This window comes from Rhodoferax sp. U2-2l (assembly GCF_020594515.1).
Lineage (GTDB): Bacteria > Pseudomonadota > Gammaproteobacteria > Burkholderiales > Burkholderiaceae_C > Rhodoferax.
On the sequence record NZ_JAJCTH010000005.1, the window covers coordinates 1 to 55,094 of the forward strand.

At 63.1% G+C, this 55,094-nt stretch carries 58 protein-coding genes (1 of these 58 running past the window's edge); 24 read left to right on the forward strand and 34 right to left on the reverse strand.

Annotated features, from left to right (window positions below):
- Positions 1-189: 189 nt before the first annotated feature.
- Genes phbB through phaC form a run of 3 tightly spaced genes read right to left on the reverse strand, consistent with a single transcriptional unit; the run spans position 190 to position 3,923 of the window.
- A complete protein-coding gene (gene phbB / locus LHU53_RS05840) occupies positions 190-927 on the reverse strand; it encodes an acetoacetyl-CoA reductase (RefSeq protein WP_227331264.1) in 738 nt (245 codons plus the stop codon).
- A gap of 48 nt (positions 928-975) precedes the next feature.
- On the reverse strand, positions 976-2,154 hold the full coding sequence (locus LHU53_RS05845) for an acetyl-CoA C-acetyltransferase (protein WP_227331265.1): 1,179 nt from the start codon (positions 2,152-2,154) through the stop codon (positions 976-978).
- Between the two features lie 44 nt (positions 2,155-2,198).
- Complete coding sequence (gene phaC / locus LHU53_RS05850) at positions 2,199-3,923, reverse strand: class I poly(R)-hydroxyalkanoic acid synthase (RefSeq protein ID WP_227331266.1); 1,725 nt, start codon at positions 3,921-3,923, stop codon at positions 2,199-2,201.
- Positions 3,924-4,028: 105 nt separating this feature from the next.
- Here phaC and LHU53_RS05855 point away from each other — a divergent pair, with 105 nt between their 5' ends.
- Positions 4,029-4,319 carry a hypothetical protein gene (locus LHU53_RS05855; RefSeq protein ID WP_227331648.1) on the forward strand — a complete coding sequence of 97 codons (291 nt, stop codon included), beginning with the start codon at positions 4,029-4,031 and terminating at the stop codon, positions 4,317-4,319.
- On the opposite strand, the gene pgeF is transcribed toward LHU53_RS05855, so the two are convergent.
- Together pgeF and ycaO are read right to left on the reverse strand one after the other, a co-directional pair.
- Complete coding sequence (pgeF, locus tag LHU53_RS05860) at positions 4,248-5,021, reverse strand: peptidoglycan editing factor PgeF (RefSeq protein WP_227331267.1); 774 nt, start codon at positions 5,019-5,021, stop codon at positions 4,248-4,250. The genes LHU53_RS05855 and pgeF overlap by 72 nt on opposite strands.
- Entirely contained in the window at positions 5,008-6,735 is a 1,728-nt protein-coding gene (gene ycaO, locus LHU53_RS05865; RefSeq protein ID WP_227331268.1) for a 30S ribosomal protein S12 methylthiotransferase accessory factor YcaO, read from the reverse strand. The genes pgeF and ycaO overlap by 14 nt, the downstream gene beginning before the upstream one ends.
- A 553-nt stretch (positions 6,736-7,288) precedes the next feature.
- Here ycaO and LHU53_RS05870 point away from each other — a divergent pair.
- The 7 genes from LHU53_RS05870 to LHU53_RS05900 all read left to right on the forward strand — a co-directional run bounded on the left by LHU53_RS05870 (position 7,289) and on the right by LHU53_RS05900 (position 13,526).
- Positions 7,289-7,591 (forward strand): antibiotic biosynthesis monooxygenase, encoded by a 303-nt coding sequence (locus tag LHU53_RS05870; RefSeq protein WP_227331269.1) that lies wholly within the window; start codon positions 7,289-7,291, stop codon positions 7,589-7,591.
- A gap of 69 nt (positions 7,592-7,660) precedes the next feature.
- Complete coding sequence (locus tag LHU53_RS05875) at positions 7,661-8,359, forward strand: fumarylacetoacetate hydrolase family protein (RefSeq protein ID WP_227331270.1); 699 nt, start codon at positions 7,661-7,663, stop codon at positions 8,357-8,359.
- Between the two features lie 50 nt (positions 8,360-8,409).
- The gene (locus LHU53_RS05880; RefSeq protein ID WP_227331271.1) at positions 8,410-8,955 is read left to right on the forward strand and encodes an NUDIX hydrolase; all 546 of its coding nucleotides are present in this window, start codon (positions 8,410-8,412) and stop codon (positions 8,953-8,955) included.
- A gap of 159 nt (positions 8,956-9,114) precedes the next feature.
- Entirely contained in the window at positions 9,115-10,539 is a 1,425-nt protein-coding gene (locus LHU53_RS05885; protein ID WP_227331272.1) for an exonuclease domain-containing protein, read from the forward strand.
- A gap of 169 nt (positions 10,540-10,708) precedes the next feature.
- Entirely contained in the window at positions 10,709-12,226 is a 1,518-nt protein-coding gene (locus LHU53_RS05890; protein ID WP_227331273.1) for an acetyl-CoA hydrolase/transferase family protein, read from the forward strand.
- A gap of 136 nt (positions 12,227-12,362) precedes the next feature.
- Positions 12,363-13,058: a Bax inhibitor-1 family protein gene (locus LHU53_RS05895; RefSeq protein WP_227331275.1), complete on the forward strand. Its 696-nt coding sequence runs from the start codon at positions 12,363-12,365 to the stop codon at positions 13,056-13,058.
- A 102-nt stretch (positions 13,059-13,160) separates the two neighbouring features.
- Positions 13,161-13,526, forward strand: coding sequence for a hypothetical protein (locus tag LHU53_RS05900; protein ID WP_227331277.1), 366 nt, complete (start codon positions 13,161-13,163; stop codon positions 13,524-13,526).
- A gap of 50 nt (positions 13,527-13,576) precedes the next feature.
- On the opposite strand, the gene rlmD is transcribed toward LHU53_RS05900, so the two are convergent.
- The 9 genes from rlmD to petA form a co-directional block, all read right to left on the reverse strand.
- Positions 13,577-15,016, reverse strand: a complete 1,440-nt coding sequence (gene rlmD, locus LHU53_RS05905) for a 23S rRNA (uracil(1939)-C(5))-methyltransferase RlmD (protein WP_227331278.1) — start codon at positions 15,014-15,016, stop codon at positions 13,577-13,579.
- A 58-nt stretch (positions 15,017-15,074) separates the two neighbouring features.
- Complete coding sequence (locus tag LHU53_RS05910) at positions 15,075-15,941, reverse strand: peptidoglycan DD-metalloendopeptidase family protein (RefSeq protein ID WP_227331280.1); 867 nt, start codon at positions 15,939-15,941, stop codon at positions 15,075-15,077.
- Positions 15,942-15,952: 11 nt separating this feature from the next.
- Complete coding sequence (locus LHU53_RS05915; protein WP_227331282.1) at positions 15,953-16,735, reverse strand: protein-L-isoaspartate(D-aspartate) O-methyltransferase; 783 nt, start codon at positions 16,733-16,735, stop codon at positions 15,953-15,955.
- On the reverse strand, positions 16,735-17,508 hold the full coding sequence (surE, locus tag LHU53_RS05920) for a 5'/3'-nucleotidase SurE (protein ID WP_227331283.1): 774 nt from the start codon (positions 17,506-17,508) through the stop codon (positions 16,735-16,737). The genes LHU53_RS05915 and surE overlap by 1 nt, the downstream gene beginning before the upstream one ends.
- A 40-nt stretch (positions 17,509-17,548) precedes the next feature.
- The gene (locus LHU53_RS05925; protein WP_227331284.1) at positions 17,549-18,343 is read right to left on the reverse strand and encodes a sulfite exporter TauE/SafE family protein; all 795 of its coding nucleotides are present in this window, start codon (positions 18,341-18,343) and stop codon (positions 17,549-17,551) included.
- A 48-nt stretch (positions 18,344-18,391) separates the two neighbouring features.
- Positions 18,392-19,294, reverse strand: coding sequence for an alpha/beta fold hydrolase (locus tag LHU53_RS05930; RefSeq protein ID WP_227331285.1), 903 nt, complete (start codon positions 19,292-19,294; stop codon positions 18,392-18,394).
- Between the two features lie 47 nt (positions 19,295-19,341).
- Positions 19,342-20,787, reverse strand: coding sequence for a cytochrome c oxidase accessory protein CcoG (gene ccoG, locus LHU53_RS05935; RefSeq protein ID WP_227331286.1), 1,446 nt, complete (start codon positions 20,785-20,787; stop codon positions 19,342-19,344).
- Between the two features lie 10 nt (positions 20,788-20,797).
- Positions 20,798-21,439, reverse strand: coding sequence for a hypothetical protein (locus LHU53_RS05940; RefSeq protein WP_227331287.1), 642 nt, complete (start codon positions 21,437-21,439; stop codon positions 20,798-20,800).
- Positions 21,440-21,672: 233 nt separating this feature from the next.
- Positions 21,673-22,299, reverse strand: a complete 627-nt coding sequence (gene petA / locus LHU53_RS05945; RefSeq protein ID WP_227331289.1) for a ubiquinol-cytochrome c reductase iron-sulfur subunit — start codon at positions 22,297-22,299, stop codon at positions 21,673-21,675.
- Positions 22,300-22,535: 236 nt separating this feature from the next.
- Here petA and LHU53_RS05950 point away from each other — a divergent pair, with 236 nt between their 5' ends.
- Positions 22,536-23,909: a sigma-54-dependent Fis family transcriptional regulator gene (locus tag LHU53_RS05950; RefSeq protein ID WP_227331291.1), complete on the forward strand. Its 1,374-nt coding sequence runs from the start codon at positions 22,536-22,538 to the stop codon at positions 23,907-23,909.
- Positions 23,910-23,974: 65 nt separating this feature from the next.
- On the opposite strand, the gene LHU53_RS05955 is transcribed toward LHU53_RS05950, so the two are convergent.
- Together LHU53_RS05955 and LHU53_RS05960 are read right to left on the reverse strand one after the other, a co-directional pair.
- Positions 23,975-25,543 carry a PAS domain-containing methyl-accepting chemotaxis protein gene (locus tag LHU53_RS05955; RefSeq protein WP_227331293.1) on the reverse strand — a complete coding sequence of 523 codons (1,569 nt, stop codon included), beginning with the start codon at positions 25,541-25,543 and terminating at the stop codon, positions 23,975-23,977.
- 217 nt (positions 25,544-25,760) lie between these two features.
- Positions 25,761-26,300, reverse strand: a complete 540-nt coding sequence (locus tag LHU53_RS05960; RefSeq protein WP_227331295.1) for a lipocalin family protein — start codon at positions 26,298-26,300, stop codon at positions 25,761-25,763.
- Between the two features lie 143 nt (positions 26,301-26,443).
- On the opposite strand from LHU53_RS05960, the gene LHU53_RS05965 reads away from it, so the two are divergent.
- Together LHU53_RS05965 and LHU53_RS05970 are read left to right on the forward strand one after the other, a co-directional pair.
- Complete coding sequence (locus LHU53_RS05965) at positions 26,444-27,016, forward strand: bacterioferritin (RefSeq protein ID WP_227331297.1); 573 nt, start codon at positions 26,444-26,446, stop codon at positions 27,014-27,016.
- Positions 27,013-27,171, forward strand: coding sequence for a DUF3309 family protein (locus tag LHU53_RS05970; protein ID WP_227331299.1), 159 nt, complete (start codon positions 27,013-27,015; stop codon positions 27,169-27,171). The genes LHU53_RS05965 and LHU53_RS05970 overlap by 4 nt, the downstream gene beginning before the upstream one ends.
- 24 nt (positions 27,172-27,195) lie before the next feature.
- Here LHU53_RS05970 and LHU53_RS05975 read toward each other — a convergent pair whose 3' ends face one another.
- From LHU53_RS05975 to LHU53_RS05985, 4 genes are all read right to left on the reverse strand, one after another.
- Positions 27,196-27,576 (reverse strand): rhodanese-like domain-containing protein, encoded by a 381-nt coding sequence (locus tag LHU53_RS05975; RefSeq protein WP_227331300.1) that lies wholly within the window; start codon positions 27,574-27,576, stop codon positions 27,196-27,198.
- A gap of 151 nt (positions 27,577-27,727) precedes the next feature.
- The gene (locus LHU53_RS19675) at positions 27,728-27,859 is read right to left on the reverse strand and encodes a hypothetical protein (RefSeq protein WP_255631935.1); all 132 of its coding nucleotides are present in this window, start codon (positions 27,857-27,859) and stop codon (positions 27,728-27,730) included.
- Between the two features lie 140 nt (positions 27,860-27,999).
- The gene (locus LHU53_RS05980; RefSeq protein WP_227331302.1) at positions 28,000-28,527 is read right to left on the reverse strand and encodes a hypothetical protein; all 528 of its coding nucleotides are present in this window, start codon (positions 28,525-28,527) and stop codon (positions 28,000-28,002) included.
- Positions 28,528-28,536: 9 nt separating this feature from the next.
- Positions 28,537-29,004, reverse strand: a complete 468-nt coding sequence (locus tag LHU53_RS05985; protein ID WP_227331304.1) for a PaaI family thioesterase — start codon at positions 29,002-29,004, stop codon at positions 28,537-28,539.
- Between the two features lie 252 nt (positions 29,005-29,256).
- On the opposite strand from LHU53_RS05985, the gene LHU53_RS05990 reads away from it, so the two are divergent.
- Positions 29,257-30,513, forward strand: coding sequence for a DUF2325 domain-containing protein (locus LHU53_RS05990; RefSeq protein WP_227331305.1), 1,257 nt, complete (start codon positions 29,257-29,259; stop codon positions 30,511-30,513).
- Positions 30,514-30,531: 18 nt separating this feature from the next.
- Here the strand turns inward: LHU53_RS05990 and LHU53_RS05995 are convergent, their stop codons facing one another.
- The 8 genes from LHU53_RS05995 to LHU53_RS06030 all read right to left on the reverse strand — a co-directional run bounded on the left by LHU53_RS05995 (position 30,532) and on the right by LHU53_RS06030 (position 37,462).
- Complete coding sequence (locus LHU53_RS05995; RefSeq protein WP_227331307.1) at positions 30,532-30,987, reverse strand: bacterioferritin; 456 nt, start codon at positions 30,985-30,987, stop codon at positions 30,532-30,534.
- 79 nt (positions 30,988-31,066) lie between these two features.
- Positions 31,067-31,279: a hemin uptake protein HemP gene (locus tag LHU53_RS06000; protein WP_227331309.1), complete on the reverse strand. Its 213-nt coding sequence runs from the start codon at positions 31,277-31,279 to the stop codon at positions 31,067-31,069.
- Positions 31,276-31,686, reverse strand: coding sequence for a biopolymer transporter ExbD (locus LHU53_RS06005; protein WP_227331311.1), 411 nt, complete (start codon positions 31,684-31,686; stop codon positions 31,276-31,278). The genes LHU53_RS06000 and LHU53_RS06005 overlap by 4 nt, the downstream gene beginning before the upstream one ends.
- A 2-nt stretch (positions 31,687-31,688) precedes the next feature.
- Positions 31,689-32,405, reverse strand: coding sequence for a MotA/TolQ/ExbB proton channel family protein (locus tag LHU53_RS06010; protein ID WP_227331312.1), 717 nt, complete (start codon positions 32,403-32,405; stop codon positions 31,689-31,691).
- 18 nt (positions 32,406-32,423) lie between these two features.
- The gene (locus LHU53_RS06015) at positions 32,424-33,119 is read right to left on the reverse strand and encodes an energy transducer TonB (RefSeq protein ID WP_227331314.1); all 696 of its coding nucleotides are present in this window, start codon (positions 33,117-33,119) and stop codon (positions 32,424-32,426) included.
- 270 nt (positions 33,120-33,389) lie between these two features.
- Positions 33,390-34,574 carry an alpha-hydroxy acid oxidase gene (locus tag LHU53_RS06020; protein ID WP_227331316.1) on the reverse strand — a complete coding sequence of 395 codons (1,185 nt, stop codon included), beginning with the start codon at positions 34,572-34,574 and terminating at the stop codon, positions 33,390-33,392.
- Positions 34,571-35,251, reverse strand: coding sequence for a Fe2+-dependent dioxygenase (locus tag LHU53_RS06025; protein ID WP_227331318.1), 681 nt, complete (start codon positions 35,249-35,251; stop codon positions 34,571-34,573). Before LHU53_RS06025 ends, LHU53_RS06020 begins: the two co-directional genes overlap by 4 nt.
- Before the next feature lie 6 nt (positions 35,252-35,257).
- Positions 35,258-37,462, reverse strand: a complete 2,205-nt coding sequence (locus LHU53_RS06030; protein WP_227331319.1) for a TonB-dependent siderophore receptor — start codon at positions 37,460-37,462, stop codon at positions 35,258-35,260.
- A 388-nt stretch (positions 37,463-37,850) separates the two neighbouring features.
- Between LHU53_RS06030 and LHU53_RS06035 the strand changes: the two genes are divergently transcribed.
- Genes LHU53_RS06035 through LHU53_RS06050 form a run of 4 tightly spaced genes read left to right on the forward strand, consistent with a single transcriptional unit; the run spans position 37,851 to position 41,136 of the window.
- Positions 37,851-38,216, forward strand: a complete 366-nt coding sequence (locus tag LHU53_RS06035) for a FeoA family protein (protein ID WP_227331321.1) — start codon at positions 37,851-37,853, stop codon at positions 38,214-38,216.
- A gap of 32 nt (positions 38,217-38,248) precedes the next feature.
- Positions 38,249-38,482 (forward strand): FeoA family protein, encoded by a 234-nt coding sequence (locus LHU53_RS06040; protein WP_227331323.1) that lies wholly within the window; start codon positions 38,249-38,251, stop codon positions 38,480-38,482.
- Complete coding sequence (feoB, locus tag LHU53_RS06045; RefSeq protein WP_227331325.1) at positions 38,479-40,830, forward strand: Fe(2+) transporter permease subunit FeoB; 2,352 nt, start codon at positions 38,479-38,481, stop codon at positions 40,828-40,830. Before LHU53_RS06040 ends, feoB begins: the two co-directional genes overlap by 4 nt.
- A gap of 24 nt (positions 40,831-40,854) precedes the next feature.
- Positions 40,855-41,136 carry a FeoC-like transcriptional regulator gene (locus LHU53_RS06050; RefSeq protein WP_227331326.1) on the forward strand — a complete coding sequence of 94 codons (282 nt, stop codon included), beginning with the start codon at positions 40,855-40,857 and terminating at the stop codon, positions 41,134-41,136.
- A gap of 66 nt (positions 41,137-41,202) precedes the next feature.
- Here LHU53_RS06050 and LHU53_RS06055 read toward each other — a convergent pair whose 3' ends face one another.
- The 3 genes from LHU53_RS06055 to LHU53_RS06065 form a co-directional block, all read right to left on the reverse strand.
- Complete coding sequence (locus LHU53_RS06055; protein WP_370632230.1) at positions 41,203-41,697, reverse strand: Dps family protein; 495 nt, start codon at positions 41,695-41,697, stop codon at positions 41,203-41,205.
- A gap of 21 nt (positions 41,698-41,718) precedes the next feature.
- Positions 41,719-42,678: a ZIP family metal transporter gene (locus tag LHU53_RS06060; RefSeq protein ID WP_227331327.1), complete on the reverse strand. Its 960-nt coding sequence runs from the start codon at positions 42,676-42,678 to the stop codon at positions 41,719-41,721.
- 216 nt (positions 42,679-42,894) lie between these two features.
- Positions 42,895-44,289 carry a DUF3422 family protein gene (locus LHU53_RS06065; protein WP_227331328.1) on the reverse strand — a complete coding sequence of 465 codons (1,395 nt, stop codon included), beginning with the start codon at positions 44,287-44,289 and terminating at the stop codon, positions 42,895-42,897.
- 331 nt (positions 44,290-44,620) lie between these two features.
- On the opposite strand from LHU53_RS06065, the gene LHU53_RS06070 reads away from it, so the two are divergent.
- Genes LHU53_RS06070 through LHU53_RS06080 form a run of 3 tightly spaced genes read left to right on the forward strand, consistent with a single transcriptional unit; the run spans position 44,621 to position 46,588 of the window.
- Positions 44,621-45,403: a class III extradiol ring-cleavage dioxygenase gene (locus LHU53_RS06070; protein ID WP_227331329.1), complete on the forward strand. Its 783-nt coding sequence runs from the start codon at positions 44,621-44,623 to the stop codon at positions 45,401-45,403.
- Positions 45,400-46,095 carry an alpha/beta hydrolase gene (locus LHU53_RS06075; RefSeq protein WP_227331330.1) on the forward strand — a complete coding sequence of 232 codons (696 nt, stop codon included), beginning with the start codon at positions 45,400-45,402 and terminating at the stop codon, positions 46,093-46,095. Before LHU53_RS06070 ends, LHU53_RS06075 begins: the two co-directional genes overlap by 4 nt.
- 13 nt (positions 46,096-46,108) lie before the next feature.
- A complete protein-coding gene (locus tag LHU53_RS06080; RefSeq protein ID WP_227331331.1) occupies positions 46,109-46,588 on the forward strand; it encodes a hypothetical protein in 480 nt (159 codons plus the stop codon).
- A 142-nt stretch (positions 46,589-46,730) separates the two neighbouring features.
- Here the strand turns inward: LHU53_RS06080 and LHU53_RS06085 are convergent, their stop codons facing one another.
- The 3 genes from LHU53_RS06085 to LHU53_RS06095 form a co-directional block, all read right to left on the reverse strand.
- Positions 46,731-47,213, reverse strand: coding sequence for a low molecular weight protein-tyrosine-phosphatase (locus LHU53_RS06085; RefSeq protein ID WP_227331332.1), 483 nt, complete (start codon positions 47,211-47,213; stop codon positions 46,731-46,733).
- A gap of 94 nt (positions 47,214-47,307) precedes the next feature.
- Entirely contained in the window at positions 47,308-48,519 is a 1,212-nt protein-coding gene (gene chrA, locus LHU53_RS06090; RefSeq protein WP_227331333.1) for a chromate efflux transporter, read from the reverse strand.
- Between the two features lie 66 nt (positions 48,520-48,585).
- Positions 48,586-48,990 (reverse strand): hypothetical protein, encoded by a 405-nt coding sequence (locus LHU53_RS06095; protein WP_227331334.1) that lies wholly within the window; start codon positions 48,988-48,990, stop codon positions 48,586-48,588.
- 228 nt (positions 48,991-49,218) lie between these two features.
- Between LHU53_RS06095 and LHU53_RS06100 the strand changes: the two genes are divergently transcribed.
- From LHU53_RS06100 to LHU53_RS06120, 5 genes are all read left to right on the forward strand, one after another.
- The gene (locus LHU53_RS06100; protein ID WP_227331335.1) at positions 49,219-49,950 is read left to right on the forward strand and encodes a response regulator; all 732 of its coding nucleotides are present in this window, start codon (positions 49,219-49,221) and stop codon (positions 49,948-49,950) included.
- Entirely contained in the window at positions 49,947-51,257 is a 1,311-nt protein-coding gene (locus LHU53_RS06105) for an ATP-binding protein (RefSeq protein ID WP_227331336.1), read from the forward strand. The genes LHU53_RS06100 and LHU53_RS06105 overlap by 4 nt, the downstream gene beginning before the upstream one ends.
- Positions 51,258-51,412: 155 nt before the next feature.
- Positions 51,413-52,723, forward strand: coding sequence for a hypothetical protein (locus tag LHU53_RS06110; protein WP_227331337.1), 1,311 nt, complete (start codon positions 51,413-51,415; stop codon positions 52,721-52,723).
- Positions 52,723-54,531: an N-acetylglutaminylglutamine amidotransferase gene (locus LHU53_RS06115; RefSeq protein ID WP_227331338.1), complete on the forward strand. Its 1,809-nt coding sequence runs from the start codon at positions 52,723-52,725 to the stop codon at positions 54,529-54,531. The genes LHU53_RS06110 and LHU53_RS06115 overlap by 1 nt, the downstream gene beginning before the upstream one ends.
- 120 nt (positions 54,532-54,651) lie before the next feature.
- A protein-coding gene (locus tag LHU53_RS06120; protein WP_227331339.1) for a sensor domain-containing diguanylate cyclase crosses the window boundary here: on the forward strand, positions 54,652-55,094 show its beginning. It continues 1,501 nt past the right edge of the window; only the first 443 of its 1,944 coding nucleotides appear in the window; its start codon is at positions 54,652-54,654; the stop codon falls past the right edge of the window.

The window sequence follows — 55,094 nt, forward strand, 5'->3', positions numbered from 1 at the left end:
ACTTGCTCCACCACCGACAGCTTAAAAGCCAACGTGTAGTCGCGCTGTGTGCGCTTCACTCCTGTATCCATCACACCTGCCCTTTCTTGACGGCAAATGTGTCAACTTCTGGCAGGACGGGTCAGACCCAACAAAAAAGCCCGCGTGAAGCGGGCTTTTTTTATTTGTCTGGTGACGTACCCGTCGCCATCAGCCCATGTGCAAGCCGCCGTTCACCGAGAACTCCGCCCCAGTGGCGTAGCCACCTTCATCTGACGCCAGCCAGGCGATGATGGAGGCGATTTCACTTGGCTCACCCAGACGTTTGACCGGCACGGTGGCGATGATCTTGTCGAGCACTTCCTGACGGATGGCTTTGACCATGTCGGTGCCGATGTAGCCCGGGCTCACTGTGTTGACCGTGACACCTTTGTTGGCCAGTTCCTGCGCCAATGCCATCGAAAAGCCGTGCATACCGGCCTTGGCGGCCGAGTAGTTGGTCTGGCCAGCCTGACCCTTGACACCATTCACGCTGCTGATGTTGATGATGCGTCCCCAGCCCTTTTCCACCATGTCACCCACCACCTGTTTGGTGACGTTGAACATGGAGTTGAGGTTGGTCTCGATCACAGCGTCCCAGTCTTCACGGGTCATCTTCAGGAACATGCGGTCACGCGTGATGCCGGCGTTGTTGACCAGCAGGTCAATGCTGCCGTGTTCAGCCTTGGACTTGGTGAAAGCAGCCACGGTGGAGTCCCAGTCGCCCACGTTACCCGCCGAGGCGTAGAAGGTGTAGCCCAGTGCAGCCTGTTCGGCCAGCCACTTGGCGTAGTCACGCGTGGGGCCGCAGCCAGCGATGACCTTGAAACCTTCTTTGCTAAGTCGCTGGCAAATGGCGGTACCAATGCCACCCATGCCGCCTGTCACATATGCTACTTTTTGACCCATCGTTGTCTCCTTGACGTGAATTATCGAATGGTGATGATAGATGCGAAATCAGCGCTCCAGTGCAAGGGAAACCCCCATGCCGCCGCCGATACACAGCGCAGCCAGGCCCTTTTTGGCGTCACGGCGCTGCATCTCGTGCAGCAGCGTGACCAGAATACGGCAGCCAGACGCACCAATCGGGTGGCCGATGGCAATCGCACCACCGTTGACGTTGACCTTGGCCGGGTCCACGTCAAGCTGCTGGTTCACCGCACAGGCTTGCGCCGCGAAGGCTTCGTTGAGTTCAAACAGATCCACATCCTGCACCTTCCAGCCAGCACGCGCGAGCGCCTTGCGCGAGGCCGGCACCGGACCCAGACCCATCTGAGCTGGGTCAAGACCGCTGGTGCCAAACGCAGCAATACGTGCCAGCGGTGTCAGGCCCAGAGCCGCCGCCTTCTTGGCGGTCATCACAACCACAGCCGCAGCGCCATCGTTGATGCCCGAGGCATTACCGGCCGTGACCGTGCCCGCCTTGTCAAAGGCAGGGCGCAGGCCAGCCAGCGCTTCGGCGTTGGATTTGCGGTTCAAAAACTCATCGACGTTGAACACCACCGGGTCGCCCTTGCGCTGCGGGATGCTCACGCTGGCGATTTCGTCCTTGAACTTGCCGGCGTCTTGCGCGGCAGCCGCTTTTTGCTGGCTGCCCAGCGCCAGCGCGTCTTGCATGTCGCGCGTGATGCCGCAGGCTTTGGCCACGTTCTCGGCGGTGATGCCCATGTGGTAGTTGTTGTACACGTCCCACAGGCCGTCCACAATCATCGAGTCGACCATCTTCCAGTCACCCATGCGCTGGCCGTCGCGGCTGCCACCCAGCACATGCGGGCTGGCGCTCATGTTTTCCTGACCACCGGCGATCACGATGTCACTGTCGCCCCAGGCCACGGCCTGCGCGGCGAGCATGACCGATTTCAGGCCCGAGCCACACACGGCATTGATGGTCAAAGCCGGTGTTTCTTGGGACAGACCAGCCTTGAGGGTCGCTTGGCGCGCCGGGTTTTGACCGCAGCCTGCCGCCAATACCTGGCCCATGATGACTTCACCGATCTGGTCGGGGGTCAGCTTGGCACGCGCCATGACTTCCCGAATCACGATGCTGCCCAACTCGGTGGCGGCAACCTTGGCCAGCGATCCACCAAACTTGCCCACGGCGGTGCGCGCCGCTGAAACGATAACGATGTCTTCCATGTGCTTTCCTGAGTTCTATCTAAACAAAGAGAATCTAAAAACGTTCACGCCTTGGCCAAAACGTAGCGGCCCGGTGCGGGTTCAATCACCTTGTGTTTGCCCTTGCCATAGGTCTTGGGGGCGGGGATTTCCTTGCCAGCCTGCGATGCCAGCCAGGTCGACCAGTCGGTCCACCAGCTGCCCGGATGCTCCACGGCGCCTTCCATCCACTGGTCGTGGGTGGCTGGCAGCTTGCCGTCTTCACGCACCCAGTAGCAACGCTTTTTCTTGGCGGGCGGGTTGATCACGCCGGCAATGTGGCCGGAAGCCCCCATGACAAACCGCTTCTTGCCCGGCAGGTACTGCGTGGAAGCGTAGGCGCCGTTGATCGGCACGATGTGGTCTTCACGCGAGCCGTAGATGTAGACAGGGATGTCCACCAGGTTCAGGTCGATCTTTTCACCGCACACCGTGGCTTTGCCAGGTTTGGTGAGGTTGTTTTCCAGGTAGGTGTTGCGCAGGTACCAGGCGTAAAACGGGCCCGGCAGGTTGGTGCTGTCGCTGTTCCAGTACAGCAGGTCAAACGGCGGCGGCGTTTCGCCCTTGAGGTAGTTGCCCACCACGTAGTTCCAGACCAGGTCGTTGGGGCGCAAAAAGCTGAAGGTGCTGGCCAGGTCGCTGCCCTTCATCAGGCCACCTTTGCCCATTTCCTGCTCACGGTAGCTCACGAACCCTTCGTCAATGAACAGGTCCAGCACGCCGGTGTCGGAGAAGTCGAGCATCGAGGTCAGGAAGGTGGCACTGGCCACCGGCTTTTCGCCACGTGCCGCCAGCACCGCCAGGGCGGTACCGAGCATGGTGCCGCCCACGCAAAAACCCAAGGCGTTGATGGTTTTGGAGCCGGAAATTTCTTGCGTGACGGTGATTGCCTTGATGACGGCTTTTTCAATGTAGTCGTCCCAGGTGGCCTTGGCCAGGGATTTGTCCGGATTGCGCCAGCTCACCAGGAAGGTGTGGTGACCCTGCGCCACGGCATACCGGACCACCGAGTTCTCAGGCTGCAGGTCGAGGATGTAAAACTTGTTGATGCTGGGCGGCACCAGCAGGAAGGGCTTCTCAAACACCTTCTCGGTCAGCGGCTTGTACTCAATCAACTGGAAAAATTCGTTCTCGAACACCACCGCGCCTTCAGTGGTGGCCACGTTTTTGCCAACATGGAACAAGCTCTCATCGGTCATCGAGATGTGACCTTGTTGCATGTCTTTGAGCAGGTTTTGCAGGCCCTTGGTGATGCTCTCACCTTTGGTGTCCAAAGCCTTCTTCTGCGCTTCGGCATTCAGGGCCAGGAAATTGCTGGGAGCCGCCGCAGCGGTGAGCTGCTCGACCGTGAAGCGGATGCGGGCGCGGGTTTTGTCGTCGGTCTCGACGGCTTCAGCCATTTGCGCCAGCGTTTTGGCATTCAGCAAATAGGCCGCCGCAGTGAAGGCTGCAACCGGGTTGGCCGCCCAGGCCGGGTCGGAAAAGCGGCGGTCTTTGAGCTGATGGCCGCCATTGAGGCTGTTGTTCCACAACTCGGTGGCATCTTTGATGAACTGCTGCTGCAACTCCTGCATTTTTTCAGGCGAAAAAGAGATATTTGGCGGCTTGACCGTGGGCGCCATCAGTTTGGCGCCAGCCTGGCCCAAGTCCATGTTCTTGAACGAAGCGAACGCGTTGGTCCACGTGTCGGTCATGGTTTGCTGGAATTGCTGTGCGTTTTGCAGCCACTGTTGCTGTGCGTCATCTTTCATGGATTACCCTTTTTCAGCCTGATAAATGTCAAATCGCTAGTATGCTGGACGAATGTCTTCGAAAAACTGACAAACAAATATTTCACCCGTTTTTACCGCCAGATCATGTATATCGTTCCTATTGCCTGGCTTTATGTGGCTTTGATGATGGCTGTGGCGGAGGCCACCGCCAGCAACGGCACCGTGCTGGGTGCCATCATCACCTTCGTGTTGTACGGGCTGCTGCCCATCGGCCTGGTGGTGTACGTGATGGGCACACCAGCGCGCAAACGCGCCAACAAAGCCAGGGAGCAGGCCGAGCTGGCGGCGGCGCAGGCCGCGATTTCAGGCGTCGCGCCAGATGCTGACCGCCTGCCGACCACTGACACGGTCGCGGCGGTGCGAAAAGAAACGTGAGCCTTGTGTGACGGTGCACCAGTCTGGGCTGCCGTCATTGCCAAACACCCGCCGGATGCCCAGTTGGCCCAGACGCTGCCGCGCCAGGCCCGCAAGATGGGCCAGCCATTTACCCGGATGCAACGGGGCAAACATCTGCGCGGCCTGCGCGTCGTGTGCCACAAACGCAGCGCGCACCTCATCACCCACCTCAAACGCTTGCGGGCCGATGCACGGGCCTAGCCAGGCCATGATCTCTGACGTCACGCCCGTCTGCTGCGCCCGCAAACGTTGGCAGGTCGCCTCCAGAATACCCACGCCATGCGGCCCCGCCAGACCGCGCCACCCCGCGTGGGCGGCGGCGACCCAGCAGCCGTCAAGGGTGGTGAACAACACCGGCAAACAATCCGCCACCATGATGGTGCAGGCCAGACCCGGCTGATCCGTCAGGCAGGCATCCGCCACGCTGGCGTGCGGGGTGGTGGCATCCAGTTGCAGCACGGCCGTGCCATGCACCTGGTTCAAAAAGACGGGCTTTGCGCCAATGGTTTGTTGAAAAATGATCCGGTTGGCCGCTACGTTTGCCGGATCATCACCGACGTGGTCACCCAGGTTCAAACTGTCATACGGCGCGGATGACAGACCGCCCGCACGTGTGGTGCAGACGGCGTGCACCCCAGCTGGCGCGGGCCAGTCAGGCGTCAGCCAGTCAGTGGGCGGCATGCACCTTGTCATAGGCTTTGAGCAACTGGTGGTGCATTTCGCAGCCAACGAGTGCCAGGCCCGGCGCGCTCAGACCCATGAAACGGTCTTCCTGCATGATGAGGGCGTGCGCCTGCGCTAAGGGGCCCGCGCCGTAGAGCAACGACAAGGCATCCAGGTACGGACCACTGTCGCCCATGTCGGCCAAGTGGATCAGGTTCTGGATACAGGCATAAATTGGTTTTCGCTGCGGGTTGAGCTGGTCAAAGTTCAGGATCCACTCACAACCCTCTAACGTGGCAGCCTCGTCACCCACGGCCAGCGCCAGCAGGGTTTTGAGCTCACCCAGACGCAGGTCGGCCCAGAACGAGCCAGCGTCAGCCGCCAGGCCAATCAGCGCAGGCACCGGGCGGTGGTCGGCCAGGTTGGATTCGTTGAGGGTTTCCAACAAGTCGGCACACTCTTCGTCGTCCAGGTCGCTCAGGTTCAGGATGGCTTCGCGGATCGGGTTGGCGATGCTGTTGTTCTCGAATTCCAGGTCGTCAATCGGGTAAATCTCGGACAGGCCCGGCACCAGGATGCGGCAGGCGTACACGCCCAGGTGGGTGAAGTCGGCCACATAGATGTCATGGCCGTCGGCATGTAAGCGCTGCACACACCAGGCGTAGTCCTCAGCGGTGGTGCTGCTGAAGTTCCAGTCGGCAAACTCAAAATCAGGCTGGTTGCCCAGAAACTTCCAGTGGATCACCCCGCTGGAGTCGACAAAATGGATCTCGATGTTGGTAGAGCTGGCGGTTTCGTCCAGATCGAAGCCCGGCGCCGGAAAGCCCGACAAGGCATCAAGCGCGCGGCCTTGCAGCAACTCGGTGAGCGCGCGTTCCAGCGCCACCTCAAAACGCGGGTGGGCGCCAAAGCTGGCAAAACAGCCCTGGTCCTGCGGGTTAAGCAGGGTCACATTCATCACCGGGTACTGGCCACCCAACGAGGCGTCTTTCACCAGAATGCCAAAACCGGCCTCACGCAACGCGGCGATGCCCTTGGCAATACGCGGGTAACGGGCAATCACTTCTTCAGGCACATCGGGCAGGCAAATGCCCTCGCTGATGATGCGCGCCTTGATGGATCGCTCAAAAATCTCGGAAAGCGCCTGGGTGCGCGCTTCCATTTGCGTGTTGCCGGCCGACATGCCATTGCTGACATACAGGTTGCCGATGATGTTGACCGGGAAATAGACGATGGCGCCATCGCGCTCACGCGTGTAGGGGATAGCGCAGATGCCCCGCTCATCATTGCCGGAGTTGAAATCAACCAGGCTCTGCGCCTCCACATCACCTTGCGGGTTGTAAAGCGCCTGCAGTTCGGGCGTCAGCAGCGTGGCGGGCCAGCTGCCGTCTTCGGGCAGGGCAAACCAGCGCTCTTGCGGGTAAAACACAAAGTCACGGTTGGCCACATCCGGCCCTAAGTAGAAATGCGTCCAGAAGTAGTTGGTGGACAATCGTTCAAAAAACTCGCCAAGGGCGCTGGCCAGGCAAGCCAGGCGGCTGGCGCCCTTGCCGTTGGTGAACAGCAGCGGGCAGTCGCGGTCGCGGATGTGTACCGACCAGATGCCGTCCACCGGGTTGAGCCAGCTGCGCTCTTCAATGTGAAAGCCCAGGTGCTGCAGCTTGCCTTGCAGCGTGGTGATGGTGGATTCGAGCGCGGCGTCTTTGCCGGGGATAAAGGTGGTGTTGTGCATGTGGGGAGGATAACAGCCCCACTTCGCTCTCTCGAATCAAGGCTTCATATCAAACACGGCACGGCGACTGGATCATGCGCATGCGGTTTCGGGGTGAAAACACACGCGAAACGCATGTTTCATAACGCCCGCGACGGTGGACGCGCGCCTTTCACCCCGAAGCCCGGTCACATCACCCAATCACCGCACCTGGCAGCTCTGGGGTTGTACCGTTCTCGCAAAACCACTCGCTTGGGTTGGCAGCGTGGTCAGAGCGGGCTGAACATGAATCTTCCCTTCCAGCCGACCAACAACGACGTCGAATCAGTCGGGTGATACGATTTGCGGAGGTAAAGGAGGAGCCCGCGCAGCGGGCGGGGGACACGTAGCAAAGCGTATCGCCCGGCTGATTGGGCAAGCAGCGTCAAATCACCCCGGACCCACATCTTGCTGGTGCTTGCGCAGTATTGACCCCAGCCCAGGCCTGACCAAAGGGCTGAAGCAAGGGCGCGGCCCGCCATCTCGCCCAGATATCATTCGCTATACCCTGCAGCCACCTCACCCGAAAGCGCCCATGATCCTCGAACTCGCCGACATCCTGATCCACCCCCAACACAACGCCGCCTTTGAAGAAGCCATCCAGCGCGGGCTGACCACGGTCATTGCCAAAGCCAAGGGTTTTGAGGGTTTCAAGGTGAACCGCTGCATTGAAAACCCAGACCGCTACGTGCTGCAAATCTTCTGGACCACGCTCGAAGACCACACCGTGGGCTTTCGCGAATCACCAGCGTTTGGTGAGTGGCGCGCCATCGTCGGGCCGTTTTTTGCCAGCCCACCGGTGGTGCAGCACTTTGACCTGGTGGCCAAATCTGCTTGACACCCAGACGGGCGCCCAAACGCCGCCGACGCAACGCCCTGAATCTCCACTTTGCCCGAAAGCGCCTTCATGACCCATTTCGTTTTCACGCCCGCACCCGTTGTCCAGATTCCCGTGGTCGGCACCGAGGCGCAGTTCCCGGTGCGCCGCATTTATTGTGTGGCTCGCAACTACGAAGAGCACGCCCGCGAGATGGGTCACACCGACCGCGAGCCGCCGTTTTTCTTCATGAAACCCGCTGACGCGGTGGTGGTTTGCCTGCCCGGCCAGACCACGCCACTGCCCTACCCCAGCCTGACTGGCAACCTGCACCACGAGGTGGAGCTGGTGGTGGCCATCGGCACGGGCGGCAAAAACATTCCCGGGGATCAAGCTTTGCAGCACATCTTCGGCTACGCCGTGGGGCTGGACATGACCCGGCGCGACCTGCAAAACGACATGAAAAAGCAGGGGCGTCCGTGGTGCATCGCCAAAGGGTTTGACCATTCCGCGCCGATCGGCCTGATCACACCCACGGCCGCGGTGCCCGGCATCCACGCTGCAGAGATTGACCTGAGCGTGAACGGCACACCGCGCCAACACGGCCAGACAGATCAGTTGATCTGGCGTGTAGCCGAGACCATCGCGCAACTGTCGACTGCCTGGGAACTGCAGCCCGGCGACCTGATTTACACCGGCACGCCCGCCGGTGTTGGCGCGGTAACGCAGGGCGACGTGTTGCACGGCACCATCACCGGGCTGTCGCCCATCTGCTGCCAGGTGGTCTGATTGGCTGGCAAGCTGGCCGTGGGCTGACAGTTTCAAATTACACTGGCTGCATGCATCGCCCCCCCATCCAACACTGTAAAAACTGCGGCCAGGCCGTGGTGTACCGGCTCCCCGATGATGGCGACACCAAACAGCGCGCGGTGTGCACGGTCTGCCATACGGTGCATTACGAAAACCCGCTGAACGTGGTCGGCACCATCCCGGTCTGGGAAGACAAGGTGCTGCTGTGCAAACGCAACATCGAGCCGCGATACGGCAAGTGGACCCTGCCCGCGGGCTTCATGGAGCTCAACGAAACCGTGGCCGAGGGCGCCGCCCGCGAAACGCTGGAGGAGGCTGGTGCGCAGTTCGAACTGGGTGAATTTTTCTCGCTGGTGAACATCGCCCGCGTGGGTCAGGTTCACCTGTTTTACCGTGCCCGGCTACTCAGCGACCAATTCGACCCCGGGTTTGAGACCATCGAAGCGCGCCTGTTTTCCGAGGACCAGGTGCCGTGGGACGAGATCGCTTTTCGCACCGTGGCCGAAACCCTGAAGCGCTTTTTTGCCGACCGACGCCAAGGCCGGTTTGCCACCCATGTCTTTGATATCACCTGAGCTGCAGGCCACCGTGGTCATCAGCTTGTATCGCATGGCCGACTTTTTTGTCACCAGCATCTTGGACGACCCGGCCTGGCTGGCACTGATGTTTTGTTGATAATTTCTGGCCCTCATCCTTATCCAGTTTGGGTAAGCAGCTCTTCTTTTTGAACCTCCATGCTGCCCTGCTACGTCCTGCTTGACCTGGAAACCACCGGCGGCAACGCGGTGCGTGATCGCATCACCGAGATCGCTGCCGTGCGGGTTGAAAACGGCGTGGAAGTGGCGCGCTGGAGCACGCTGGTCAACCCCGGTGTTCCCATTTCCGGCTTCATCGAACAGCTCACCGGCATCAGCAACCAGTTGGTGGCCGACGCACCGGGTTTTGACGCCGTTGGCCACCAACTGCTGAGCCTGCTGGACGGCGCCGTGCTGGTGGCGCACAACGTGCGGTTTGACCACGGCTTTTTGCTCAACGAATTTGCCCGCATGGGTGTGACCTTACGCACCAAAACGCTGTGCACGGTGCGCCTGTCGCGCCTGCTGTACCCCGGTGTCAAGGGCCACGGGCTGGACGCCATCATGCAGCGCCACGGCATCACCACCGCGTCGCGCCACCGCGCCATGGGTGATGTGCAGGTCATGCAGACCTGGCTGGCACAGGTCGCCCAACAGTTGGGTGCCGAACACCTGCGACAACAGGCTCTGGTGCTCTTGCAAGGCAGCGCCGCCTTGCCACCACAACTCGACACCAACGTGGCCGATATCCCCGACGGCCCGGGCGTCTACATCTTTTACGGTGAAAGCACCCTGCCACTCTACGTGGGCAAAAGTGTCAAGCTGCGCAGCCGGGTCATGTCGCACTTCTCTGCCGCCAGCCGAGAGCCGCGCGAGATGCGCATCGCGCAAGAAATCCGCCGCATCGAATGGGTGGAAACGGCCGGCGAACTGGGTGCCCTGCTGCTCGAAGCGCGGCTGGTGAAAAAACACCAACCGCTGCACAACCGCCAACTGCGCCGCGAAAGCACCTTGTGCGCCTGGCGGCTGGAGGCCAACCCCGGCGCGCGCCCGCTGCTCACCTTGGTGCGCGGCGCAGAACTGTCACCGCAGCAGTTTGGCAACCTGTACGGCCCGTACCGCTCCAAAAACCAGGCCATCAGCCACCTGCGCGAGTTGGCCGACGCCCACGGCCTGTGCCTGCAGGCCTTGGGGCTGGAGTCGGGCAAAGGCCGCTGTTTTGCGCACCAGATCGGGCATTGCAAAGGCGTGTGTTGCGGCGAAGAAGCCCCCGAGCGGCACCACCTGCGGCTGCAAATGGCGTTGGTGGCCGACAAGCTGCGCGTCTGGCCCTTTGCCGGACCGGTGGGCCTGCGTGAACACAACCCGCGCACCGGCCAAGCCGACATCCATGTCTTTGACCAGTGGTGCCATCTGGCCACGGTCCGCAGTGACGAGGCCTTGCTGGAGACGCTGCAAAGCCGCGCCGAGGTGCTGGCGTTTGACCTGGACAGTTACCGGTTGGCACTGAAATACCTGACACCGCCGGGCAAACCAGGCACCTCGGTGGTGCCGCTGAAACCGTCACACCCAAGCGGCCGCTAACCCTTTGAAAACCAAGCGATCCAGCTGTTTCACCCGTCGTTATTCCTACCAGAAGGTCGCTTTAAAAACCAGGGTTAACCCGTACTAGCTGGTTGGCTGCGGGTAAGATCACAAAGTTTGGCCGTCGGCTGAACCCTGCCTAGCCCTCAACTATTCCGAGTCACAAGCCATGTTACGTGCCGATCGCGTGAGCAACCCCCTCCTGAAATCCAAAATCATGTCGGCCGACGCCGCCGCCGCGTTGATCCCGGCGGGCGCCAACGTGGGCATGAGTGGCTTTACCGGTTCGGGGCACCCCAAGCTGATTCCGGGGGCGCTGGCCAGGCGCATGAAAGCCGCCCACGCCGCAGGTGAAGACTTTCGCATCGGTCTGTGGACCGGCGCCTCCACCGCGCCTGAACTCGACGGCGTGCTGGCCGAAGCCAACGGCATCGAGATGCGACTGCCCTACCAGTCCGACCCGACCGTTCGCAAACAGATCAACGCCGGGCAAACACAATACACCGACCTGCACCTGTCACATGTGGCCCAGCTGGTCTGGTTCGGCTTCTTGGGCCATCTGGATGTGGCGGTGGTCGAAGTGACCGGCATCCTGCCGGACGGTCGCCTGATTCCGTCATCCTCCGTGGGCAACAACAAGACCTGGATCGACCAGGCCGACAAGATCATCCTCGAAGTGAATTCGATGCAAAACATGGGCCTGGAGGGCATGCACGACATCTATTACGGCACCCAGCTGCCGCCAGACCGCCAGCCAATTCCGCTGGTGCGCGCCAATGGCCGCATTGGTGAGGCCTACCTGCGTTGTGACCTGAGCAAGGTCATTGCGGTGGTGGAAACCAACCAGCCCGACCGCAACACCCCGTTCACGGCGCCGGACGAAACCTCGCAGCGCATTGCCGACCATGTGATCAACTTTTTGGGCCTGGAGGTCAAGGCCGGGCGTTTGCCCGCCGATTTGCTGCCGCTGCAATCGGGCGTCGGCAACATCGCCAACGCGGTGCTGGCTGGCCTCAACAAAGGCCCATTCGAGAACATGACCGCCTACACCGAGGTGCTGCAAGACGGCATGCTCGACATGCTGCGTTCAGGCAAGCTCACCTCGGCCAGCGCCACCGCGTTGTCGTTCAGCCCTGAAGCGCTGAAAGATTTCAACGACAACATCGAGTTTTACAGCAAACGCATCGTGCTGCGCCCGCAAGAGATCAGCAACCACCCCGAAGTGGTGCGCCGCCTGGGCGTTATCGCCATGAACGCGATGATCGAGGCCGACATTTACGGCAACGTCAACTCCACCCATATCAAGGGCACCAGTGTCATGAACGGCATTGGTGGCTCGGGCGACTTTGCCCGCAACGCGTTTTTGTCGTTTTTTGTGACGCCCTCCACCGCCAAAAACGGTGCCTTGTCATGCATCGTGCCGATGGTGTCGCACGTGGACCATACCGAACACGACGTGCAAATTCTCGTCACCGAACAGGGTCTGGCTGACCTGCGCGGCCTGTCGCCCAAACAGCGCGCCCGCCTGATCATTGCCAACTGCGCCCACCCGGACTACCGCCCGGCCCTCACCGAATACTACGAGCGGGCCCTGCGCGAATCCCCCGGCAAACACACGCCGCACCTGATGAGCGAAGCCCTCACCTGGCAGGAAACGGCACTGCGGGTGATGGAAACCACCGAGTGAGGTCTGCCCGTGTTGGGGTGACATGTTTCCTCACGAAAAGTAGGAGCTTGGCACCCGCACGGTGCCAGTCATCGCCGCGCTCACTTTAAACTTAGGTCGTTTTCAACTTTTTCTTCGACAGCATAGGAGGCTAGCCATGTCCGATCACATTGAGTCTATTGACCGCAGCTACGGCCTGGGCACGGGTGCGGCGCAGCGCAACAAAGTCCTGCGCAACACCTATTGGTTGCTCGCGCTCAGTCTGGTGCCCACCGTTTTGGGCGCCTGGTTGGGTGTTGCCACCGGCATCACCCAGTCATTGGGTGGCGGCCTGGGCCTGATCCTGTTCCTGGGCGGCGCGTTCGGCTTCATCTTTGCCATTGAAAAGACCAAGAACACCGCCGCCGGTGTGCCGGTGCTGCTGGCGTTCACGTTTTTCATGGGCTTGATGTTGTCGCGCATGATCGCGATGGTGCTCGGCTTCAAGAATGGCCCTGACCTGATCATGACCGCGTTTGGCGGCACGGCGGGCGTGTTTTTCCTGATGGCCAGCCTGTCCAGCGTCATCAAACGTGACCTCTCCGGTATGGGCAAGTGGCTCTTTGTGGGCGCGCTGGCGATTTTGGTGGGGGGCATCATCAACGTGTTCGTGGGCTCCACCGCCGGCATGATGGCCCTGTCCGTGATGGCCATCGGCGTCTTCAGTGCCTTCATGTTGTATGACCTGAAGCGCATTGTGGACGGCGGCGAAACCAACTACATCAGCGCCACGCTGGCGCTGTACCTGGACATCATCAACGTGTTCCAGAGTTTGCTGGCCCTGTTGGGCATCATGGGCGGCGAGCGCGACTGAGTCACTGCTTAGTCCCCGAAAAAAAGGCCCAATCGGGCCTTTTTTTATGCTTAGCGGCAGCAGCAGCGTGTTGGAATCAAAAGCATAATTCGAGGTCCCTGTATGCCCTTCAAACGCCCTTCCCTGTCCAGACATTGGCTGCTTCTCGCCGTAGCCGTGCTGCTGTCTGCCTGCGACTTGCTGGGCCTGGGGCCTGATCCCCGAATCGCACAACGCGAAGCCGATGCCAAGGCCATCGGTGCCGCCTGCCGCAATGGCCTGCGCGGGATTGAAGACTGCTACGCGCTGAACAAGGGCGTCAACAAGGCCGCCATCTATGCGGGCTGGCTGGAAATGGACGCCTACATGCGCGAAAACAAACTGGAAGGTCAGCGCGCCGAGATTGCACCGCCAGGTGCTGCCCCTGCAGCCCCAGCGGAAGAAGTCGTCGAAGAAGCCGAACCCAAAGCCAAAGCAGCGGCGCGTTGACGCTTGGGCGGCCCTGGGGGTGAGTGGCGGTCAACGCCCGTTCGGATGCGTTACTCGTCCAGGTCAAACACCGCCATGCTCTCCACATGCGCCGTGTGCGGAAACATGTTCACCACACCCGCAGCCGAACAACGGTAACCGGCCTGGTGCACCAGCAAACCGGCGTCACGGGCCAGGGTGGACGGGTTGCAACTCACATACACAATGCGCTTGGGCGGTGTCCAGTCACTGGCGCCAGGGGTGGCGGGCAGCTCAGACGCACCCAACTTTTGTTGATGCAACTCAGCCAGTGAGCGCGCCATTGCAAACGCACCCTCGCGTGGTGGGTCCACCAGCCATTTGTCGGCCACACCGTCATGGACCAACATCTCAGGGGTCATTTCAAACAAGTTGCGCGCGACGAATGTTGTGTCACACAAGCCTCGTGTCCCAGCATTCAGGGTGCGATTGGACTCGAAGTTCTCACGCGCACGCGCCACCAGGGTGTCGCTGCCTTCGATGCCCACCACCTCACCGGCCCGGGTCGCAATAGGCAGGGTGAAGTTGCCCAGACCGCAAAACCAGTCGATCACCCGCTCGCCTTTTTGTGCGTCCAGCAGACGCAGCGCACGCGACACCAGCACCCGGTTGATCTCCGGGTTGACCTGGGTGAAATCGGTCGGTTTGAACGGCATGGTGATGCCAAATTCGGGCAAGCCGTAGGACAACACCGGCACCCCTTCATCCAACAAGCAAACGGTTTCTGGTCCTTTGCTTTGCAGCCACCATTGCACCGGCGGATGCGCTGCCGCAAACGCGCGCAGCCGCGCCAGATCGGCCTCACTCAGGGGCTCCAGATGCCGCAGCACCAGGGCGATCACCTCGTCGCCAGCCGCCAGCTCAATCTGTGGGCAGGTTTCCACCGCATCCAGGGACAACATCAACTGGCGCAAGGGCATCAACATGGCACTGACTTGCGGCAGCAGCACCGGACAGACCCCCATGTCGGCCACGTAGCGGCTTTTACGTTCATGAAAACCGATCAGCACGGTGCCTTTTTTGCGCACATGCCGCACCGACAGGCGGGCGCGGTACCGGTAGCCCCAGCTCGCGCCCTCAATCGGACGCAGGATCTGGTCCGGCTTGACCTTGCCCAAATGCCACAGGTTGTCCTCCAGCGCGCGTTGTTTGACAGCCACCTGGGCGCTGGCGTGCAGATGCTGCATCTTGCAGCCGCCACAGGCGCCGGTGTGCAACCCGAAGTGCGGGCACCCCGGCTCGACGCGCTGCGATGAGGCGCGGTGAATCTGGGTGAGCGTGCCCTGCTCCCAGTTGTTTTTGTGACGGTTGATATTGGCGCTGACCCACTCGAAAGGCAGCCCCCCTTCAATAAACACCACCTTGCCGTCGGCCTTGTGCGCCACGCCCTGGGCGTCGAGGTCCAGCGATTCAACGTGCAGCCAATGGTCAGGGAAAGCAGCAGCCGCTGCTGGTTGGGTGGGTTCAGTCATGAGAGGAAGGCAATGAAATCACGGGAGGCGTCAACCCCGAACGCGTCGGGGGCACCGGTTAGCGCGCAGGCAGGTATTTGGCAGGGTCGACCGGTTTGCCCTGGCGGCGAACCTCAAAATGGAGCTTGACACGGTCGGCATCGCTGCTGCCCATCTCGGCGATCTTTTGCCCCTTGAGCACGGACTGGTCTTCTTTCACCAGCAAGGTCTGGTTGTGGGCGTAAGCGGTCAGGAACACGTTGTTGTGCTTCAGGATGATCAGGTTGCCGTAGCCGCGCAACCCGGCGCCCACATACACCACCCGGCCATCCGCGGCGGCCAGCACGGCGTCACCGGCTTTGCCACCGATGTCGAGGCCCTTGTTTTTGACGTCGTCAAAACCAGCCAGCACCGCCCCATTGGCTGGCCAGATCCAGTTGAGGTCATCCTCTGGTGCCAGCGTCTTGGCCACGGGCGCCGCGGAGGCAGGCACTGCCGGTGCTTCAGCTGCTGCCGAGGCTGCCGACGAAGCTGCTGAAGCCGCGGGTGTTGCCACCACTTGCGGGCGCCCAATCGGTTTGACCACCACCTCGCCGCCCGCCGGGGGAATGATCCGCAGCACCTGACCCACTTCGATGCGGTTGGGGTTGTCGAGTTGGTTCCAGCGTGTGAGGTCCTGGGTCGACTGCCCGTGTTCCAGCGAAATCCGCAGCAGGGTGTCGCCCGGCTTCACGGTGTAGTAGCCGGGCTTGCCTGCATTCTCAAAACCTGGGGGTTGTTTGATGGCAGCCAAGTCTGCTGGCGACTTACCCGCAGAAACGCCCGACGTTGACACCCGATCTTCCACTGGCGCGCGGTTGAGTGATGTCGAGGTACAGCCAGACAACACCAGTGCAACCACGGTGATGCCCAGCCCCAAACCCCATCGACGAAACAAACGTGTCATAAATATCCCTGTCAAGCAACGCCCGATTTTAAGGGGACGAAATGAACGGCTTCCATGACCGTGTGGCGAAAGCCTTGTGCTGTCTTGTCGACAACCATCAGCGCCTGGCGCCCGGGGCTGTGGGCGCCCGCTGCCACCGGCGCGACCAACCGGCCCCCAACGGCAAGCTGCTCCAGCCAGCACGCGGGGATGGCCTCGCCGCCGGCTGCCGCAATGATGCCGGCATACGGTGCACCCCGGGCATAACCGGCCATGCCGTCGCCAAACAGCAGATGCACATTGGCCAGCCGCAGGTGTCGCAAGTTGTCCCGCGCCTTGTCATGCAAACCGCGCAGCCGCTCGATCGAGTACACCTCGGTGCACAAATGGCTCAAAACGGCGGCCTGATAACCACAACCGGTACCGATTTCCAGCACCCGCCCCAGTCGCCCCGCCGTGCCCTGGCGCAACAGTTCCAACATGCGCGACACCACACCCGGCTTGGAGATGGTCTGGCCCAGGCCGATAGGCAGGCTGGTGTCCTCATAGGCCTGGTTGACCAAGGCTGAGTCAACAAACCGGTGTCGCTCCACCGAACCCATGGCCGACAGCACCTGCTGATCTGCAATCCCCTGCTGGGCCAGTTTGGTCACCATACTGCGCCGCACCGCACTCGAATCCATGCCCAGACCCGCCGGTGCGTGGGGGGTGCCATGCCGCAGCACGGGCGTCAGGGGTTTGGGTGCTGGATTCGGCCCCAGACGGGCCGGAAACCCCGGGCGGGGTTTGACACTGGTGGTGTGACGTTCCGCCATCAACGCGCGCCCATGCCGGAGGACAAACGCGCTGCTGTCTGCGCCCAGTAGCCCAGGTTGTCGTGGTCGGTCAGGTCCACCTTGAGCGGGGTGATCGCGATGTGCCCCTGCGCTGTGGCATGAAAGTCGGTGCCATCGGCATCATCTTTGGCCGGACCGGCGGCACCAATCCAGTACATCGTCTCGTTACGTGGATTCTGCTGGGTGATGACCGGCTCCGCGGCGTGGCGCCGTCCCAGACGGCAGAGCTTGACGTGCCCCATTTGATCGACCGGCAGGTTCGGAATGTTGACGTTGAGCAACCAGGCGCCGCTGCCCAAAAGATTTTGTTGGGACATCTGCAACACCAGCTCACGCGCCTTGTGCGCTGCGGCGTCCAGATGCAACCAATCCCGCTGAACCTGGGAAAACGCGATCGACGGGATACCAAACAAATACCCTTCCATCGCCGCACCCACCGTGCCCGAGTAAATGGTGTCGTCGCCCATGTTGGCGCCGTTGTTGATGCCTGACACCACCAGATCGGGGCGGTAGTCCAGCAAGCCGGTCAGGGCAATGTGCACACAGTCGGCCGGTGTGCCGTTGACGTACCGAAAGCCATTGACCGCCCGCTGGACATACAGCGGTGAATGCAACGTCAACGCGTTGGACTTGGCGCTGTTGTTCTGCTCCGGCGCCACCACCTCAACGTCTGCAATCTCTCTGAGCGCCTCATACAGCGCCACCACACCGGGCGCCTGATAACCATCGTCGTTTGATATCAATATTCTCATGGGGGTTACCTTTGGTCTGAATTTATTGTAAGGGTCCCCCTCAGGCCGACACCAGACCCGCAACGCGTGCCAGCATCAACAGCGCCACGGCGACGCTGAACCACGCAAACGCCTGCTGCAAATGTTGGGGTGGCAGCTTGCTGGCCACCAACCGCCCAGCCAACAGCGCCACCACCGCACCGGCCGCAAAAGGCCGCACAATGCCCCAGTCCAAGGCACCGTGCCAGGCAGCGGACGCCACGCCGCTGAGCGACACCAGCGCCATCACCGCCAGCGAGGTGGCCTGCACACTGCGCACGGTCAAGTCGGTGTACCGCGTCAGGGCCGGCACAATCACAAAGCCACCCCCGACCCCCAACAAACCGCTCAGCAGGCCCGCCCCCATGCCGGTGCCCGTGAGCACCCGGGCACACGGACGTGTCCAGGTCAGCCGCTGGTCCACCGCACTCACAACACAAGGCGCCTGCGCCCGGGTCGCTGCCGCTGCCCCAGCCTGCGACAGGGTGCGCCAGGCGGCATACAACATCACCAGCGCAAAGGCCACGGTCAGTGGTTGATTGGGGAGGATCTGCGCCAGAAAAAACCCGACCGGCGCCATCAGCATGCCCGCCGTGCCCATCAAGGCCGCAGCGCGGTACCTGACGATGCCGTCCCGCCAACCCAGAACCGCCCCCAGCAACGAGGCGGCAAACACCGCCGCCAGACCGATCGGTGCCGCCTGCTGCACCGACAGCTGCAACCCAAACACCAGCACAGGAACCGACAGGATGCCGCCGCCCGCCCCGGTGAAGGCCAGCACCAAACCAATCAGGACGCCCAAAAGCGCGGTGAGCATCACAGCATCCATGTCTGAGGGATCATTGTTGTCATGATGGCAGCCATGTTAAGCAGAAACCTGCGGGCTGGCATGGGATGCGCCTGTGCGAAGCGCTTGCTGCAAAAAACCGGTGATCTCGGGCAGGTGGGCGTCCAGCGCGGTACTCAGATCATGCCGCCCGGCCACCTCCAGCAGCCTGACCCGCCCCGCCTGACCGGCTGCCAGCAACCGCCGGGCATCGTTCACAGGCACCCTGTCGTCCTCACGCCCATGCACCAGCAGCACCGGGCAAGTGACCTGGCTGATGCTACGCAGCGGCGCAATGGCATCAAACCGGGCGCCAATCACCTGCTGCACATGACGCAGCACATACCAGCCCAGCACCGGGTAGGGAATGCGAAAACTCGTCAGGTAACGCAACATCACCTCATGCGGATGCGCAAAGGCACTGATGCTGACCACCGCCCGGACCTCGTTGTGGCGCGTGGCCGCCAGCAGCGCCGCACCCGCGCCCACAGAATGACCGATGACCGCCAGCCGTTTTGCGTCCACCTGGGGCTGCTGACGCAGCCAGGCCAGACCTGCTTCAATATCTTCCGCAAAACGCGGCAAGGAGGTGAAGGGCTCGCCGTCACTGCGGCCATGGCAGCGCGCATCCAGCAGCAACACGGCCAGACCCGCCGCGTGCAAGGGCGCCAAACAGCCTTGCATCAGACCGGCATTGGCGCCCCAGCCATGCATCACCACCACGGCAGGCGCAGCCTGGGCGCCGGGTGCTGCCGCAAACCAGCCGGTCAACACTTTGTCATGGCGGGTTGGCAGGCGCACCTCACGCGGCACGCCGAAGTCGCCCGACGACAACCCGGCGTAAGCCACCCGAGGCGCCCGCAGCCCGAAGAGGATCAGCGCATTGACGGCCAGCCGCAGGCCCCAGGCCGACAGCCCGGCCAGACCGAGTGTCAGCAGCACCCACTCAACCCTGGTAACACATCAAGACGGACCGGGCTATGAAGCGCTTACTGTTTTGGCACCAGGAAGGTGGTCTTTTCGACCAGCTTGCCCGGGCTGTCCAGCGACTCGATCACGATCTGGATCTCATGTGACCCGCCCGGCGCCCCTTCAAATGGCAGCTGAACCCGCATCGGCACGGTACGCGCTTCGGTCGAGCGCACGCTCACCGTGTCCTCGGAAGTCAGCACCAGGCCAGGCAATCCAGCCACTGAGAAGCGGTAACGCTGGTCGGTTTCTGTGGCATTCATCACCTGCAGGCGGTACACGTTCTCGGTCTTGCCTGCCTCCACAATACGCGCCATCACGCCGCGGTCACGCACCACGTCCACCTTGAACGGCGTGCGGGTGGCCAGGCTGACCAACGTGGCCAGCACAATGACCATCAGGATGCTGGTGTACACCAGAATGCGCGGGCGAAACACATGGCGCAGCGTCTGCTTTTGCGTCCATTTGTTGGTCATGGCGTTTTCGGTCGAATACTTGACCAGACCGCGCGGGTAACCCACCTTGTCCATCACCGTGTCGCACACGTCGGCACAGGCGCCGCAGCCGATGCACTCATACTGCAAGCCATTTCGGATGTCGATGCCGGTCGGGCAAACCTGCACACACAGGCTGCAGTCGACACAGGCCCCCAGGTTGAGCTTGGTCGGGTCGGCCTTTTTGGAACGCGCACCGCGGGGCTCACCGCGCTCGGCATCGTAGGTGACGATCAAGGTGTCCTTGTCAAACATCACACTCTGGAAACGGGCGTAGGGACACATGTGTTTGCACACCTGTTCGCGCATGAAACCGGCATTGCCGTAGGTGGCAAAGCCGTAAAACAGCACCCAAAAGGTTTCCCAGGGGCCAAAGTCCAGGGTCGACACCTGGCTCACCATGGTCTGGATCGGGGTGAAATAACCGACAAAAGTGAAACCGGTCCACAGGCCAAACAGCAGCCAGATCAGGTGCTTGGCGGTTTTGCGTCCGAATTTTTCGGCGGTCATCGCGCCCCCGTCACGCCGCATGCGGGCCGAGCGATCGCCCTCGGTCAGCTTCTCGATCCACAAGAAGATTTCGGTGTACACCGTCTGGGGGCAGGCATAACCGCACCACAGCCGACCGGCCACCGCGGTGAACAGAAACAGCGACAAGGCAGAGATGATCAGCATGCCTGTGAGGTAAATGAAGTCCTGCGGGTACAGCACCAAGCCAAAGATGTAGAAGCGGCGCACCTCCAGGTCAAACAGCACCGCCTGGCGCTGACCCCACTCCACCCAGGGCAGACCGTAAAAGATGATCTGCGTGACCCACACCATGATCCAGCGCCAGTTGGTGAACACGCCCGTGACGCTGCGCGGGTAAATTTTTTCATGCGCCGCGTACAGCGACACCAGTTCTGGCTCGGCCTCAGATGCCACCGGGGTGATGGGGATCACTTTTTTCACATCTTTCAACTCGGCATTCATTCGTCATTCCTCAAAAAGTGGGGGCGAGCCTATGGCCTTGGGCCCATGCAGCCATGTGCGCCAGAAACTCGTCGCGGGTCAGGCGCGAAAAAAAAGGGTGCCAGCGCCGTTGCTCCAGCACCGTGCTGACCGCTCGCGCGCGTTCTTCGTGCCCGGCGAACAGCAGTGTTTCGTCGGGTAGTGTAAAAACTTTCCGGGTCACGCTATCCCATAGAACCTCCGGGACTTGAGGCTGCGCCTGATGCGGACAGGCGGTGACCGCCAGCAGGCCGCCACAAAAAAACCGGTCGCGCCAGGCAAAACTCAAACAATGGGCGGTGTGGCCAGGTGTGGCCACCACATGCACCAGTTCATCACCAAAGGGCAACACCGCGCCGTCTGCGCAAAGCTCAGCAGCGCCGCCATGGGCGCGCCCCTGAACCACCGGTGCCCCCAGACGCGCAAGCAATGTCGGCTCTGTCACCTGGATGCCATCGTGGTGGTGGGTGCGCAGCACCCAGCGCAGCCGCAAATCCCGCTCCGACAACAAGGCCGACAACACCGGCAGATCGCGGCCGTGGGGGTCAATCAGCACCGCCTCGCGCGCTGACAGATCCGCCAGCAAGTAGGTGAATTCACCGCTGTCTTCGTCGTTCAGGATCCGGAAGTACATCTCAGGTACCTCGGCTTTGGCGACGGACCAGGGTGATGAGGGTGCGCTGGGTCATGGCGGTGTGTGTCGATCTTCTAGACATAGATCAAGAAACATGCCAGGCCACCGGCCAACTTTTGGCCTAATAGAATCAACGACTTATAAATGACAATGCGCCACCAGGGCGCAAAAACGTGTGTCAGACTGCCAATTCAGGCAGCCGTTGGCATACCCAAATGGCAGATTGGGCCCCGTCAGGCTAGATCGTCTTCACCAATCAGCACACGACCATCCGACAAGTACTTGTGCGGCGGGATTTCCAGGTTGGTCGGCGCCGGTTTGTTCTTGAACACCCGACCAGCCGCGTCAAAGGTGGACCCGTGGCAAGGGCAGAAAAAACCGCCTTTCCAGGTGTCGCCCACACTCGGGTTGGCGGTGCCCGCAGGCACCGCACTGGGCGAGCAACCCAGGTGGGTGCAGATGCCAATGGCCACCAGATACTCGGGCTTGATGGACCGGGTGGCGTTTTGGGCGTAAGGCGGTTGCTGGCTGGCCACCTGGGACTGGGGATCCACCAGCTGGCTGTCCAGCGTGCGCAAGTCGGCCAGCACCTCGGGCGTGCGGCGCAGCACCCACACCGGCTTGCCGCGCCACTCCACGGTTTTCATGGCGCCCGGGGCCAGGTCCGAAATATCTGCCTCAACAGCCGCGCCGGAGGCCAGCGCCCGCTCGCTGGGCGCAAAGCTGGTGACGAAGGGCACCGCGGTGGCCACCGTGCCAACACTGGCCGCGGCCAGGGTCAGCATCAGCATGTTGCGGCGCTCGGCATCGTGATCGCTGGCATCGGCGGCCAGGGCGTTGAAGGTGGGGGTGGCAGACATGGCATTCTCCTGAAGTTCAAAAAAAACCGGTCACGACAGCGGCGTGGTGGTGATGCCCCAAGTGCAATCAATAAACGTGCCATGCTGAAAATCAGCAAAACCTGTTTGATTTCAAGCACTTGACCACATTTTCCGATGTTTCAAAGATGCCATCAGGGTGGTAACTGCCAAATATGACACACTGGCAGTGCCCTGGCATACACTTGCTGTCACCTTGACCACCCCTTTTGCCCACGATGAAACCGCTGCCCGAGCTCATGTCTTTTCTGGAGGGTCTGCCAGAGCCTCACATCCTGTTCGACACGCACTACCGCATCCTGGCGGCCAATGCGGCGTACCGGCGGCAGTTCAGCCCCGACCGCGGGGTGGTGGGGCGCACCTGTTACGAGGTGTCGCACCACTTCAACATGCCGTGTGACCAGTCGGGCGAATCTTGCCCGCTGGTCAAGGCGCGCGAATCAGGCCAGCGTGAGCGTGTGTTACACCTGCACCACACGGCCAAGGGTGAGGAATACGTCAACATCGAGCTGGCCCCGCTGCTCAACGCCGACGACGAGCAGGCGTTTTTCGTCGAAAAAATGGAGTCGCTGCGCGTGGCAGAGGGCCAGTCCAAGGCGCAGGGGCTGATTGGGCGAAGCGCCACCTTCCAGCGGATGCTGACCATGGTGGCGCGGGTGGCGCCCTCGATGGCCACGGTGCTGCTGCTGGGTGAGTCGGGCACCGGCAAAGAGCTGGTGGCACGCGCCGTGCATGAGGCCAGCCCGCGCGCCGCCCGCGCCCTGGTGCCGGTGGACTGCTCCAGCTTGCCGGAGAACCTGTTTGAGTCGGAACTGTTTGGCCACGAGCGTGGCGCCTTCACCGGCGCCAACACCGCGCGCACCGGGCTGGTCGAAGCGGCCAGCGGCGGCACGCTGTTTCTGGACGAGGTGGGCGACATCCCGCTGACCATGCAGGTGAAGCTGTTGCGTCTGCTGGAAACCGGCACCTACCGGCGCGTGGGCAGCTCCGAGCAGCGCCACGCCGACATCCGCGTGGTATCGGCCACCCACCGCAACCTCGACGAAATGGTGGCCCAGGGCAAATTCCGCGAAGACCTGTATTACCGGCTGAGCACCTTCCCGATCCACCTGCCCGCCCTGCGCGAGCGCCGCGACGACATTGCCCTGCTGGCGCAGGCCCTGCTGCAACGGGTGACCGGGCCGCGCAAGCTCACACTCGGTGACAGCGCGCTGGCCTTGCTCAACAGGCAGAACTACCCCGGCAATGTGCGTGAACTGCGCAACCTGCTGGAACGCTCGGCGCTGTTGTGTGACGGCGATGTGCTGGAAGCATCCCATGTGGAACAGGCCTTGCTGTCTGGCCGACGACCGCGCCTGGGCACCGCTTTGCCCAACCCCATCGCCGGTTCATCAGGCGGCCACCTGTCCGGAACCGGCGCCGCGGTGCCCATGGCGTCGCCGGGGGCGCTGAAATCGGTGGAGCGCGCCGCGCTGCTGGACATGGTCCAACACCACACCGGCAGCCGGGCCGAACTGGCCGCCCAACTGGGCATCAGCGAGCGTTCGCTGTACCGCAAACTCAAGACCCTCCAACACACGCCATCGCCCTGACGCCTTCCAAGGGACGGTGAGGCGACCGGGCTGCGCAGGCCAGGAAAGCTCGCGCCCGAGAGCCTCTACCGGCTCATCTTGAACACCTTGACCGCGCGCACCAGCGTGTCGGCACGTGAGGTCAAGCCCTCGCAATCGGCGCTGGCCTGGTGTGCCAGATCGGCGTTTTGCTGGGTCACCTCATCCAGCAGATGCATGGCGTCACTGATCTGTGTCACCCCCACCGCTTCGTCCTGGGTGGCCCGGGTGATCTCGCCCAGTCGCGCCGTCACCTCGCGCACGGCATCGACCGCGGTGCGTATGGTGTCCGCCGCCACATCCACGGTCTGGCTGCCGCGTGACACCTGGTCGACCGAGTGCTGGATCAACCCGCGAATCTGTTGCGCCGCCTCGCTGCTGCGCCGCGCCAGCGCCCGCACCTCGGCCGCCACCACGGCGAAACCGCGGCCATGGTCCGCCGCGTGCGCCGCTTCCACCGCGGCGTTGAGCGCCAGCAGGTTGGTCTGGAAGGCCAGCTTTTCGATCACTTCAATGATCTCGGTGATGCGGTCCGACGAGGCCTCGATGGCATGCATGGAGGCCGACACCTGGTCAATCGCCCGTGCCCCCTCCGTGGCCATGGCGCTGGCGCTGCTGCTCAGACCCGCCAGCGCGTGGGCGGTATCGGCCGTGCGTTTCACGGTGTCGGCAATCTCGCGCACGGCGGCGGTGGTTTTTACCACCTCTTGGGCCTGCGTACCGGTGTGGCCGGACAGCGCCACACTGCCCTGGTGGATGTCTTGCGCGGCCTGGTTGGCCCCTTTGACCTCGGCACGCACATCGGCCACGATGGCGCGCATGTTGAGGTTGGTCAGCCACAAACGGCGCATCAAGGCGCCCAGCGGGCTGGTGCTGTCGTAATCAATATCACCGTCCAGATTGCAACCGGCCAGCTCGCCGGCCAAACCAGTGGCCCGATCCAGCGGCCGGGCCAGCGTGTGGTTGAACCAGGCCCAGAACATCGCCATGCCCAGCACCCCGCAGGCCAACTGCGCCAGGGCGACGGTGCTGGCCGCTTGCCCGGCCAGCACCCAGGCGGGCAGCAGCGTGACCAACAGCACCCCAAGCAAACCCACCGCCACACGCTGGCGCAGCGTGATCCGGTGCAAGCGCGCCGGCCAGTCACGCCAGCCCACGCGCCGCAGCTTGCCCGCGTGCAACTGCAGGCGGATCTTGCCGCTGGCGCGCTGGGCGTCCAGCAACGCGTAGGCCTGCTCCGCGGCCTGGATCTGCGCCCGCGTGGGTTTGAGCCGCACCGACATGTACGCGTGCGGTTTGCCGTTTTCCATGACCGGCGTGACATTGGCCAGCACCCAGTAGTGGTCCCCGTTTTTGCGCCGGTTTTTCACCACGCCAGACCACGGCCTGCCGCGCCCGATGGTGCCCCATAAATCCTTGAACGCCTCGGGCGGCACGTCCGGGTGGCGCACGATGTCATGGGGCTGGCCCAGCAGTTCGGCGTCAGCAAACCCGCTGGCTTGCACAAAGGCCTGGTTGCAATGGGTGATGATGCCTTTGGTGTCGGTGGTAGACACCAGTGTGACGCCGTCTTCCAGCTCAAACTCGCGCTGGGTCACAGGGAGATTTATTTTCATTTTTGAGGACCACGCATCAACGACAAAACCACCGATGCTAGCGATCCGTCCACGTGCAGATTTGCCCCATATCAACTGTCCGCCACATTGCCGCATCACGCTTGAACTTTGCGGCTGAATGGCCACACAAGCTCAAACAGGGTGCATTGGGCACCTGGTATTCAATGACACATCAGGTCTGCAGCCCACGCCCAAAACGGGCTGACAGCGGTCAACCTCATGGCGAGGACGTTTGCGGGGTGTAGCGGAACGCGCTCAGGTCATAGCCCTGCGCGGTGGCGATCGCCAGCGCGGCCTGCACCTCGGGCTGCGGCAGTTGCGGGGTGCGCGACAGCAACCACAGGTATTTGCGGTTGGGCGTGGCCACCAGCGCCCAGCGGTAGTCCGGGTCCAGCCCGATCACCCAGTAATCGGCCTTGAAAGGCCAGAAAAAAGACACCTTCAAGCGGCTGTTGGCGTACCCCGGAACGACGGTGGCCCGGCCAGTGGCTTCATCCATACCGTCGGCGGTGCGGCAGCGATTCACGACGGTCAACGAGACCCCGTCTGGCGCCAAACCGTACTGCGCACTGGTGTCGGCCACGCAATTGCGCTGAAAAAACAGCGGCAGGCTGCCGATTTCAAACCACTGGCCCAGGTAGCGCTGCAAGTCCACCGCCGCCACGCTGACCACATCCGCCGGTGCCGGGGGTGCTGCGTGCGTTGGCCAGGCGCTCGCGCCAAAGAGGCAAGCCGCCAAGGTCATTTTGTACAACATGTGTGATTCCTGATTGACATGAGAGCCCAAGCCCCCCACGCGGATGCTGCCACAGACAGGGGACTCGTTAGGTGCGTCATCGAACAGACCCCAGGGCGCACAGGTGCCACCATACAGACTCATTCAACACCCGAGAGGCTTTCATGACCCACGCCATCGCCCCCTTTCAACTGGACACCGTGCGCCGGGACGCGCGTCAGCACATCGAACAAGGCGCCGTCACGGCGGGCTACACAGCCGACCTCCCTGCTGTGGTGATGATGCTCAACGAAGCACTGGCGACCGAACTGGTGTGTGTGCTGCGTTACCGCCGCCACCATTTCATGGCCCGTGGCATCCATTCCCAGGCAGTAGCCGCCGAGTTTTTGACCCACGCCAACGAAGAACTGGGCCATGCCGACCAGCTGGCCACACGCATCGTGCAGCTCGGCGGTGAGCCGGACTTCTCGCCCAGCACCCTGCTCAGTCGCAGCCATGCCGAGTATGTGGAAGGTGACAACCTGGCCGACATGATCACTGAAAACCTGATCGCCGAGCGCATTGCCATCGACAGCTACCGCCACGGCATCGCCATGCTGGCGGACCAGGACCCGACCACCCGGCGCCTGCTGGAGTCGATCCTGGCCATGGAAGAAGAACACGCCGATGACCTGGCCGACCTGTTGCAACACCTGCCCCCAACCGCTACCACTACCCAAGACAAGGAAACATCATGAGCATTGGCACCATTCTTCTGATCGTGCTGGTCCTGCTGCTGATCGGCGTCATTCCCAGCTGGCCGCACAGCCGTAGCTGGGGCTACGGTCCCAGCGGCGGCATCGGGCTGGTGGTTCTGATCCTGATCATCTTGCTGGTAATGGGCCGAATCTGACCCGTTGGCTGACCGGGCGCGCGCTCAGTCAAACGGCGGCGCCTCGGGCTTGACCACCGGCTTGCCCGCAGCAGCCCAGGCATCGAACCCGCCTGCGATCGACTGCACGTCCAGGTAACCCATGTCCTGCAGGGCGCTGGCGGCCAACGCGGCGCGACCGCTGGTTTTGCAGTACAGCACGATCTTCAGATCCCGCGGTTGCAGCGCCGGGTTGGCGCTGAACTTGAACTCCAGCAGACCACGCGACACATGGATGGCGCCAGCCAGGTGCCCGGCCGCAAATTCATCGGCCTCGCGCACATCCACCAGCACATCGGCCGCGGTGATGGCCTGTTTGGCGTCGGCCAAGGCCACCTCACGCACGCGGGTTTTGGCGGCGGCGACCAGGTCATGGGCTGTTTTCAATCTGTTTCTCCTGAGTAAGTTAGGTTCACATCCATCGCTACGGGACCTTGTGGCATGGCATCTGCCGGGCGATTGTGCGCATATTTTGCGCCCCGCCCAGCGGGTCACCACAGCCAGGCCCTAGTGGCCTGGGCCTTCGGACAGAATGATCTCACCCGGCCAGTACGTTGCCAGCCGCCTGGGTCATGGCGCTGCCACTGTTGATGAACACAAACAACTCACCTGCCTGGGCAGACACGGCCGCAGCGAACAAGACGGTCGCCAAAAATGCCGATTTTTTCATGCAAACTCCTGGGGAAGATAGACCTTTGGAAAAGACCAAAAGGACTATCTCATAGACCCCGCAAGGTGACGGTGACTCAAGTCACCCCGGGGTTGGCGCGGCAGGCATTCGCCTCAAACTGCCGCGCTCAAGGCGCTGGCTCAGCGCGCCAGCGCGGCGCGTAGATCGGCCTCGGTAGTGACAAAACGGATGCTTTTGAGCAGACCTTGATCCAGTTCGATCAGGGTCACCGCATCGGGCTGGCGCGGCCAGCCCGCCAGCGTGGTGTCGTCCATCGACACGCCAATCGGGTACGACATGTCACGCAGCACGGGCAAGGCGAAGGTGCGGGTGATGAAGCCGGGCATCTTGCTCATGTCGGCCAGGTACACCGCATTTTTTTGGGTCAGCTGGTCTTTGGGCAGGGCTTCCAACACCGCCTGCACCAGGTTGGAGGCCTGGCGGCCTGCGGCAAACAGCACCAGCCGGGTGCCGGGCGCGATGTGCCACGGCTTGTCATGCTGGTCTTTGAGGTTCAGCGTGGGCAAGGGCTGGCCCAGTGCCACTGGTGCGGCCGCTTGGGCGAGCGCCAGCGCGGGCAAACCCAACACCAGCAGGAGCACCAGGGCCCACAGGCGGTTCAAAACACGGCGCATGGGCCAGATCATCAGGTGTGAGGCGTTCGTCATGGGTAGCTTTCAGGCAGGTGTACCAAAATTTTCCGGCATCTGAATCGCCACGATTTCACCCCGGGCGGTGGCCACGCCATCGGCGTAGACGGTGGCCTCCACCACCACTTTGCGGCCCTTGATCTCTTTGACGCGGCCCCGAATTTCCAGCGTGACGTTGATCGGCGTGGGCTTCAAATAATCCACATGCAGTGAGCCGGTGACAAAGCGAAACGATGGCTTGGTGTCCATCTCGCGCCCTTCCTGGCGGTACATCGCTGCCGACGCCGTGCCGGTGCCGTGGCAGTCGATCAGCGAGGCCAGCAAGCCGCCATAGGTGTAACCCGGCACCGCCGTGTGGTACGGCTCGGGCGTGAAGCGCGTCACGGTCTCATCCCCGTCCCAATAGGTCTTGATGCGGTGGCCATGGTCGTTGTTGGCACCGCAACCATAACAATGCGACAGGTTGTCGGGGTAGTACTCTTGAAAGGCTTTCATGCGGTCTCCGGTCGAAATGGTGATCTGTTTAGAACTTACCCAGCGTGGCATGCGCTGACCTCCAGGCCCAGCCATCGGCTGCCAGACGGCTGGCCAAGATGCCCTGCACGCCCTGAGTTTAGGCGGCTGTCGCCTGCCACAGCTGACCAGAATTTAAATGCGAGTCATTCTTATTTAGAACTAGAATGCTCCCATCGTCCGGTCTGCGCAGCTGACCGTCGGCTTCCAAGCCAGCCTCATTTGGAGATTTGTATGTGCTACCTGTCTATCCAACAAGAGACACCGGCGCTCGGTGACGTCAACACGCCCGAACCCGCGGCCACCCACGCCAGCCAGTCGCCCAGCCCGGGCTCACGCCGACACAGGCTGTGGGAACTGGAAAGCCGCGCGCACTGCCCGGTGGTTGGCATTTGCCTGCCGACGCCGGTGCTCAGGCGGGTCGTCAACAAAGTGTTTCGCGGCCACAACGTTGACACCGAGTACACCCTGCACGCTGGCGCAGTCAGCCAGTGCAGCAGTCGCACACCGCTGGCTGAGGGCATGCAACGCGAGCTGGAGCAACGCTACGCCACCGCCATTCGGCAGGCAAGCCGACACAAATCCGGGGAGGCCTTGCAGGCGTGGTGGGGGGCGTCCTGGACAACCGATCTTCCCGGCACCCTCTGGGCCACACTGACCCACCCGCGTTGCACACCGGAACTGCAGCGCCAGGTGCTCGGTGAGGTGCACATGCTGCAACACCAACTGGGTGCCACGCAGCGCGCTGATAACCAGCGTCTGGCGGCCCTGCTGGATGAAAACGCCGTACTGACCAACGAACTGGCCCGCATCCAGGCGCGCAACACCCAGTGCGCACGAGACCGTGCCAGCCAGGCTGCGCTGCAACAGTCATTGATCCAACAGCTTCGCGCTGACCTGGTCAGCCGCGATACGCGACTGGGCGCGCTGCAGGAACAGTTGCAAGCCCTTGAGGCCGCCGTGCCCGACCTGGCCTGCCGCTTCCAACAGGCTCAGGAACTCACGTTGCAAACCGAGCGCATTCACGCGCTGGAGCGCGCCCTGCTGCTGACGCAACAGGAAAACGAACGCCTGGCTCGCCTGGTGGAGGCGCAGGCGGCCGAACTCAGACGCCGGGACAACCCAGCCGATGGCCAACACGACCCCTTGACCTCCGCCGCGATCGCGCCGACACCCCTGGTTGACCGCGCCGTGCTGTGTGTGGGCGGGCGCACTGCCAGCGTGCCGCTGTACCGCCACATCATTGAGCGCACCGGTGGGCGCTTCATGCACCACGATGGCGGCGAAGAAGAAAGCCTGACCAAACTGGACACCACGCTGGCCGCTGCCGACCTGGTGATCTGCCAGACCGGCTGCATCAGCCACAACGCTTATTGGCGCGTCAAGGACCATTGCAAACGCACCGGCAAGCCATGCGTGTTTGTCGACAACCCCGGCTCTGCCAGCCTGAAGCGGGCCTTGACAGAACTGCGCCAGCCCAGCTTGAGCTGAGCCGCCGGGCCTTGGGGCTCAGGCCTTGAAAGGCTCCATCTCACCGGGGCGACGCAGCATCTTGTTGACTTCGTCCAGGTGCAGCTCTTCCTGAACAATCATTTCGCGCGCATATTCCTCCAGCAGCACCGAGCTGCCCTCGGCAATCTTCAACAGAGCGTAATAAGCGTTGAGTGCAGCTTGTTCGTGGGACAGACTCTCACGCAGGATGTCACCGGTGTCATGCTGTTCGGTCTCCAGCAGAGCACCAATTTTGAGCGACGGGTGCCCGCCCATCAGTGTGACCAGTTCCCCCGCCTTGTGGGCGTGGTCGAGGCTCTCGGTGGCATTGGCCTTGAGCCACGACACGATCGGAATGCGGTTGAAGCCGTACACCATCAGCGAGTAATGCGTGTAGCGCACCACACCGGCCAATTCCAGCTCCATGATGTGGTTCAAGGCATCAATCGCTGCCTGGGTTTTTGTGTTGTCCATGAGATGGCTCCAGTAAAAAAGTTAAAACATCCGGGAAAACTTCTGTGCAGCTGCGTGGTCCAGCCACCTTGATTCTGTGCTATTTCGTCAAAATCAGCTTGCCCAACTTGGTGACCTGCAAACGGTAAATCACACCCTCATGCTCGATGGACACCGACTTGTGCCCGCGCAGCACCGCGGTGCTGGGCAGCGGTTCGGGCGCGCTCCGGTTGGCCCCGATGGCGGCCCGCGTGTCCAGGGCAAACGTCGCGACACCTTGGCGGCTGGTGGCGCCTGGCTGAGCGGCGCTCATGGGCCGGGCTCGGTGATAAAACCAATCTTGCGCAAGCCGGCCTGCTGCGCGCTGGCCATCACCTTGGCGACATGTTCATAACGCACCGCCTTGTCACCCCGGATGTGCAGCTCGGGCTGGGGCTCACGCGCCGCCTCAGCCTGCAGCAAGCCCGCCAGCGCGGAGACCTCCACCGGCGCTTCGTTCCAGAAATACAGGCCCTGCGCATCCACGCTCAAGCGCACGGTCTGCGGCTGGATGACTTGCGGCTGGTTCTTGGCCACCGGCAGGTCCACGTTGACCGAATGTTTCATCACCGGAATGGTGATGATGAAGATGATCAGCAGCACCAGCATGACGTCCACCAGCGGGGTCATGTTGATCTCGCTCATCACCTCATCGGCGTCAGGCTGGGTTCCAAAAGCCATGCTCAGGCTCCTTTTTTCATCATGACCACAGCGCTGTTACCGGGCGAATTCACCCGCGCACCGGTGACAAAGTAGGCGTGCAAGTCATGCGAGAAGCTGCCCAGCTTGTTCAAGATGGCCTTGTTGCCGCGCACCAGCGCGTTGTAGCCCAGCACAGCGGGAATGGCCACCGCCAGCCCCAGCGCGGTCATGATCAGCGCCTCACCCACCGGGCCGGCCACCTTGTCGATGGTCGACTGGCCCGACAGCCCGATGCTGAGCAACGCGTGGTAAATGCCCCAAACCGTGCCAAACAGCCCGACAAATGGCGCGGTGGAACCCACTGACGCAAGAATCGCCAGTCCCGATTGCAGCCGGGCGGTGAACTCGTCCATGGCGTTGCGCAGGCAGCGGGTGACCCAGTCGCTCACGTCCAGGCTGTCGTGCAGGTGGGCCTTGCTGTTGCGGTGGTGTGCGGTGGCCTCACGGCCTTCCAGGGCGATCTGGCGAAACGGATCGGTGGCGTCCGCGCCGAGCTTGTCCAGCGCGGACGCAAAGTCTTCGCTGTGCCAGAAGTCAGCGGCCTGGCGGGCGTGTTTTTTGTATTTGAGAAGGTCCAGCGTCTTGAGCGCGATCACGATCCAACTCGCCAAAGACATCACCAGCAGCAGCACCGCCACCCCTTTGGTGACCCAATCACCCTGCGTCCAGACGTTGACCATCCCGAATTGCGATTCCATAAACAAAGCTCCAAAAAATTACTCAAGCACCCAATTGATGGGCACGTTAAAAGACATGGCGGTGGGTACGCCGTTACGCTTGCCGGGCACGTAGCGCCAGCGCATCACCGCCGTCAAAGCGGCCTGATCCAGTGCAGCAAAACCGCTGGACTTGACCAGCCGCGCACTCACCGGCGCACCATCAATGCCGATCAGCACGCTGTGGATTACCACCCCCTGCTCACCACGGCGCTTGCTGCTGCTGGGGTACACCGGCTTGGGGTTTTGCAGGTAGTCGGCATCGCTGGAGGGCAGCTCCACACTGGGCGCTGCCGGCAGCACAGGCACCGCTTGAACCACCGGTGCGGTCACCGCGGCCAGGGGCACGGGGGGTGCAGCTTGCACCGCCCAGGCCTCTGGGGCAGCACTGTCCTGTTGCACAGCCAGCGGCGGTGTCACCGTGGGCAGGCTGGGCGCCTTGGGTTGAACCATCGGCCGCTTGACCTCCTGCGGCGGTGCTGGCGGCGGCGCTACCTTGGGCGCAGGCGGCTCGATGAACTCGCTGAGCATCTGGACCGGCACCACCTGTTCCACCACCCGCTTGAGCAGACCACTTTGCAGCCCCCACAACAACAAGGCATGAAACAGCAGCACATAAAGCACCACCACAAAGGTGCGGCGGTCCTGCGCGGTCATCAACAGCCAGATGTTGCGGCGTTGCAGCACCGACTTCACTTGCGCAGCACCCAGGCGGTGGCCGCCATCACCATGACCGCGCTGCCACCCAGGATGAAAAATGTGTTCATTGTTTGCCCCTTTGAAGTTGAAAACAACCCTATTTTAAACGCGAATTGTTCGCATTACGGATGAATGATGCCTGCAAATCGTCTGACTTTCTGCTTTCTGAGCCGTCAGCCCGCAGCCTGGCAGATGGCAGCCGTGATGTGCCGGGACACGCAACGGACCTGGCCAGGAACAACAGCCAACCATGACGACGACTGAACCTCACGTGGACGCTGCCGTCCGACATGCCTCTGATGCGCCCTCGGGCGTAAACAGGCAGTCCGCCGTCACCTCGGCCAGCGTGGCGCAACCACACAGGGCCATGGCGATCTCCAGCTCGTCGCGCAGCAGACGCAGCACATGGGCCACCCCCATCGCACCGGCGTTGGCCAGCGCGTAGATATAGGGGCGGCCAATCAGCACCGCGTTGGCGCCCAGGGCGATGGCCTTGAGCACATCGGTGCCACGACGAATACCGCCATCCACCAGCAGCGGGACATCGGCCCCCAGCGCCTGGCGGATACGTGGCAACACGGCGGCGGTGCTGGGTGCGGTGTCCAAAGTGCGCCCGCCGTGGTTGGAAACCACCAGCCCGGCCACACCGAGTTGCATGGCCTGGCGGGCGTCCGCTGGGTGCATCACCCCTTTCAGCAGCACCGGCAAGCGGGTGCGGGACAACAGCCACTCGATATCGGCCCAGGTGGTGGCACTGCGCAACAACCCGTCAAACAAGGCACTTTGACCCAAGGCCAAGCTGGCTTGGGTTTCGGGCACCAAGCCCGCCAGATTGACGGCCGACACGCCTGGCGGCAGTCGAAACCCGGCGCGGCGCTCACGGTCACGCGCACCGTTCACCGGTGCATCCACGGTGATCACCAGCGCCTCATACTCGGCTGCTTCAGCGCGTTGCACCAATTCCAGGTTAAAGGCGGGGTCATGCGTCAGATACAACTGAAACCACAACGGACCGCGGTCCGGGTCGCCCGCGACCGCCTGGGCCACGGTTTCCAGCGGCAGACTGGCCTGGGTGCTCAGTACCAGCCCGGCCTGTTGCGCGGAGGCGGCGCAAGCCGTGGCCAGTTCACCGTCGGGGTGCGCCATGCGTTGGTACGCCACGGGTGCCAGAAAAATCGGATGGGCCAGCGTGCGCCCCAGCAAGGGCACACGGGTGTGCCCGCCTGCCAGCTTGCGCAAAATGCGCGGCTGCAACAACTGGCCTTGCCACGCGGTCTGGTTGTTTTGCAAGGTGATTTCGTCAGCGGCGCCACCACTGAAGTAGGCCCAGGCGTTGGCATCGAGCCGGGTGCGGGCCAGCGCCTCGTGGTCTGCCAAAGTCACCACGCCGGACGGCGTATTTGCCGCGGTGCAGGCCGCGGGCGACGCTGAAGTTGGTGCGGCCACGCTCATGTATCCGCCCACATGCGCAGCAGGTTGTGGTAGACGCCAGTGAGTGCGGTGGTCTCGTCGCCCTCACCGTGTTGCTGGCGCAAGCGCAGCAAATTCATGTCCAGCTCAAACAGCAGGCGGCGCTGCTCGTCGCTGCGCACCATGCTTTCCACCCAGAAAAAGCAGGCGATGCGCTGACCACGCGTGACCGGTTTGACTTGGTGCAGGCTGGTGCCGGGGTACAACACGGCGTGGCCAGCGGGCAGCTTGACCGCTTGCTCGCCATAGGTGTCGGCGATGGTCAACTCGCCACCGTCGTAATCCGCCGGGTCGTTCAGGAACACCGTGCACGACACATCGGTGCGCACCTTTTGCCCGTTGGGCAGCGCGCGGATGGCGTTGTCGATGTGGTTGCCGTAGTAATTGGCATCGCCGCCATAACAGTTGATACGCGGCGTGAACACACGTTTGGGCAAGGCCGCAGAGAAAAACGTGGTGCTGCGATCCAGCCCGCGCAGCACCAGTGCGCGTATCTGCTGCGCGGCTTCACAGTCGTGTGGCAGCTGCAGGTTGTTTTTGACCTGCGCCGCCTGGGGGCCAGCGCTGGCGCGCCCATCGGTCCAGGGGGCACGGGCCAGCAGCGCGGTGGCGCCTTGGATCTCATCGGGCGTCAGGATGTTGGGAAGCGTCAGCAACATAGGCGATCAGAACTTGAAGTTACCGGTGAGTTGAACCAGCCGCCCGGCGCCCGGGGTGTAGTGCCCGGAGTACAGATGGTCGGCGTACAGCTTGTCGGTGAGGTTGCTGACATTGAGCTTCAAAGTGACCTTGTCGTTCATCACGTACTCCACCATCGCATCGGCGGTGACCCATGACGGCACTTCCCAGCCCGGGTTGCGGATAGGCGTCTGGCGACCCCGGAAGTTGAGGCCGGCCCCGACGCGCCACTTGGCATCGATCTGGTACGTGCTCCACACAGAACCGCTGTGGTAAGGCGTGTTCGAGGGGCGGGTGCCCTCACCTTCCGAGCCGGCCACGCCTTCGTCAATGTTGGCCACCGGCATCCACATATAAGAAGCGTAAATTTCCCACTGCGGCGTGAGTCGGCCCGCCACGTCGATTTCGGCCCCGGCCACATGGCGCTTGCCCGAGAGCGTGACCAAGTTCACGTCGGGGTCCGTGTTGCGTTCATGCAGTTTGGTGGAGCGAAACACCGCCAAGCGGGTGGTGAAACGTTTGTCGGCCGAGTCGAGTTTGGCACCCAGTTCGATGTTGAGGCTTTTTTCCGGGTCGATGTTCACGTTGGCCGAGTTCAGCGAATAGGCGTCACCCGAGGTGTTGAACGAGGTGGCCGCCGAAAAATGGTACGAGTGCAAATCGTTCGGCTGATACAGCAGACCAACACGCTGGCTCCATTCAGAGATTTTCATTTTGTAGCTGCGCGTCAGCGGCGCCGTGATGGTCGCCGTGCGGGTATCGCACTGCTGCGCAGTGGCGTTGGCAGATGGATCAGGAATGGCGTGGCAGTTGTAATCGCCCACCAAGTTGTCATAACGCAGCCCGGCCAACACCTTCCAGTGCGGCGCCACTTGGATCAGGTCCTGCACATAGGCGCCCCACCCGCTGGACGTGTAGTCACTGGTGGTTCTGAGCACGCGAGAGGCTTCGTTGACCCAAGCACCATCGTTGGGCGTGCCCACGGTAGTGGTCGGTTTGGTTGGCACCACACCACCCTGCGCCGCATTGCGTGCGCCGTAAACGGTTTTCTTTTCGCGGGCGACGTCCACACCTGCCAGCAGCTCATGCTGCACGCCCAGCGCCTGGAACTTGCTCTGGTAATCACTTTGCGCGTAGAGGGCATCCAGGTCCTGAATCTTCAGCTGGTTGCCACGTGTCAAGACGGTATTCGGCCCAAAAGTCGCCAGACTGGCCGCCGTGCCGCCCGGCTGGCTAGCCGCATTGCCCAACCGCACGGTGCTGGCGCGCTGATCCCGCGTGTACTCACCCATACGCACCTGGGTTCTGAGCGTGCTGTCGGCATCAAACCGGTGCTGATGGGTCAGCGTGCCGGTGGTGGCGGTGCCGGCGTTGTAGTCACTGGCCATGCCGTAGTACGCGGTCGGGTCCAGTGGCAAGGTGGTTGTTTCACCGGCGGCAGAAGCTGCTGTCGGTTTGATCCACGGCATGCCGTAGTTCATGCCGTTGTTGTTGTCCAGGTGGTAGATGCTGGCCGAGAACTCGTTCTTTTCTCCAATGGCCCAGCGGTAGGTGGCGGCAATCCCTTTTTTGTCCAGGCTGCTGCCTGAGCCGTTGTTGTCGGCCTCGGTGAGCATGGTGTTGATGCGCAAGGCGGCATCGTCGGCGGTCTGGATGTTGAAGTCGCCCACCACACGGCGGTGGCCGTGGCTGCCCACGGTCACATCCACCTGGCTGTCACCAAACAAGGTGGGCACCTTGTTGACCAGATTCACCGCGCCACCGGTGGAGCCACGGCCAAACAACATCGAGGCCGAGCCACGCATCACTTCCATGCGGTCCAGGCTGAAGGTGTCGCGCTCATAAAAAGCCGGGTCGCGCATGCCATCGACAAAAATGTCACCGGTCGAGGCCAGCGAGAAGCCACGCAGCTTGATGTCCTCCTCGGCCCCTTCGGCGGCCTGGAACGAGATGCCCGCAGTGGCTTTCAAGGCTTCCTTGACCGTGTCCAGGTTGCGCTCATCCATCAGCCGCTCCGTCACCACCGTGACCGACTGGGGAATGTCGCGCAGTTGCTGCAGACCTTTGCCGATGGTGGTCTGGGTGGCGCGGACCGAGTCACGCCCTTCCGGTGCCTCGGCCTTTTCTTTCACCACCACGGGTTTCAGCGTTTTGTCATAGGCGGTGGTGGTTTCTTGTGCCAGCGCACTCATGGAGCCTGCCAACAGCATCGCGCCAATAGGCAGGAGCGGGCCAGAAAGGACTGAATTTGTAGCTGCTGGCTTTTGACCCATGGGGGCTGGCGGCAGATTGGGCTTGGATTTTTTCAATGAACGTGACATAGCGTGACAAGACCTTGTGGGGGTGGTTATTGGCTGGCTAGGTCACAACAGCCAGCGGGCGGCCGTGTGATTTGACTGGCTGGATGGCGGTGAGCTGCGCCGAGCGCGGCGCTGTTGAGCGGCGTCTCGGGACGTGCAGAAATTTTATATGAGAATATGTCGCATTTGCATTGAATTGACATTTATCAACGTAAATAATAATGACTCGCATTTAAAATTTTGCCATCACCCTGTCGTCCACCCTCTTTGGAGCCACCCCATGTTCAAGTTTTCTTTGGCTGCTGCGCCGGTTGCCTGTCCGGCCCCGGCAGACGGCGCCTGGCACGGTCGGCAACCCCATCACGCTCACCACGGCGATGCGGGTCACGGGCACCACCCGCCTTCGCCACAACATCTGGCAGGCGCCTTTCCCTTGAGCATGGCCGACTTGGGCGCACAGGTGCGCATCGTGGCGTTGCGCGGGGGCGCCGGCCTGGACCGGCGCATGACCGAGATGGGGCTCAACATCGGCGCGCAAGTGCGGGTGCTGCAGCAGCAAGGTGGCGGCCTGGTGGTGATGCGTGGCGAAAGCCGTTTTGCGCTGGGCGGCGGCATGGCGCACCGCGTGATGGTGACACCGGTCTGAACCCCAAACTTTTTAAATCAACAAAGATACCTATGAGCAATCTGAGCGAACTGAAGGTGGGCGAGCGGGCCCGGGTTTTGGGTTTTGGCGACAGCACAGGCGCCTATCGGCGCAAGTTGTTGTCCATGGGCATCATGCCGGGGGTTGAAATCCATGTGGTGCGCGTCGCCCCGATGGGTGACCCGGTGGAGGTACGCCTGCGCGGCTTTTCGCTGACGCTGCGCAAGGACGAGGCATTGAATCTGCAAGTGGAGAAACTCGCATGAACACCATGAACACCCAACACACCATCGCCCTGGTGGGCAACCCCAACTGCGGCAAAACCACCCTGTTCAACGCGCTCACCGGCGCCAAACAGCAGGTGGGCAACTGGCCCGGCGTCACAGTTGAGAAAAAGAGCGGCGAATTCCGCCTGGACAGCACCCGCTTTGAAGTCATCGACCTGCCCGGCACCTACTCGCTGGACGTGGTGGAAGGCGAGGTATCGCTCGACGAGCGTGTGGCGCGCGACTACGTGCTCACCGGCGAGGCTGACCTGATCGTCAACATCCTGGACGCGTCCAACCTGGAGCGCAACCTGTACCTGAGCATCCAGCTCATCGAGATGGGTGTGCCGCTGCTGCTGGCACTCAACATGACCGACGTGGCCGCGGCCAAAGGCATGACGGTCAATGCCCAGGCACTCTCCAAGCAGCTGGGCTGCCCGGTGGTGCCGGTGGTGGCGTCCAGCGGCGCGGGTCTGGCCGAGCTAAAAAGCGCCATTGCCCAAGCGGCAACCAACCCAACCCGCGCCACGGTCAAGGTGACCTACTCTGACGCGCTTGGCCAGGCCGTGGCCGAACTCAGCCAGAAGATCGCCGCCCTGCCCCGCCAACCCGCCGCAGCCCCGCACTGGCTGGCGGTGCGCCTGCTGGAAGGTGACGCGCTGGCCCGCGAACTGGCAGGCCCGCAACTCACCGCCCTGGCGCAAGAGCGCGCGGCGGCCATTGGCGACGATCTGGACATTCTGGTGGCCGATGGCCGATATGGCCTGGCCAACCGCCTGGCCAATACCAGCGTCAAGGTCAGCGGCCGTGCCACGCGCGACGCCACCGAACGCATTGACCGCGTAGTGCTGCACCGGGCCTTGGGCATTCCGATCTTTTTGCTGTTGATGTACCTGATGTTCCTGTTCACCATCAACATTGGCGGCGCCTTCATCGACTTCTTCGACCAAGCGGCCCAGGTGCTGCTGGTGGACGGCACCACCGAATTGCTGGCTGGCATGGGCGCGCCACAGTGGTTGATCGTGCTGTTGGCCAATGGCATCGGCGGCGGTATCCAGACGGTGTGCACGTTCATTCCGGTGATTGGCTTCTTGTACCTGTTTTTGTCCATGCTGGAAGATTCGGGCTACATGGCGCGCGCCGCGTTTGTGATGGACCGCTTCATGCGCTGGGTGGGTCTGCCGGGCAAATCGTTTGTGCCGCTGATCGTGGGTTTTGGCTGCAACGTGCCCGCCATCATGGCCACCCGCACGCTGGAGAACAGGCGCGACCGGCTGATGACCATTGCCATGGCGCCCTTCATGTCGTGCGGCGCACGTTTGCCGGTGTATGTGCTGTTTGCGGCGGCGTTTTTCCCAAGCAGTGCGCAAAACGTGGTGTTTGGCCTGTACCTGATTGGCATTGCCGTGGCGGTGCTGACTGGCCTGATCCTGAAAAACTCCTTGCTCAAAGGCGAAGCCACGCCCTTCATCATGGAGCTGCCGCCCTATCACCTGCCCACCCTCCAAGGTGTGCTGATCCGCACCTGGGACCGTCTGAAAGGTTTCATCGTCAAGGCCGGCCGGGTGGTGGTGCCGATGGTGCTGGTGCTGAACTTCCTGAACGCGGTGGGCACCGACGGCAGCTTTGGCAACGAAGACAGCGACACCTCCGCCCTGGCTGCCGTGGGCCGCACCATCGCACCGGCGTTCTCACCGCTGGGCCTGGATGCCGACAACTGGCCCGCCGCCGTGGGCATTTTCACCGGTGTGCTGGCCAAAGAGGCGGTGGTGGGCACGCTCAACGCCACCTACACCGCCATGGCGGAGAGTGACGCCAAAGCGGCCGGTGAACCCGCCGAAGCGGAGGCACCTTACAACCTGATGGGCGGTCTGGCAGACGCTGCCGCCACCATTCCGGTCAACCTGAGCGACGCTTTGGGTGCCTGGGCCGACCCGCTGGGGCTGGACATTGGGGATGTGAGCGACCAGGCCGCCGTGGCCGAAGCGCAAGAAGTCTCCACCAGCACCTTCGGTGCCATGGCCGCACGGTTTGACGGCGCGGCGGGTGCGTTTGCCTACCTGTTGTTCATCTTGCTGTATTTCCCCTGCACCGCCGCCATCGCGGTGGTGTACCAGGAAAGCGGCCCGCGCTGGACCCTGTTTGTGGCCGCCTGGACCACGGGTATGGCCTACGGCCTGTCGACCCTGTCGTACCAGGTCGCCATCTACAGCCGCCAACCGATGGTGTCACTGGGCTGGATCACCGGCATTCTGCTGGCCTTCGCCGCCGTATTCTGGTGGATGCGCAGGCTGGGCCAAGCGTCCGGTAAGACGCCGACACCCACCGCCCTGCCGCAAGGCGTCTGATCCACGCAGCACCCGACGCCCGCCATGATCCTTTCCCGATTGTCAGACTATTTACGGCTGCACCGTCGCGCCAGCCTGCTCGACATGGGCATCGCACTGACCACCGACAGCGAGGCTTTGCGCAACATGCTGGCCGTGCTGGCGCGCAAAGGCCGGGTGCGCCAACTGCCCGCCAACACGGCGTGCAGCAGCGGCTGCACAAAGTGCCAGCCGCACACCATCGAAATTTATGAATGGACCGGGCCTGAATCGCCTGCCGCGCCGGAGCGCACCATCATTCCCATCAGGCGCTGCACCAGCGCCTGAGCCATTGCGGCGCGGCGTGGTGGGCCATCGCTGATGACTGCCGACCCGGCGTCGGCACCCGGGAAGTTATTCCTCCAGCAAGCTGCGCAGCATCCAGGCGGTTTTTTCGTGGATGTCGATGCGCTGGGTCAGCACGTCAGCCGTCGGCTGGTCATTGGCGGCATCCACCACCGGGAACAGTTTGCGGGCGGTGCGCGCCGTGGCTTCTTGGGCGGCCACCAGGTGGCGGATCATGTCGTTGGCCTTGGGCACGCCGTCCACCTCTTTGATGGACGCCAGCTTGACGTATTCCTTGTAGGTGCCCGGTGCCGGGAAACCCAGCGCGCGGATACGCTCGGCAATGATGTCCAGCGCGTTCCACTGCTCGGTGTATTGGCCCATGAACATCTGGTGCAGGCTGTTGAACTGCGGGCCGGTCACGTTCCAGTGGAAGTTGTGCGTCATCAGGTACAGCGTGTAGCTGTCCGCCAGCAGGGCTGACAGCCCCTTGGCAATCTCCTCGCGCTGTTTGGCGTCAATGCCCGTGTCCATGCTCGGCAAACTCACTTTTTTCTTGCTCATTCTCTTACTCCTTTAAAAAAATCATCCCAATGCGGTGTCCAGCACCATCATCAGGGCAAACCCGATCATCAGGCCGATGGTAGCGGGCGTCTGGTGGCCGTTGCGGTGGGTTTGCGGGATCACTTCATGCGACACCACAAACAACATGGCCCCGGCGGCCAGACCCAGGCCGGTCGGGTAAGCCAGCGCCAACCCGCTGGACAAACCCACACCCAGCAGCGCGCCCAGCGGCTCCAGCAAACCACTGGCCCCCGCGACCAACACCGCCAGCCGTGGCGTCAACCCGGCACTGCGCAAAGCCAGCGCTACCGCCAGCCCTTCCGGGATGTCCTGCAGCGCAATCGCGGTGGCCAGCGGCAGACCCACGCGCATGTCGCCCTGCGAAAAACTCACGCCAATCGCCATGCCCTCGGGCAGGTTGTGCAGCGCAATGGCAAACACGAACAGCCAGACCCGGCCACAACGCTCGGGCGCCGGGCCGCAGGGGCCGAACTGGTCGTGCTCGTGCGGGGTGAACTGGTCCAGCCCCAGCATCAACATCACCCCCAGGGCCATGCCCAGCACCACCACCGCCGCGCCCAGCGGCTTGTTGCCCAGCATCTCCGCACCGGCCTGCAAACCCGGCAACAGCAGTGAAAACGCACAGGCCGCCAACATCATGCCCGCGGCAAAGCCCAGCAAACTGTCTTCGAGCTTTTGCGGGATGCTGCGTAACGCCAAAGCGGGCAAGGCACCCAGCGTGGTGGCGGCCAGCCCGACCGCGCCACCCAGCAGGGCGTAACGCAGCCCCGGCACGACGTCACCCAGCGCCAATTGCAGCAGGCTTTGCACCAACAGCGCCAACACCCCCAGCAAAGCCAGACCCAGACCGATGGCCGCAGCGGGGTGCTGGCGCGCATGGGCCAGCCACGTGGCCACCCAGCCCGCAAAGGGCGGGCTGGCCACTGGGTTGGCAGCTGCGGTGATGGTTGAAGGTGGCATGGCGGGTCTTGAAGGTGACATGCCGCCTCAGGCAGCGGCGAGGGTGAAGTTGTGGGTCAAGGGCTCAGACTTTAAGCGCTTTGCATCGCCAGGACCCATGAATTGGCCGGATGTCCGCCATAGTCAATATCAATGAACAGCAACTTCTCAAAAAGGAGCCTCACCTCCCTTTTCAAACCCAGAGTGTTCATTGGGGCGCCCAATGAACAATACGGATTAATGCTTGCCCACCAGCTTGGCGTGGATTTTTTGGGTGGTGCGCCACACCACCCACAGCACCACCGGCACCAGCGCCCCGGCGGCCATCTCGGGGTTGATCGGCAAACCAGCGGCCTTGAGCGCCTTGCCACCGTAGAGCAGGAGGCTGATCACGTAATAAGAAATCGCCGCAATCGACAGCCCTTCCACCGTGCTTTGCAAATGCAGCTGCATCTCTTGCCCGCGGGTGAGTTTGGCCAGCAGTTCCTGGTTTTGCGCCTCGGTGGCGATGTCGACCCGGGTGCGCAGCAAATCGCTGGCGCGCGCCACCCGCTCGGACAAGGACGCCAGCCGCTGCGCCGTGGACGCCACCGTGGCCATGGCAGGCGCCAACCGGTGTTGCAAAAACTCGCCAATCATCTGCGTGCCGGGAATGGCTTTTTCGCGCAGCTCGCCGATGCGCTGGTTCACCAGCGTGTAGTAGGCCTGGCTGGCTGAAAAGCGGTAAATGTTCTCGGCGGTGGCGCGCTCCACGCTGGCCGCCAATGACACCAGCGTGTCCAGCAGTTCCTGATCCGAGGCGGCCTTGTGCTCCAGTCGGGCGGTGATGGCAGCCAGTTCGCTTTCGGCCTGGGCCAGCATGGGGCCCAGCGACTTGGCCACCGGCAAGCCGCGCAGCGCCATCAGGCGGTAAATTTCCAGCTCCAGCAGCCGCCCGGCAATGCGTCCGGCGCGTGTCTGGCTGGTGCCCTCGGGCGCAATCACCAGCATGCGCTCAAAACCGTCGCTCTGGATCGTGAACTGCGTCAGCACCCATGAGTGCCCCACCGGATGTTGATAACCCAGCGCCTGCGCGCCAGCCGCAGGCGCTGAGGCCGTGCTCATGGCGTTGCTGCCCATGAGGGACGCCACCACCGTGCGTGCGCCCAGCCAGCCCATGGCCTGGGCCATCAGCGCGGGCGCATCGTCCAGCGGTGCGTTCAACATCACCAGCTGGATGGCCGACACGGTGCGACCGGGAATCTGCTGTAGCCAGTCTGCGGGCACCGCCAGGTGCGACATCAGGTCTGGCGAGGCCGCCTCCAGCGTGATGTGGGCGGGCAGCGGCTGCACGATGGTGTAGCGCGAAAACTCGCTGTGGCGCTCCCATTTCAGGGTGAAGCCGTCACCGCGCAGACGCAAAAAGTTGTCTTGCAGACGCTCCAGCGTCAGGTCAGCCCGGCCAGGCAACTGGCACATGTGGGCCCAGGCCATCTCACGCGTGATGCCTTCGTGCAAGACTGCCACGTCAAAGATCAGCGCTGGCAGCCGGATACGCGCCGACGGGCGGGCGTGCACCTCGTTGTGCAGCGTCAGGCGATGGGTGTCATCAAGGGGAAGGAAACCAGAGGAGTGGGCGGCTAGATCGTGCATCCGGGCTATTTTGCAGGGATTTCCCCACGAATTTCGGTTCCCGGCGCATCCCGCGCCAAAACGCAACACGGCGCACCCTGGCCGGCAGATGTCGCCCGTTGTGATGGCAACTGCGTGGGCCGGGTGGCGGCCGCCACAGCCTCTCGACCACCTGCCCCCAACCGCCCGCAGGGGCCAAAATGCGGGAAGTCTGGCGCGCACAAAGCGGGCTGATTGTGCATTTTTATGAACCAATCCATCTGATTCATGGCTATTTATCTTCTGCGCATAAACCAATACAGTTCAACCAACACCTGACGCAAGCCCGCGTCAGCCCTTGGAGAACACCACCATGCCACAAGCCCCCGTCTTTTTTATCTCCCACGGCGCACCCACCTTTGCCATCGAACCCGGCCAGTTGGGCCCCCGCCTGCAAGCGCTGGGCCGCCAGTTGGCTGGCGCCCAAGCCGTGCTGGTGGTGTCGCCCCATTGGCAAACACGTGATGTGCAAGTGATGACCACGGCCCAACCCGACACGGTGCATGACTTTGGCGGCTTTCCGGCCGAGCTGTACACGCTGCGCTACCCCGCCAGCGGCCAGCCTGACGTCGCTCTGGCGGCAGCCCGGTTGCTGTCCGACACCGGTTTTGCCACCACCCTGGATGACCAGCGCGGGCTGGACCACGGCGCCTGGGTGCCGCTGAGCCACTTGCTGCCTGACGCCAAGGTGCCGGTGTTTCAGGTCTCCATGCCGCACACGCTGTCCACGGCCCAAGCCTGGCAGCTCGGTCAGGCGCTCTCGCCCCTGCGTGCGCAGGGCGTGGTGATCGTGGCCTCGGGCAGCATGACCCACAACCTGTACGAATTCCGACCTGGCAGCACCCGGACCGAGCCCTACGTGTCCGAATTTGCCGCCTGGGTGCGCGCTGCCGTGCTGGCCAACAGCATCGACGCGCTAATCCACTACCGTGAACTGGCGCCACACGCCCAACGCGCCCACCCGACCGAGGAACACTTTTTGCCGCTGCTGGTGGCTTTGGGTGCCAAAGGCGATGACGCTGCACAGGTGATCGATGACGCCATCACCCACGCCGTGTTGTCGATGGAATCGTATGTCTGGGGCCTGCCCGCATGAACGTCGCACCCGAAAATCTTGGCGACTTACAAACAGACCCGCACCTGGGGCTGTCCTACCGGCTGGTCCAACCCGCGCCCGCCAACCCACATCGCTGTGTGATCCTGCTGCACGGCGTGGGCAGCAACGAGGTCAACATGGCGGGCCTGGCGCGCGGCATGGACCCGGCCACGCTGGTCATCCTGGCGCGTGGCCCGTTGACGCTGGGGCCCGGCCAGTTCGCCTGGTTTCGCGTCGCCTTCACCGCCCAGGGGCCCAGCGCCAATATCGAGGAAGCCAAGCGCAGCCGCCAGACGCTGACCCAGTTTGTGCAACGGGTGCAAGCCCGTTATGGCATCACACCGGCCCAGACGGTCATGGCGGGCTTCAGCCAGGGCGGCATCATGAGCGCCAGCGTGGCCTTGAGCAACCCGGAATCCGTCGCGGGTTTTGGCCTGCTGTGCGGGCGCATCCCGCCAGAGTTGGAACCGCATTTGGCGACCAAAGAGCGCCTGGCGAAGCTCAAGGCCTTTGTCGGCCATGGTGAGCACGACAAGGTGCTGCCGGTGGCCTGGGCACACCGGTCCGACGCGCTGCTGACGCAGCTGGGCGTGGCACACGCGTTTCATCTGTACCCGACGGACCACAGCATCAGCGCGGCCATGCAAACTGACTTTTTGGCCTGGTTGGCGTCGCTGAACCCGCAGCCCTGAGCGGAACCAGCGCATGCCACCCACCCACTTTGAAACCCTGATCACCACGCAGTTCCAAGCCGCCCGGGCGCGGCTTGCTGACGACAGCCCGTGGGTTTTGCTGCACATCGGCACCGAGTTCACCGGCGTCGCGGTGGGTCGTGGCGCCGCACCGGAGGCGGTGATGGCGCTGACCATGGGCGCCCAAATCACCGCCCGGGAACATTTCAAACACAACCCTCCAAGCCCGCTGGCGCTGGAAAACGCCATCGTCACCGTCGAAGATGAAGTTACCCGCGCCCACCCGTTGGTTCCCGCTGGCGCCCGGCTTGTCACCACCGATGCGGCGATCCGCGAGATCGCTGTCCTGCCTGGCATCGCCACAGGTGAGGTGCTGCGCCTGCCGCTGGACGCCGTGGAACGCAGCTTTGAGCGGCTGGCGCAAGTGTCGCTGGGCCAACCCGCGTCCCGAGACGGCTGCCCGCCAACAACGCCTTCGCGGCCACGCTGCTGATCCTGCGTGAGTTCATGCACCACTTGCAGTTTGACGACATCACCGTGCTGCCAGGTGACGCGCAGATGCCCCCGTGATCCAGCGCGGCAAGCCAACCGGTCCGTCACGGTTGGACCATGTTCAGCCAGCGCCAGCACCCCGATCAGCCAGCGCAAGCCCGCTGCCGCACGTAGCTGATCAGCCCCTCACACGCGTCTTCCACCAGATCGAGCACGTGCTCAAAGCCGCGCTCGCCGCCATAGTACGGGTCGGGCACCACCGGGCTGTTTTGCTGCTGGCAAAACTCGGTGAGGCGGCGCAGTTTGTGTTGGTGCTCGGGTGGGCAACCGTCTTGCAGCAGGGCCAGGTTGTCCCAGTCCATGGCCAAAATCAGGTCAAACGTCGCGTAGTCGGCCGCAACAACCTGCCGGGCGCGCAGGGCTGACAAGTCATAGCCGCGCCGCGCGGCTGCCGCTTGTGAGCGGGCGTCGGGCGGGCTGCCGGGGTGGTAGTTGTGGGTGCCGGCCGAATCCACGTGCACGGCGTGGCCCAGGTTGTGGTCCATCACCTTCTGGCGGAACACGCCGTCGGCGGTGGGGCTGCGGCAGATGTTGCCCATGCAGACAAAAAGAATGGCGTAACGCATGAGGGTGTGTGTTTGGCGTAGGGGTGAGTCTGAAACTTGCCGACCAAGCGGCGACGTGATTGTGCAAGACGCGCAGGCAACGCTACCCAGAGCGCTACAACATCCCCAACAGCCACCCGGCCAACCCGCAGCCCAGCACCACCGCCCACGGCGGCAAGCGCCAGTGCATCAGCGCCAGCAAGGCCAGCAACACAACCGCCACATCCGTCAGGTGGGTGAGCGCACTGCCAGCCACCGGCCCGATCAGCGCCGCCAGCAACACCCCCACCACCGCCGCGTTGATGCCTGCCAGGGCCGACTGCGCCCGCTGGTTCTGCCGCAACCGATCCCAGAGGGGTAGCGCGCCAGCCACCAATAAAAACGACGGCAAGAAGATGGCGACCAGCGCCAGCATCGCACCCGTAACGCCGCCCAACGGGCCCGGCAACGCCGCGCCCAGAAACGCAGCAAAGGTGAACAGCGGCCCCGGCACCGCCTGCGCGGCACCGTAACCCGCCATGAACGCATCCAGGCTGACCCAGCCACGCGGCACCACCTCGGCCTGCAGCAAGGGCAGCACCACATGGCCGCCGCCAAACACCAGCGCGCCCACGCGGTAAAACACGCCAGCCACCTCCAGCGCGGCCTGCGGCCAAAGTTGTGCCGCCCAGGGCAAGCCCAGCAGGAGCATCAGAAACAGGAGCAACAAGCCCAGGCCCGTTCTACGCTTGACCGGGTAACTGGCCACATCCTGTCGCCGTGCCACGGGCGCGCCAGGCAAGCACAAACCCAAGCACCCAGCCACCACCAGCACCGCCATCTGCACGCCCACCGCGCTGTACAGCAGCAACACGGCAGCCGCTGCCAACGCCAGGGCAACGCGCCACCCATCTGTGCAAAACAGCCGCGCCATGCCCCACACGGCCTGGGCCACCACGGCCACCGCCACCAGTTTCAGCCCATGCAGCAGACCGTGCGGCAGCCCCTCCACACCCTGCGCCAGCCCCACACCCAAGGCTGCCAGCAACACCGCCGACGGCAGCGTGAACCCCAGCCAGGCTGCAGCGGCCCCGGCATACCCCGCGCGCAGCAAGCCAATGGCCATGCCCACCTGGCTGCTGGCCGGGCCGGGCAAAAACTGGCACAGCGCCACCAGGTCGGCATAGGCGTGCTCGGTCAGCCAGGCGCGGCGGGTGACCAACTCGTGGCGGAAATAGCCCAAATGCGCCACCGGTCCACCAAACGAGGTCAGGCCAAGGCGCAAAAACACGCCAAACACCTCCCAGGCGGGGGCACGGCTTGCGTGAATCGGTGGTTGGGCGGGCATGGCGGGATGCTACCGGCAGGCGCACAAGCGTGCGCTGCTCCGCCAAGTCAGCACCCACCTCATCCTTTATTTGATCCAGCCACGCGCTTTCATGCGTTCGCAGGCGTTTTGGCGCGGCGCCATCAGCGTCACACCTTTTTCTGTGGCGCGCGCCTGCATGGCTTGGTGTTGCTCGGCCTGCAGCGTCTTGCATTCTTCATACGTTTTGACCGAGCGCATCTGGGTCTGGTGGGCGATGCGTTCTTCAGCCGTCATCAGTGCCCAGCCTGGGGTGTTGGTGGTATCAAAACGCATGCCGCGCATGCCACCGGCGCCCGGACCCATCTGGCCAGCGCCCGCGCCAGGGCCAGCACCCTGCATGCCTGCGCCCGGGCCAGGGCCAGGGCCCATTTGGGCTAAAACGGAGGCCGACAAAGCGGCGGTCAGCACAGCGGTAAGGGCGATGCCTTTGAAAAGTGAGAAGGTTTTCATGATGAACTCCTTGGGTTAAACGGTTTGAGGCGGTCGCAGTTGCCTGCCGCCTTGACAGCCATTGGAGCGCTGTCGTGTAACCGGCCATACGGGTGGCAAGTGCCAATTTGCATCACCGTGTTGCACGCAAGCGCTGGGTTACAGTGCGTTACAAAACTGGCATCCTTCACAGCGGCTGCGCCACCCCCGGTGGGTTGTACGCTTGTGGTTGACCGATTTTTCACCACCATGGACAAAAGCGACTGCATCCTGATCGTTGACGATGAGCCCGAGATCCGCCGCCTGCTGGTGGACTACCTGGCGCGCAATGGTTTTGAAGCCATGGCGGCTCGCGATGCCCGTGAAGCGTGGCACATGCTGGCGCACCACGCGGTTGACTTGCTGGTGCTGGACCTGATGTTGCCCGACACCGACGGCCTGACCTTGTGCCGCGACCTGCGCGCCAAATCCAGTTTGCCGGTGATCATGCTCACCGCACGCGGCGAGGAGACCGACCGCATTGTGGGCATTGAGATGGGGGCCGATGACTATCTGGTCAAACCCTTCAACCCGCGCGAACTGCTGGCGCGCATCAAGTCCATCTTGCGACGCACCCGCGCGCTGCCGCCCAACCTGCAACCCGAGCCGGTACGCTGCCTGCGTTTTGCCAACTGGTGCCTGGACACCGCCGAGCGCCTGCTGATTGACCCTGACGGGGTGGCCACACCTTTGTCGGGCGGTGAATTCCGGCTGTTGCGCATCCTGCTGGAGCACCCCAACCGGGTGGTCACCCGCGACCAGCTCACCGAGATGATCCATGGTCGAGAAGCCGAGGCCTATGACCGTGCCATCGACGTGCAGGTCAGCCGCCTGCGCCAGCGCCTGCACGACGACAGCCGCGAGCCGCAACTGATCAAAACCGTGCGTGGCGAGGGCTACGTGCTGGCTGCCAGTGTCCTCGCTGGCAACACATGCCCGTGAAGCTGCCGTCCAGCCTGTATGCCCGCGTGGCCCTGATCCTGCTGGCAGGTTTGCTGGTGGCGCAAGGAATGAGTTTGTGGCTGCAATGGGGCGAGCGCTCTGCCGTGGTCAGCCGGGCGCGTGGTCAGGGTTTTGCCGACCACATCGCCCGCACGATTCGGGTGCTGGAAGCCGCCGTGCTGCAGCAGCGCAGCGCCACCCTGCCCGCCCTGCAGGACGACGACCTGAGCGTGGCCCTGATCGACCTCAGTCAGGTGTCACCGATGGTCCCGCGCGGCGCCATCAGCGCCCTGATTGCCCAACGCCTGGGCAGCGAGCGCCAGATTCGCCACGTCGCCACTGCCAATGCACCCCACCCATCAGACAGTGCCCAGCGCGGCTTCGACGTGCGGCTGGCCGACGGTCAGTGGGTTCGCATCACGATCAAACGAGGGGCTGAGTCGGCGGTGCCCGCGTGGTCCAACCGCCTGATGCTTCAACTGGTGTTGACCCTGACCATCGTCGCTGCGGTGGTGATGCTGGCGGTGCGCCAGGTGACCCGGCCGCTGCAGCAGTTGGCACAGGCGGCCGACACGCTGGGGCATGACCTGGACGCCCCAGCGCTACCTGAACAAGGCAGCGCTGAGACGCGCCGCGCCGCGCAGGCCTTCAACCGCATGCAAGGGCGCATCCAGCGGTTGGTGGGCGAGCGGGCACGGGCACTGGCAGCGGTCTCGCACGACTTGCGCACACCGCTTACGCGCCTGCGCCTGCGAACCGAACTCATCGACGACGCCTCCCTGCGCGAGCAGATGGGTGCCGATCTGGAGCGCATGGGCGCCATGCTGGACGGTACGCTGGACTACCTGCGCGCCCTGCAAACCAACGAGGTGGTGCGTTTGATCGACATCAACGCCCTGCTGGAAAGCATGACGGAAGACGCCCGGGTGCAGGGGCGCAGCATCCCGATCGACGGGCGGGCGTTGCAGCCATTTGCTGGGCGGCTGTCCGCATTGCGCCGCGCCTTGCAGAACCTGATCGACAACGCCTTCAAATACGGCGCCGGTGCCCGCATCAGCGTAGACGACAGCACGACCAGCCTGCGCATCACCGTGCAGGACGACGGCCCCGGCATTGCGCCCGAAGACCTGGCACACGTGACGGCGCCGTATTTTCGCGGTGACAGCGAGCGCAGCCAGCAGGGCAGCGGCGTCGGGCTGGGGCTGTCGATCGTGCAGGACATTGTGCTGATGCATGGCGGCGCGCTGTTGCTGGCCAACCGCACACCCACCGGGCTGGCGGCCACCCTGGCATTTCCGCGCGGCTGAAGTCCGAGTGCTGTTGCCACGAATGAACCACCATAGGCCCGGCTTTAGGGACTGAGGCAGAATCAGCCCATGATCGCAATTGATGTCTGGGCAACTGGCCCCTCCGGGTGCCGCTGCGGCCCAGACGGCGATCCCTTGTGTTTTTTTGCATCGTCATGACCACCGCCCACCCCCCCGACCCCACCCTGAGCCTCACCAGCGCCGAGGCCCTGAACCGCGACTGTTATTGCCGCACCCTGAACCAACAACGTCTGCGTGAGCAACTGGAGGCCGACCCCAGCCTGCATGGCCTGCTGGACACGGTGCTGAAAACTCGCGCCAACCTGTTTTCCAGCAGCGTGGTGTTCATCTCTGAGAAGGTGCAAGCCCAGATCCGTGCCACCGTGCAAACGATTGAAAGGGTGGCGACCCTGCCCGGCTACCAGGCGCAGGCGCTGGCCCGCGCCAACCCGGTGGCGCACTTTGACTTCGGGCCGCAAAGTGTCTGCATGGGGTACGACTTTCACCTCAGCCGCCAGGGGCCGCAGCTCATCGAGATCAACACCAACGCCGGCGGCCTGCTGCTCAACTCTGCGCTGGCCCGTGCGCAAGAGGCGTGTTGCGCCGAACTCGGCGGCGCCTTTGTCACCAGCCAACGCCAGAGCGCCCTGACCCGGACCATTTTTGACATGTTTGCCAGCGAGTGGCAGCGCCAGCGCGGCAACCAGCCCTGGCGCAACGTGGTGATTGTGGACAGCGCCCCGCAAGCGCAATACCTGGCGCCCGAATTTGAGCTGTTTCGCCAACTGTTTGCCGCGCAAGGCCTGCAGGCCTGGATTGCCGGCCCAACTGAGCTGCAATGGCAAGGCGGCCAACTGCTGCACCAGGGCACGCCGGTGGACATGGTCTACAACCGCCTGACCGACTTTTACCTGGAAGAACCTGCCCACCAAGCGCTGCGCCAGGCGTACGAAGCCGGTGCCGTGGTGCTGACCCCGCACCCGCGCGCCCATGCGCTGCTGGCCAACAAACGCAACCTGATCGCGCTGAGCCAGCAGCCGCTCTTGGCCGCCTGGGGTGCTGCAAGCAGCGACCGCCAGCTGCTGGCCGCCCATGTGCCCGCCACCCGGCTGGTGACGGCCGAGCGCGCCGATGAGTTGTGGGCGCAACGCCGCCAGTTGTTTTTCAAGCCGGTGGCTGGTTACGGTGCCAAAGCCGCCTACCGCGGCGACAAATTGACCAAGCGCGTCTGGGCCGAGATTCTGGCCGGTGACTTTGTGGCGCAGGCGCTGGTGCCGCCGTCCGAGCGGCTGATCGAGGTCGACGGCGTGGCCACCGACCTCAAGTTCGATTTGCGCGCCTTCACCTACGCAGGTGAGGTGCAACTGCTGGCCGCGCGCATTTACAGCGGCCAGACAACCAACTTTCGCACCCCCGGTGGCGGCTTTGCGCCGGTCATCGTGGTGCCTGATCCGGAGACTTTCTGATGTGCGGCATTTGTGGAGAACTGCGTTTTGATGGCAAAACGCCCGACATGGGCGCCATTGGCCGCATGTCGGACCAGCTGGCACGCCGTGGCCCGGACCATGCCGGCACCTACAGCGACGGCCCGGTCGCCTTTGGGCACCGCCGCCTGTCGATCATCGATTTATCCGCCCACGCCCACCAGCCAATGGTGGACGCCACGCTGCAGCTCACCCTGGTGTTCAACGGCACCATCTACAACTACCGCGAATTGCGCACCGAGTTGCAGGGGCTGGGTTACCACTTTTTCAGCGAAGGTGACAGCGAAGTCATCATCAAAAGCTACCACGCCTGGGGTGACCAGTGTGTGAAGCGCTTCAAGGGCATGTTCGCCTTTTGCCTGTGGGACCAGCGCAGCAGCCAGTTCTTTTTGGCGCGTGACCGTTTTGGCATCAAGCCGCTGTACCTCACCCAGGACTGCCACCGCCTGCGCTTTGCCTCCAGCCTGCCCGCGCTGCTGGCCGGTGGCGGGGTCGACACCACGCTGGACGCCGTGGCACTGCACCACCATTTCACCCTGCACACGGTGGTGCCCGCGCCGCGCACCGTCTTGAAAGGCGTGCGCAAGTTGCCGCCCGCTACTACGCTGACGATCCAGCCCGATGGCCGGATGGACCAGCAGGTGTACTGGACGCTGGACGCCACCCGCCCGGCGCAAGAAATACCCGAGCAAGACTGGCTGGCCGCCACACGCTACGCACTGGACCAAAGTGTGCACCGACGCCTGTTGGCCGCCGACGTGCCGGTGGGTGTGCTGCTCTCGGGCGGACTCGATTCCAGCCTGCTGGTGGGCCTGCTGGCCGAGCATGTGAAAGACCTGCGCACCTTCTCCATCGGTTTTGAAGACATGGGCAGCGGGACTGAGAAGGCCGACGAATTTGAATTCTCCGACCAGGTGGCCGCGCATTTCAAAACCCGCCATAAGCAGTACAGCATTCCCAACAGCGAGGTCCTCACCCGCCTGCCCGAAGCCATTGAGCAGATGACCGAACCGATGGCCAGCTACGACGTGATCGCGTTTTACCTGCTGGGCGAGCGGGTGGCCAAAGATGTCAAGGTGGTGATGAGCGGCCAGGGCGCCGACGAGGTGTTTGGCGGCTATTTCTGGTACCCCGAGATGGACGCGGCGCAAGGCACGCCGCTGCAGCGCTTCAGCCAGCACTACTTTGACCGCGACCACGCGGAATACCTGCAGATGATTACCCCCGCGTTCCAGGTGGGTGATGTCACCTCGGAGCTGGTGGCAAGTGAGCTTGCCAAGCCGCAAGCCGATGAATTTCTGGACGAAGTCTGGCGCTTTGACGCCACCACGCTGCTGGTGGACGACCCGGTCAAACGCGTCGACAACATGCCCATGGCCTGGGGGCTGGAGGTGCGCACGCCGTTCCTGGACCACGAGCTGGTGGAACTGGCCGCCAAGATGCCGCCCGCCCTCAAGCTCAAAGAAGGCGGCAAGTACCCGCTCAAAGCCATCGCCCGCGGCTTGATTCCCGATTCGGTGATTGACCGGCCCAAAGGCTACTTTCCGGTGCCGGCGCTGCGTTATGTGCGCGGGCCGTTTCTGGACAAGATGCGCGAGATTTTGATGTCTGAGGCGTGTTTGAAGCGCGGGCTGTACCAGCGCGACTATGTCGACAAACTGCTGGCCGAGCCGGAAGCGCCCGAGGCCTTCACCCGCATCAACGGCAGCAAACTGTGGCACCTGGCGCTGCTGGAATGGTGGCTGCAGGTGCACGTTGACCCCTATGGCGCGGGGAGAGGCGCCCCTTAGAATGTGATCCAAGTCAATTAATTGCTGGCCCGACAACAACACCACCCGGCACCGCCAGGGCGTTCCATCAAAAAAGGGGGAGGACTTGAACCATTTCAACATCGCGCACCTGGTGTCGCCATGACCGACCCGGGCCATCACCCCCTTGGCCGCGCGTCCGCCAAAGCACTGCTCAATTACGCCGTGGCGGCGCTGTTGATTGGCCCCGCCCTGACCCTGCTGCTGGCGGGTGTGTATGCACCCGACGTGGGCGTGATTTTTCTGGGCTCGATGTCGATGCTGGCGGTGGGCCTCATCGGTGGGCTGTTTCTGCAACGCGACCGGATCGGCCTGGCCATCCACACCCTGATCTACGGCGTCTGCCTGGCCGCCACGGTCATTGCCGTGTTCACTGGCGGCGTGCAGTCCCCAGCGATCATGCTTTACCCGGCGCTGATCCTGATGTACGGCGGGCTCAGCCAGGCCCGCGCCGGCATCCGTCTGGCGCTGCTGGTTTCGCTGCTGTGTGTGGGCCTGTGGCTGGCCGATGGGCAGGGTTGGCTGCCAGCAGCAACCCACGTGCC

Excerpts from the sequence above, each read along its gene's own strand:
- phbB (WP_227331264.1), bottom strand. The coding sequence starts at position 927 with ATGGGTCAAAAAGTAGCATATGTGACAGGCGGCATGGGTGGCATTGGT.
- LHU53_RS05845 (WP_227331265.1), bottom strand. The coding sequence starts at position 2,154 with ATGGAAGACATCGTTATCGTTTCAGCGGCGCGCACCGCCGTGGGCAAG.
- phaC (WP_227331266.1), bottom strand. The coding sequence starts at position 3,923 with ATGAAAGATGACGCACAGCAACAGTGGCTGCAAAACGCACAGCAATTC.
- LHU53_RS05855 (WP_227331648.1), top strand. The coding sequence starts at position 4,029 with ATGTATATCGTTCCTATTGCCTGGCTTTATGTGGCTTTGATGATGGCT.
- pgeF (WP_227331267.1), bottom strand. The coding sequence starts at position 5,021 with ATGCCGCCCACTGACTGGCTGACGCCTGACTGGCCCGCGCCAGCTGGG.
- ycaO (WP_227331268.1), bottom strand. The coding sequence starts at position 6,735 with ATGCACAACACCACCTTTATCCCCGGCAAAGACGCCGCGCTCGAATCC.
- LHU53_RS05870 (WP_227331269.1), top strand. The coding sequence starts at position 7,289 with ATGATCCTCGAACTCGCCGACATCCTGATCCACCCCCAACACAACGCC.
- LHU53_RS05875 (WP_227331270.1), top strand. The coding sequence starts at position 7,661 with ATGACCCATTTCGTTTTCACGCCCGCACCCGTTGTCCAGATTCCCGTG.
- LHU53_RS05880 (WP_227331271.1), top strand. The coding sequence starts at position 8,410 with ATGCATCGCCCCCCCATCCAACACTGTAAAAACTGCGGCCAGGCCGTG.
- LHU53_RS05885 (WP_227331272.1), top strand. The coding sequence starts at position 9,115 with ATGCTGCCCTGCTACGTCCTGCTTGACCTGGAAACCACCGGCGGCAAC.
- LHU53_RS05890 (WP_227331273.1), top strand. The coding sequence starts at position 10,709 with ATGTTACGTGCCGATCGCGTGAGCAACCCCCTCCTGAAATCCAAAATC.
- LHU53_RS05895 (WP_227331275.1), top strand. The coding sequence starts at position 12,363 with ATGTCCGATCACATTGAGTCTATTGACCGCAGCTACGGCCTGGGCACG.
- LHU53_RS05900 (WP_227331277.1), top strand. The coding sequence starts at position 13,161 with ATGCCCTTCAAACGCCCTTCCCTGTCCAGACATTGGCTGCTTCTCGCC.
- rlmD (WP_227331278.1), bottom strand. The coding sequence starts at position 15,016 with ATGACTGAACCCACCCAACCAGCAGCGGCTGCTGCTTTCCCTGACCAT.
- LHU53_RS05910 (WP_227331280.1), bottom strand. The coding sequence starts at position 15,941 with ATGACACGTTTGTTTCGTCGATGGGGTTTGGGGCTGGGCATCACCGTG.
- LHU53_RS05915 (WP_227331282.1), bottom strand. The coding sequence starts at position 16,735 with ATGGCGGAACGTCACACCACCAGTGTCAAACCCCGCCCGGGGTTTCCG.
- surE (WP_227331283.1), bottom strand. The coding sequence starts at position 17,508 with ATGAGAATATTGATATCAAACGACGATGGTTATCAGGCGCCCGGTGTG.
- LHU53_RS05925 (WP_227331284.1), bottom strand. The coding sequence starts at position 18,343 with ATGCTCACCGCGCTTTTGGGCGTCCTGATTGGTTTGGTGCTGGCCTTC.
- ccoG (WP_227331286.1), bottom strand. The coding sequence starts at position 20,787 with ATGAATGCCGAGTTGAAAGATGTGAAAAAAGTGATCCCCATCACCCCG.
- LHU53_RS05940 (WP_227331287.1), bottom strand. The coding sequence starts at position 21,439 with ATGTACTTCCGGATCCTGAACGACGAAGACAGCGGTGAATTCACCTAC.
- petA (WP_227331289.1), bottom strand. The coding sequence starts at position 22,299 with ATGTCTGCCACCCCCACCTTCAACGCCCTGGCCGCCGATGCCAGCGAT.
- LHU53_RS05950 (WP_227331291.1), top strand. The coding sequence starts at position 22,536 with ATGAAACCGCTGCCCGAGCTCATGTCTTTTCTGGAGGGTCTGCCAGAG.
- LHU53_RS05955 (WP_227331293.1), bottom strand. The coding sequence starts at position 25,543 with ATGAAAATAAATCTCCCTGTGACCCAGCGCGAGTTTGAGCTGGAAGAC.
- LHU53_RS05960 (WP_227331295.1), bottom strand. The coding sequence starts at position 26,300 with ATGTTGTACAAAATGACCTTGGCGGCTTGCCTCTTTGGCGCGAGCGCC.
- LHU53_RS05965 (WP_227331297.1), top strand. The coding sequence starts at position 26,444 with ATGACCCACGCCATCGCCCCCTTTCAACTGGACACCGTGCGCCGGGAC.
- LHU53_RS05970 (WP_227331299.1), top strand. The coding sequence starts at position 27,013 with ATGAGCATTGGCACCATTCTTCTGATCGTGCTGGTCCTGCTGCTGATC.
- LHU53_RS19675 (WP_255631935.1), bottom strand. The coding sequence starts at position 27,859 with ATGAAAAAATCGGCATTTTTGGCGACCGTCTTGTTCGCTGCGGCCGTG.
- LHU53_RS05980 (WP_227331302.1), bottom strand. The coding sequence starts at position 28,527 with ATGACGAACGCCTCACACCTGATGATCTGGCCCATGCGCCGTGTTTTG.
- LHU53_RS05985 (WP_227331304.1), bottom strand. The coding sequence starts at position 29,004 with ATGAAAGCCTTTCAAGAGTACTACCCCGACAACCTGTCGCATTGTTAT.
- LHU53_RS05990 (WP_227331305.1), top strand. The coding sequence starts at position 29,257 with ATGTGCTACCTGTCTATCCAACAAGAGACACCGGCGCTCGGTGACGTC.
- LHU53_RS05995 (WP_227331307.1), bottom strand. The coding sequence starts at position 30,987 with ATGGACAACACAAAAACCCAGGCAGCGATTGATGCCTTGAACCACATC.
- LHU53_RS06000 (WP_227331309.1), bottom strand. The coding sequence starts at position 31,279 with ATGAGCGCCGCTCAGCCAGGCGCCACCAGCCGCCAAGGTGTCGCGACG.
- LHU53_RS06005 (WP_227331311.1), bottom strand. The coding sequence starts at position 31,686 with ATGGCTTTTGGAACCCAGCCTGACGCCGATGAGGTGATGAGCGAGATC.
- LHU53_RS06010 (WP_227331312.1), bottom strand. The coding sequence starts at position 32,405 with ATGGAATCGCAATTCGGGATGGTCAACGTCTGGACGCAGGGTGATTGG.
- LHU53_RS06020 (WP_227331316.1), bottom strand. The coding sequence starts at position 34,574 with ATGAGCGTGGCCGCACCAACTTCAGCGTCGCCCGCGGCCTGCACCGCG.
- LHU53_RS06025 (WP_227331318.1), bottom strand. The coding sequence starts at position 35,251 with ATGTTGCTGACGCTTCCCAACATCCTGACGCCCGATGAGATCCAAGGC.
- LHU53_RS06030 (WP_227331319.1), bottom strand. The coding sequence starts at position 37,462 with ATGAGTGCGCTGGCACAAGAAACCACCACCGCCTATGACAAAACGCTG.
- LHU53_RS06035 (WP_227331321.1), top strand. The coding sequence starts at position 37,851 with ATGTTCAAGTTTTCTTTGGCTGCTGCGCCGGTTGCCTGTCCGGCCCCG.
- LHU53_RS06040 (WP_227331323.1), top strand. The coding sequence starts at position 38,249 with ATGAGCAATCTGAGCGAACTGAAGGTGGGCGAGCGGGCCCGGGTTTTG.
- feoB (WP_227331325.1), top strand. The coding sequence starts at position 38,479 with ATGAACACCATGAACACCCAACACACCATCGCCCTGGTGGGCAACCCC.
- LHU53_RS06050 (WP_227331326.1), top strand. The coding sequence starts at position 40,855 with ATGATCCTTTCCCGATTGTCAGACTATTTACGGCTGCACCGTCGCGCC.
- LHU53_RS06055 (WP_370632230.1), bottom strand. The coding sequence starts at position 41,697 with ATGAGCAAGAAAAAAGTGAGTTTGCCGAGCATGGACACGGGCATTGAC.
- LHU53_RS06060 (WP_227331327.1), bottom strand. The coding sequence starts at position 42,678 with ATGCCACCTTCAACCATCACCGCAGCTGCCAACCCAGTGGCCAGCCCG.
- LHU53_RS06065 (WP_227331328.1), bottom strand. The coding sequence starts at position 44,289 with ATGCACGATCTAGCCGCCCACTCCTCTGGTTTCCTTCCCCTTGATGAC.
- LHU53_RS06070 (WP_227331329.1), top strand. The coding sequence starts at position 44,621 with ATGCCACAAGCCCCCGTCTTTTTTATCTCCCACGGCGCACCCACCTTT.
- LHU53_RS06075 (WP_227331330.1), top strand. The coding sequence starts at position 45,400 with ATGAACGTCGCACCCGAAAATCTTGGCGACTTACAAACAGACCCGCAC.
- LHU53_RS06080 (WP_227331331.1), top strand. The coding sequence starts at position 46,109 with ATGCCACCCACCCACTTTGAAACCCTGATCACCACGCAGTTCCAAGCC.
- LHU53_RS06085 (WP_227331332.1), bottom strand. The coding sequence starts at position 47,213 with ATGCGTTACGCCATTCTTTTTGTCTGCATGGGCAACATCTGCCGCAGC.
- chrA (WP_227331333.1), bottom strand. The coding sequence starts at position 48,519 with ATGCCCGCCCAACCACCGATTCACGCAAGCCGTGCCCCCGCCTGGGAG.
- LHU53_RS06095 (WP_227331334.1), bottom strand. The coding sequence starts at position 48,990 with ATGAAAACCTTCTCACTTTTCAAAGGCATCGCCCTTACCGCTGTGCTG.
- LHU53_RS06100 (WP_227331335.1), top strand. The coding sequence starts at position 49,219 with ATGGACAAAAGCGACTGCATCCTGATCGTTGACGATGAGCCCGAGATC.
- LHU53_RS06110 (WP_227331337.1), top strand. The coding sequence starts at position 51,413 with ATGACCACCGCCCACCCCCCCGACCCCACCCTGAGCCTCACCAGCGCC.
- LHU53_RS06115 (WP_227331338.1), top strand. The coding sequence starts at position 52,723 with ATGTGCGGCATTTGTGGAGAACTGCGTTTTGATGGCAAAACGCCCGAC.